The sequence below is a fragment of the Mesorhizobium escarrei genome (genome assembly GCF_935825525.1).
Classification (GTDB): Bacteria; Pseudomonadota; Alphaproteobacteria; order Rhizobiales; family Rhizobiaceae; genus Mesorhizobium; species Mesorhizobium escarrei.
Window position 1 is genome coordinate 6,641 of record NZ_CAKXZT010000142.1, and the last position, 56,091, is coordinate 62,731.

A 56,091-nucleotide genomic window follows, 5' to 3' on the forward strand; every position below is an offset into this window, starting at 1 on the left:
TCGGTGTAACGGATCGGCGGCACGATCGCGTAGAGCATGATCGCGATCAGAGCTGTGAGTTCCCCCACCTTGAAGAACATCAAAACCGGAATGAGAAAGACGAACTGAGGTATCGTCTGCAGCGCGTCTTGGACAGGGCGCAGCACCCGAGAGACCATGTCGCTGTGTGCCGCCCAGATGCCGAGAGCCCCACCGATCGCCAAACACAACAGTACTGCCAGGCCACAGAGATATGCCGACTGCATGAAGGGCTCCCAGATTCCCGTCAATAGGATGAAGATGCAGCTTGAGAGCGAGAACAGCGCAACTGAGCGACCGGCGCATCGCCAGGCCAGAGTGACAATTAGCGCGATCGTGGCGGGCCAGGGGAAGGTGGAAAATCCAAAGAAGAAATAGAGCGCCGCAACGACTACGGCAAATGCCGGACGCCAGCCAAAGCGCAGCGCGAGGCCAGGGCGCCTGCGTGGGCGATTGATCGGCGATGGCGACAAGACGCCGTTGTGCGGATCTCATGTCCCTCAGCAGCCTAACGGGATCCAGCCGCCCATATATTTGCGACAGCTCCATGCGGACGGATTCCGGCGTCCGCGGATCTTCCAGCAGCCGCTGGCAGGGTGTTGCCGGAGGATAATACCGCTTGCGCACCCGGGCACCGTCTCGTTCCTTTTCAGCCAGCTTGAACGACGGCTGGAAGAAGTTCACGAACAGCCGCACCGTCTAATAGAGCTGAGCGAGGCCTGCGGCGGCTTCAAGTCCCTCCAGCCGGCGATAGCCGACAATGCGGCGGACGACGGCGCCGTTCTTCTGCTCGACAAATGCTTGGTCATTCTTCCGGTAAGGCCGGCAGCGGGTGAACTCGATGCCGCCGTCCCGGCAATAATCGCGCACAGTCTCATTCAGGAACACGCTGTCGTTGTGTCGAACCCGAGAAGTTTGAATGGCAGGAGCCGCCGCAATTCCGTCAGCACCTCGCACAGCAGCTTCTGCTCGCGGACAAGCAGGGGAGCGCATTCCGTCCACCCGCTTGCAATGTCGGTGAGACAAAGCGTTTGAATATAGCTGCCGCTCGCTACCGGTCCACTGTGCGCCACCAGGTCAGCCTCGACAAATCCGGGCTCCCCGAGCCTTGTGATGTCGCTATCGGAGCGATGGCTCCAGGTAGGACACGCACCTGTCTTAGAGGGTTCTGCCGCAAACCTTTCTGGGGCCGCAATCAGTGACTGGCGGTGCGGTGTCATGCGGCCAGGCTCGTGAACTGCTCGGCGAGGGACGGAGCTGGATTGAAGGCAAACCTGACCTGTCGTTTGCGCATCATATGGACCATCTCAATGCCGGCCAGGATGATGGGATGATGCTGGTGTCGTACTGCACATAAATGATGGGGTGGATGCCCCCTCGACGGCATCGATGTGCCAACGTGGTAGGTGTTTAACCGCGACCGGCGTCGAGAAAGAAGCCCCGTGGCGTAAGGAGCGCTGAGCGGCGAACACTAGGTAGATTTCTGCGCTGCGCGCTTTTGACCCCGAGCCGGCTTGCGGCCGCCTCTACCCCACCCCTGCTCGATACCTGTCATCTGCATTCAGTCCGCAAATTCGTCAGATGAGCGGCAGGGGCTCGGCGGCGTTGCGTTGTAGGCGCGCAGGTTAGAGGGGCGCCGCTTTGAACCGGTGAGCCCAGTCCCGCAAGGTCTGGCGGTCCATGCCGCCGACCCGGGCCGCGTCCTCCCGGTTTATCCCGCCAAACACCGCCGCCAGCGACAACGGCCGCCGACTCTGGTTGGCGTCCTTCGAGACATTCGCCAGCCGCCGCAATTCCGCGGCCGAATGTCCGTCCGCATCTTCACTGCTGATCCCATAGCGCGATCCTCCCTCGCACCAGAGAGTCATGGTTCGGGCCGGACTGAACTCTCCCAGAGAGTCAGCCACCAAAGCTGTGGTATAACATGGGTGAGCTATGGCCGGAATTGGGTGACGGGGCCGATCAGGCGACGCGATGATCGGGCGTCGCGGTTATGGCGACTCCGTCGGTGAATTTGACGCCAGCGATGACCATTGGCAACTGATTTTCGCCCTTCAGGCGACGCCAGGTTTTAGCGGCGGACATGATCAGTTTGAAGACCATGAGACGGGCCGTCTTGTGCGACAGCGCGCCCTTGGTGCGCACGTTCCGGTGCCGCACCGTGGCGAAGACGCTTTCGATCGCGTTGGTAACCGGTATGAGATTCTTCGTGCCGATGTCCGGCTACGCTTTTCTGATGCGCGGCGTATGGTGCGACCATCCGGGACAGAGGCACCGGGAGCACGAAGGTGCGGGCAGGCCGATGCACACGACGGGCTGCGAGTTCGTGTTAGTAGCTGGCCGCCTCTGCGACTCGCCCGGTTGCGGCAGCTTGATTGATTTTGACTCTAGTCCTCCCAGAAGTCCTGCAGCGAGGCGTGCCGAAGGTCTTCCTCGCCCCTGAGGTGTTTCACACGGGCCTTGATACCCGGCTTGACCCACTGCGTTGCCGGCCGCTTTGGCATGTCGTTGGGCGGTGGCCCGGCATGTTCCTGGACTCTTTTCCAAAGTCGTGCCCGCATCTCGTGGTTGACGCTCACGAACGCACTGCCGACATGTTTTCGGGTGCCTGGGTCAGCCATCAGAGCAAACGCCGGCTTTCCCCTCTCGCGTTCAACTCCGAGAAGCTCGAACTCGCTTGCGGTGAAGGATTTTGTCTTCAGCCAATTGGTAGTCGGGCCGCTGCGATATTTCTCGACGTTTCGATACCAGCCCTTCCAGCCCGGCCGCGTCGATCAGATGATCGCGTTAGCGTCGCCTGGCATGGTCTCACTGAACTGGATGCGGCCATCAGACCCTATAAGGCCGGCCAGGATTTCCGCCGATCCTCTAGTACCATGTCGCGCAAGTCGTGGCCGTCGAGATGCAGCAGATCGAACGCGACGAAATAGAGGTCGTGCTGGCGCCTGGTGATTGCCTAGCGCAGCGCGGCAAAATCCGAAAGGCCAGCCTCATTCAAGACGACGACTTCGCCGTCGATGATGGCGTTCTGTACGTTGAGACCTTTGGCTGCTTCGACCAGATCGCGGTATTTGGAGGTCCAGTCGAGTCCGCGGCGGGTGAAAATCCGCGCATCGCCGGCATCGATGATGATCTGGGAGCGGTGCCGTCGAATTTGGCTTCATGCATCCAGTCATCGCCTTGGGGCGGCTTGGCTACCAAGGTAGGCATCATCGGCGGAATGAATTTAAGCCGGCGGGCGCCGGAACTTACAATTTTACGCACTCATAAGATTCTAGGCGAGGGGCTTATATTAGCCAGAGTGAACGGAACGTGATTCCGGAGCCCCCGAGGGCGTCGCCAAGTGCGCGTGCTTCTGGAAGATCGCAATCTTGTCGGGATAGGTAATCCGGATCTCGCGTCCGCATCCGTCGCACTTGTAATGGGAAACGACCTGGAACCAGCTGCCGTTCTTGATGACGGTGAAGTTGCACTGCGGGCATTGGAAAGCCAGGCCAACAGAGAATAGGCTGGGAGACAGGGACATTGCAGCACTTCTTGTTAGTCCAGCGTCTCGACGACGAAGGATGCGGCAATCAAATCATCGGCATCGATTCTGCCCTTGCCGCCCTCCAGGACCGCTGCGACCTTTCGAAAGGTCTTCAGTTCGTTCTCGGTAATCCGGGCGCCGCGCATTCTCATTGAGGTCGGCCACGCGCATTCGCAGCGCCTGGGACGCTCCAATCTCACGGTTCGACATAGCGATCACATTCCTCCCTTGCTGGCTTCCCGCCGCACCTTTCGGCACGGCGGGCTGTAGCCTCACCCAACCTCAGGCGGCCGCAAACGTTCCTTGATTGGCCTTCGGTCTACTCAAAGTAGGACCTAAGTCCCTTCCTGAGCTGATAAGCGACCACCAGCCAGTTCTCGATTTGGCGGGTAGTCCGCAAATCATGCTGACCAGTCCGGCCGGGCGAGGCCTGTCAGCGATCAAGGTCGAGGGCGGCATCACCTCACAGCAGGTCTTCGGCAACCCCGTCGAATTTCCTGAGGCCTACGCTTGGAGGCTTTTGCTTGAGAAGGCCCTGTTCAGATGCGGCCTCCTCGAAAGCAGCGAACGCAGCCTGGTGACTGCAATGTCCGGCCAGGCATTCCTCGATCATTCGGATTGCTTCAAGTCGGGACGGCTTGTCCATGAATGGCCATGGTTGCTGAAGCGCCGTCTCAGCATCAGGTATCGACGCAACCAGCATCGATTTGTGATTCAGGTAGATCGTAATCGGTATAAACGCCGGCATCTTCGTCGCTCTCCAGAATTGAAGTGGCTTAACGCGAAGACCTGGCGGTGGTTGCATGAACGTGCATCATCGCGAATTCAGCAACACTGCCCGATGGCGTCGAGGCCGAGGCCGCGTTGCCCAGTCCCAGGGGCGGGACGTCCGAAGAGCCTTGTTCGTTTCGGTTACCTGAACGAAGAACCCCGCGCCTCACGGAGGGAGGGCGCGGGCTGATCGGAGCATCGCCAGACCGGCAGCAATCTTGAGAGGGAACCAAGACCATGCTGCACATCCCGAACTTCCGGCTAAACCTATGTTCTAGCGAAGATCGGAAAAGCGGTGGGAGGACCTATTTGCGTTCATCTACCAACCCAACGGCAGTTTTGACGCTGAGACAAGCTCGTCCTCGTCAGTGATACCGGCCGTATAATTTGCAAGGATCCGGGACGCGAGAGCCTCACGTCGATGTTCGGAGTCGCCCTCCCGCTTGAGCCGGTCGAACACACGGCCCAGCGTAGCCACTTCGGATGCACTGAAGACGCCAAATTCTTTAGCCTTTCGATAAATCGGCATACCACCCCCTCCGGCTAAAACATTCTGCGCAACTAATACGATTCAGGACATTTCGAAAAACAAAAAAAAGCCAGCCGCAACTTTCGGCACGGCGGGCGAGACGCCTTACTTCACCAGGCGACTATATATCTGACAAGCCCGCCTACCGCTTTGCAGCTAGGCCTTTGCTTCCCGGAGCAGTGATGCCCATTGGAGCCCGAGGAAGAAGATAAGCTCTCGGGCCTGTTCTTCGGTAATGCCGGTTTCTTTGACCAAGCGTCGAACGACGATTTCAGGGCTGTTCGGCGCTCTATCCTGCTCGTCAGCCATGGGAGAAACTCCTTACGCCAAACTTCCCTATCTGGCGCTGGTTCCCAAGCGCGTGACGAAAAAGCACCGAGCTAGCCACCCATCCGTATTCGGCAGTTGGCAGCTTCGGCACGGCGACGTCAGTCCTGAGAGGTCAGCCGGCCGGCTGCTCGGGCGTCAGCGGCTCAAGCGGGGCCGGCGCAGTCGTAATTAGCCAGAGTGAACAGGTCCACTCGAAAAAGCCCGCTGCACCTTTCGGCACGGCGGGCGATCAATTGTACACAGGGCACGAGGGTTAGGCGGGGGTCGTGTGCCCGGTGCGCAGCAACTCCACGCACCTCGCCGGCGCACGTCTACCAAACTCAGTTGGAACGACTTCCTGCCTTCAAAGCTTGCCGTCATCCCGCATCGTTGCCGGCGCAACCTGACGGTACCGGAAGTGATTGCGGATGTGCTCGTTGAAATAGCGGCCTTTGGCAAAGGCGGCTTTGAACGCGGCGAAGGTCTCCGGCGGCACGTCCTCAAACTCGTAGCGCTTAGCGCTGGCCACGAACCACACCGAAAGGACCCTGCTCTCCGGATCGTAGTCCGTTTTGCGTATCGACGTGGATGGCATCGTGGCGGCTCGATCAAAAGCCGTCAACGATCGGAGAGGCTACCGCGTTCCCTCGTGGTGTTGCTCCCGAGCAGCGCACAAAGATTTGCTCCGGGCTACGCATCGCGGCATTGCAAACGCGGCAGGCATGGTCTTACGGGAGCTAGCCTGTCGGGTTCGTCTTTCATCAGAAATCGGCGTCTAGGGTCGGATCGTTCCAACGCTCCCTCGCGTTGGGTGAAAACCCACAAGGAGGAACGAACATGTCAGACGACAAACACGAACGCATTGGGCGCCGCGCATATGAGATCTGGGAACGAGAAGGCCAGACGCACGGTCTGCACGAGCGCCATTGGAATCAGGCGACCGCCGAAATCGAGAACGAAGACCGCTTGTTTGGTGCTCGTCCACCGGCAATATCTGGTGCCGATGTACCAGCTCCCGCGCAGACCCAAAGCCGAGCGAAGAAAGGCAAGCGCGCCGCTGGTCAATCGGATGTTGAGGCAGCGGAAGCGCTGGCGATGAGAACAGGCATCACCGGCGACCAAGCTCAAGACCTCATCGACCGCCTCGGTGACGATCCGCTGGCACTCGATGAGGCGGCGCGGAGCCTTAGGGCCTCCGAGAGGTAACCGCCGGCTATCCAGGTAACCCATCGCTGTACTCGTAAGATCCCGCAGATTTCAACCTCCCCAGCGGCCCGCCGCATTGGTCGAGCAAATGAAGCCCGCGCCTCTCCTCTAATGCAGAATACGCAGCGCCGGTGCTAAGTTGACTACGCGGGGCTGCTCGGGACGAGCGCCCATGGAAGTCCGAGACCTGGGTGCCAAGATGTCGCTCGCGCTGCGCCAGCGCGGAATCGCGTCAACCACATCTACCGCCCCGATTAGGCCGCTCCGGCCAATCCAAGCGTCCCTCGCCGATGTGCCGCTGAGGCGACCGACCCACCGCATCGACCGCAGCCGCCTATCCCGCCTGCGTCCGACATGTGACAGGCTGATCATTCGGCCCGCTCCCTTCCGGCCAGCACTGAAACTCCGTGTTAACGTCGTTCGCGGGTGAGAGGATGCGTCCGCAGCTTGAAAGTGTAGGGTACAGCTCGCTGCAGGCACAGAGGCGGAAATGAAATTGCTTGGAATTGCGCTCTTGTGTACGGGCATGATCCGCGTAGCAATGCCGGCAGTTCGCGCTGAGGATGAGCTTGTTCCGCCTAACCATGTGGAAGCGCCAGAGCCGGCAGTTCATTGCGAGGGCCAAAACTGCCTTCCACCAGCCGATAATCCTGTCGACGAATGCAAGGGGCAGGATTGCACGCCGGCTCCGCCGGTTGACCCAGGTCCGCAGATTGAACAGGTCGACTGAACAGCATCAGCCGAACACCCCGACTACGAAGGTGATCGCGGATCGTGGAGAAGGTTGGATTTCAGGTCCTCTCCCTCGGCCAATCTACCCTGCCCCAATATTCTCTGCCTCGGCTCGATGGCGCACGAACCGCGCAGAACCGGGGGGCTTTCAGGTTTAAGCTGCCAACTGCGCTGCCGGCCTCCCGGGCTGAGTGGGCGTGCTCTGGCTCAACATTCCCCGAAGCTCTCAACTTCGCACTTTTGGTTCTCAGCTTTCAATTTGAACAGTTTCAATTACTCGCAGTGCGCCAGCAGCCTGATGTTTGGTGAACTCTCACTATTCGAATGCGTCTGAAAGCGAATGCATCTGAAAAAACTTCTTCGCGACCGCAGCTGAATTTCGCCGCCCAAGAGCGGTCATCGCCGAACCACTACTCAGACGTCGCGTTTTGTGAAGGGTTGCGGACGCCGGCCCCGGCGCCAGGCACCACGTGGATGGCCGGCATCCGCAACCCTTCACATAGGCTGCCATTGGGTTGTTTCTCGCGGAGCGACCGCTTCCCTGTTGCAGCGATTCGAGATCGGTCGATGGTTGCCGACGGTTCGACGCGGGTCGTATCGTCCGGAAGAGACCGGAGTGCGTCTAAAGCTAGCCTGGCCGACCGAACCACCGAACGATTTCATAGGCAGGCATTGGGCGGCGAAAACCCTTCAGCGTCAGATCGCCAACAAGAACGGATTCGACCAGCGACTCGACAGCGCCGAGGACCCGTTGGCTAACGAGAATCTGGCGGGACTTGGCGGCCTCGCACAATCGGGCGGCATGGTTCGACACGGTGCCAATGACCGCATAGTCCGAGCGCCGATCAAAACCGATGCGCCCGATGGTTGCGTGGCCCCTGGCAATGCCGATCCCAAAGCCAAGCAAATAGTCCCGCTTGCGCCATCGCTCTGAGTGCCCGTCAATCGCGTCACGCATCGCAGCAGCCATTGAGACAGCTCTCTCGCTGTGGTCGGCGCATGGGAGTGGATCGTTGAAAACCACGACGATACCGTCGCCCACGAACCTCTCGAGAGTCCCCTCGTGGCGGACAATTTGTTCACCAAGACAGGAATGATACTCGGCAAGAACTGTCATGACTTCTTCGGGTTCGGCGGTCTCCGCGAAGGCTGTAAAGCCGCGCAAATCGCAAAAGACAACGGTCACCTCGCGACGGTGGCTCTGCAAGAGCGCATCACCATTGCCCGCCGCAACGATGAGGTCGGCGACCTGTTCGGGCAGGAACCGCCTAAGCCGCGCCATTCGCTCGAGCTCCGTCACCTGCTCAGCTACGGTTTGCTCGAGCGAGCGATTCCAGTCGGAAAGTTGCGCGGCTTGGTCCTCAAGGCGTTTGGCTTGGCTCGCGACAGTGTCGTGAAGCGCCTTCTGGCGCAGCATCGAGCGCACCCGCGCTAACAGCGCCCTGTGCTCGAAGGGCTTAGTCAGATAGTCGTCGCCACCGGCGTCCAGCCCCTCGACCAAGTCGCGCGTGTCGGCTTTTGCGGTGACCAGAATAACGGGGATCGATCGCAGCGATTGATCGTGTTTGAGCATGCGTACCACACTGATGCCGTCGAGCTTCGGCATCATGATGTCGAGCAGGATCAGATCCGGCGTGAGTTCGCGGGCTTTCGCAAGCCCCTCTTCACCATCGGCGGCGGTTGCAACTTCGTAGCCATTCGCCTCGAGGCGCATGCGCAGGATCTCGAGGTTTTCCGGAGTATCATCGACCGCGAGAATGCGAGGCGGATCGTGCACGGCGCTGCCTCCCTCAAGAAAGGAACCCGCGAATCTCGGAAAGCAGCTGGCGCGGACTGAATGGCTTGGCAATGTAACCATCGCACCCAGAAGCAAGGGCTTTCGCCTCGTCGCCCGACAACGCATAGGAGGTGACGGCGATAATCGGAATGTGCCGGAGCGCCGGGTCGGCCTTGATGCGGCGAGCCGCTTCGTACCCGTCAATCACAGGGAGCTGAATGTCCATAAGGATCAGGTCTGGCTTGTGCGCTCCGGCTGCGGCGATGCCGGCGGCGCCGTCCGCCGCCTCGATCAGTTCGTATTCGGTGGTGGCAATGAGATCGCGGATGATCTGGCGGTTGTCCTCGGTGTCTTCCACCATCAGGATTCGTTTGCTCATGCGGCCCTCACGTCCTCATTCACCCGGATTGGTACCTTCAGACGGAATGTCGACCCTGACCCGATCACGGACTCGACGTCTATGGTTCCGCCATGCATTTCGACGATGCGCTTCGAGATCGCCAGGCCAAGACCGGTACCGCCCTTCTGCCTGGTACTGCTGTTGTCGACCTGCTGGAATTCTTCGAAGATGAGAGCCTGGTCCTCGGACGCGATGCCGGGACCGGTGTCTCGGACGGTCATCTCGAAGTGCCCGTCGACCGCATCGGCAAGAATGTCGACCGCACCCGATTCGGTGAACTTGACGGCATTGCCTGCAAGGTTGAGCAGAACCTGCGTCAAACGGCGTTCGTCCCCGCGGCCGATTGGAAGGTTCTCGGCAACAGTCGTTGAAAGCTCAAGACCCTTCGCCCGTGCCAGCGGCTCTACAGCCGTAACGGTCGATCGAACAATCTGCGCGACGGAGTAGTCCTCGATCGCCAGCGTGAGCTGGCCGGCTTCGATCTTGGAAAGGTCGAGTACGTCGTTGATGAGCCCGAGGAGGTGACGACCGTTTGCCTGCACGCGCGCGACGGTCGTCTTTGCCTTGTCCGGGAGTTCGCCGTAGATGCCGTCGACCAGCAGTTCTGTGAAGCCCAAGACCGAGTTGAGCGGTGTCCTGAGCTCGTGGCTCATATTCGCGAGGAACTGGGACTTGTGGCGGCTGGCTGCCTCCAGCTCCCGGCCTTTCTCCTCGATCTCGCGGAACAGCTTGGCATTCTGGATCGCGAGCACCGATTGGGCTGCGAAGGTCTCCAGCAGGTGGACAACTTGCTCATCGAAGGCACCTGGCTTGTGGCGCCTGACGACCAGTGCACCGACGATCTTGTTGGGCCTCAGCAGCGGAACGATCAGGATACCGCGATATCCGGCGTCGACGATCGTCTTTCTTACAAGGAAGGATGAGGTCTCCTCGCTGAGGTCGGGAAACTGCACCGGCATGCAGCGCCCGGGCGCGTCGCCGATCCCCATGTCGGCCAGCCCGATCGTCTGGTGCGAGACTGCGGCGATAAGCTCATTGCTCATACCGAAGTTTGCGCGCGGACGGAATTGCTGCCGCGTGCTGCTGAACACGTAGATGGTGCCAGCATCCGTTTCCGACAACTGGACCGCCTTGGCAACGATCGTCTTCAGCACCGTGTCGAGATCCAGCGTCGAATTGACCGCCTTGCTCACCTCACCAAGAGCCTCGAGCTCACCAACAGACGCGGCAAGCTCGCGAGTCCGTGACTGCACCGCCTCGAAGAGCCGCGCATTCTCGATGGCGATCACGGCCTGGTCGGCGAATGTCTCGACGAGCGCGATCTCCTTGGGATTGAAAGGTTGCGGCTCAACCCTCGTCATGACGAATACGCCAACGAGATCACCTTCCCGCAACAGCGGGGCAGCGAGGACGGTGCGGAAGCCGCCTGCCTCGGCGATCAAGGCAACGCGGTAGTCCGGATCAGCCGTCACGTCTTCGATTTGGACGATCCGCCGTTCTTCGATTACGCGCCCTACGGCGGAGCCTCGGCCTGCGGCAAGGGCCGGAGTTGGATTGGCGTCCACATAAGCACGGAAACTGGGCGGGTAGCCATGCGCCGACACATAGCGGAATACGCCATCCAGCGACTGCACGATACCACCCTTGTCGGCACGGCAGAGCCTGATAGCCGATTCCACCAACGTATCGAGCACGACCTGCAGATCGAAGGTCGAGCGGCTGATGACCTTCAGAACGTCTGCAGTAGCTGTCTGCTGCTGAAGAGCTTCATCGAGCTGCTGGGTGCGCGCCTCAATCTCCCGATACAGGCGCCCCAGCTGCTCGGATGTCTGGTTGACATTGTCCGCAAGCGCTCCCAGCTCGTCCCGGTTGGCGACGGCAACCTGTTGGGCGAAGTCGCCGGCCGCTATCTGGCTGAGACGCATCTCGATCTTCTTGACCGGTTCAATCAACGACCAGGAGATGATGTAGCCGAGCCCCAACGCCAGCAGGATGCTGCCCACCGCAAACGAGGCCACGATCAGTCTGGACGTGCCGTACGCACCCTCGGTCGTTTCGATTGCCGCCACCATGTCGGCTTCGGCCATGTTGACCAGCTGGTTTGTCAGCCGCTCAAGGCGATCAGCCGACGGTATGATTTTATCGAGCTGAACCTTGCGCGCCTCCCCAGTGCGGCCGGCGCGGACGAGCTCTGCCACGTGCGTCACCCCATCTGTAAGCCGTTCGTACTCTTGCCGGACCTGACCGAGCACTTCCGCCTCACTCTCGGCGACGAACTCCATGCGGTCGAGGTCGTAGCCGAACTGATTGAGCTGGCGCAGCGCCGCATCCAGCATCCGGTCGTCCTGGAGCAACAGGGCGGTGGAGATGCCGTAGAGCTGGGTGGTCGTATCGTGCTGTACCTGGCGGTAGGCCGCGATCCTGCGCTGCAGCTTGATCAGCTCGTTGGTCTGATCGTTCACCCCACTCAGCACCTGCAACCCGACGGCCCCGAGCACGATCAGCAGGCCGACGATCGACAGGAACGCGATCAAGAGCTTGGTCTGGACGCGCGCCGGCAGCCGGGCAACCCAGCCAACGAGCCGGTTCGTTATGCTATTTGGATTCTTCCAAGAGGCTGAGAAGGTCATCCCGGAACTCCTCCAGGTCGAACCGGACACCAAGATACTGTACTCGCAAGATGCCACCGGGGTCCACGAGCGACGTCAACAAGGTATGGTCGACATCTCCGTTCGCCGCCTTCTTCGCGATGACCCCGTATTTCCGTCCAACCTCATGGACAATCGCCGGATCACCGGTAAGAAACGACCAGCCCTTCAGATCGGCGCCAAAATTCTGCGCATATTCCTTCAAAACATCGGGCGTGTCGCGCTCCGGGTCGACGGTGATCGAAACGAAGGCGATTTTGGGTCCGAACGCACTACCCAACTTTTCCCGCACGCTGGCCATATGGGCAGTCAGCATGGGGCAGACGTCGGTACAGTACGTATAGATAAATGAGACGGCGACCACCTTGCCGCGAAAGTCGTGCAGCGACACTCGCACACCGTCCTGCGATACCAAGGTAAAGTCCGGCGCCTGTCCAATCGTCGGCAGGCGCTCCTCGTGCGGCGCGTCATGCGCATGTGCCGGCCCGGCCATCAGCGCAAGCAGCAAGATGCGCGCCGGCCACTCGCTCACGTTTTCATCTCGCGCTTGACCTGGTTGAAAAAGCGCCAATCGGTGCCGTTCGCGATGATCTCGTTTGGGCTCGACTTGACAATCCCGGCTTCATGCAGCCGCAGCGAGAAGAACCTCATCGTGTCCTCGGGATCGAAGTCGCGCCAATTGGAATATGGGAGCTCGCGGAGCGCCTGCACGGCGTAGTCGTAGTGTTCGGTGCGTCCGCCATCTACCAGGAGGCGTGCCACCCGTTCCGGTTCGGCCGCGCAGATGTCGGCCGATTTGATGATGGCCCGGATGACGCGCTTGGTGGCAGCTGGATTTTTCTCGGCATAGGCGGCGTTGACCGCCAGCATGCAGCAGTAATATTGCGACCACGGCCGGTCCTTGGAACTGTCGAGGATGACGTGGCCGACTTTGCGGGAGCGGAGGTCTTGAGCCTCAGGCGGAAAAGCCAGGAAGGCGTCGACCTTGCCCTCGGCGAAGAGCTCCGCCGGCTTTGCCTCGCCGACGATCCATTCGATGTCGCGTTGCGGATCGAGGCCGACATAGGTCGCCATGGCACTGACGAAGATATGCGGATCCGACGATAGATTGCCGCCGACGCCGACTTTGCGGCCCTTGAGATCCGCGATGCTCTTGATGTCCTCGCGTCCGAACAACTCGTAGCAGCCGACATGCACTCCGGAGATCACCTTGATCGGGGCGCCAGTGTCGACCGGAATGATTAGGGCCGTGGCAAAGTCAATGCCGAAGTCGATGTCGCCGCGCGCCAGCATCTCGGTCTGGGCGATGCCGGCCTCGGCGGCCACGAAGCCGAAATCTGAGAACCCCTCTGCGCGGATCAGATCCTCGGCGACGTACTGCGGAGCGATGCAGATACCAGGCGCCGCCGCAAAGCGGGCGATCGTGGTTTCAGGTGCAGCTTCGGCGGCGGCCGCGTTGCGGCCCTTTGCAAGACCCGCGGCTGCGAGCGCAGACAGCCCTGTAAGGAAACGGCGACGGTTCTGGACAATCTGCACGAGTCTCTCCTTCCCTTGAAAAAGGCACCGCGTGTCGGCGATAGGTCTACGTCTTCAGCTCTCTCTTTAGCTCGTTGAGGAACCGCCAATCGGTACGGTCTGCGATGATCTTCTGGGGGCCCGACCTGATCATGCCAGCCTCTTGAAGTCGCAGCGCGTAAAACCGGATCGTGTCTTCCGGATCGTATTCTCGCCACTTGTTGTAAGGCACGTCGGTCATCGTCTGCAGTGCGTAGTCATAGTTAGCCGTGAATCCGTCATCGACGATCTGTCGTGCGACGCGCTGTGGCTCAGAGACGCAAAGGTCCGTGGCTTTCAGAATGGCGCGGACGACGCGCTTGGTCGCGATCGGATTGTTGTGAACGAAGTCGGCGTTGCCGGCCAGCATGCAGCAAAAGTACTGCGACCAGGGACGATCGACGGCGCTGTTGATTACTACGTGGCCGACGTTTTGGGCGCGCAGTTCTTGAGGCTCGGGCGGAAAGCCGAGGAACGCATCGATTTCCCCTCGCGTGAAGAGCGTCATTGGTTTGATGCTCGGGCTGGTGACCCAATTTATGTCCTTCAGTGGATCCAGTCCGACATAGGCCGCCATGCCCGTCAAAAATACATGCGGACTCGAGCCCAAGGCTTGGACGCCGACACTCTTGCCCTTCAGGTCTCTAATCCCGCGGATATTCTCGTTTCCGAATAGCTCAAAGCAGCCAGGGTGCACCCCGGCCAGCACCGCGATCGGGCCCCCTGCATCCATCGTCACCACAAGCGGCGCGGCGAAATTCAAAGTAAAGTCCACCTGGCCACTCGCGACCGCGTCAGATTGCCCCGCGGCTGTCTCAGTCATTACATAGCGAACCTCGGCGAAGCCCTCCGCATACAACAACTCCTCGGCAACATATTGAGGCGCGATGCAGATGCCCCTGATCTTTGCAAGGCGGACGCTAGTCGTTTCCGGCGGTGGCTCTGCGGGGAGCGATTGCTGGACCCCAACGAGGCTCGCGGTGCCAGCTGCCGAAAGGCCGGCCAAGAAGCGCCTGCGGCTCTGGATGATTTGCATAGCCTCTCCTTCTCTCGATAGGGCGCACGGCGTGTTGGCGATTACCTATGTCTTCAACTCCCGCTTCAGCTCGTCGAGGAAGCGCCAGTCCGTCCCGCTGGAGATGATCTCTTGCGGGCTCGACTTGATCATGCCCGTTTCGTACATGCGCAGCGCGTAGAAGCGCATCGAGGCTTCGGCATCGAAATCCCGCCATCTGTCGTACCGGATGTCGCCAAGCGTTTGCAGCGCGAGTTCGTAGCTGGGGACGAAACCTCGATCGACCATCTGCCCTGCAGTCCACGACGGATCCGACGCGCAGAGGTCGGCGCCCTTGAGAATGGCCCTGAGCACGCGCTTCGTCGCCACCGGATGTCTGTCGACATAATCCGCAGTCGCGGAAATCATACAGCAGAAATGCTGCGACCAGGGCGGGTCGGTGGTCGAGTTGAGGATCGTGTGGCCTACTTTCCTGGAGCGAAGTTCCTGCGTGCGGGGCGGTTGGCCGAGCACTGCATCGTACTTTCCTTCGACGAAGCCTTCCGCAAAATTGTGCTCTTCGATGACCCATTCGATGTCGTTGACGGGATCGAGCCCAACATAGGCGGCCATCAGAGAAACCAACACGTATTGCGGCGAATCAAGCGTAAAGACCCCAACCCGCTTTCCCCGCAGATCCGAGATGCCTTTGACGCTGTCGTTGGCGATCAGTTCGAGGCACCCGGAATGCAGTCCGCTTAGTACCCTGATCGGCACTCCTGCATCGATCGACGCCAGATGAATCGGCACGTAGTTCACACTGAAATCCGTATCGCCGTTTGCGATCCACGCCGAATGATCAACCTTCTTGTCACCTTGCACATAGCGGACATCGGTGAACCCCTCGGCGCTCAGCATCTCACCGGCGAGGTACAGGCCCGCCCAGCAATAGGCGCCGCCGATGTACCGCGGCAGGCGGACCGAGGTGGTCTCCGGCAGCGGCTCAGCCCAGGCTTGCGTCGAGGTGCCGATAAGGCCCGCGGCGCCGGCTGACGCAGCGCCGGCTAGGAAACGGCGACGGTTCTGGATGATCTTCATAAGCCTCTCCTTCCCTCGATAGGGCGACGGCGTGTGGCGATTGCCTACGTCTTCAACTCCTCCTTCAGTTCGTTTAAGAAACGCCAGTCGGTGCCCTGGGCCAGGAGCTTCTGGGGGGTGCTCTTGAGCATCCCGACCTCGTGGAGGCGCAGGGCGTAGAAGCGCACGGTGTCCTCAGCGCTATACTCACGCCAACCGTAGGGGATCGCCTTCATGACCTGGAGGGCATGGTCATAGCGCTTAGTATAGCCCTGGTCCACCATGAACTGCGCGGACTGCTCGGGCTCGCTGGCGCAGAAATCCGCCGCTTTCAAGATGGCGCGGAGGGCGCGTTTGGTGGCCACCGGATTCGTGCGGACGAACTCCCGGTTCCCAGCCAGCATGCAGCAGAAGTATTGGGACCAGGGCCGGTCCACGGTGCTGCTAATCACCACATGGCCGATCTGCTGCTCCCGCATTTCCTGCGGTTCGGGGGGAAAGCCTAGGTAGGCATCGATCTTCCCCTCACTTAGGAGCCGGATGGACTCGGGTCCCGAATGCGTGACGAAGTGTATATCCTTATGGAGGTCCAGGCCCACATACGCCGTCATAGCGGCGAGAAAGACGTATCGGCTGGAATCTAGCGTCGGCACGGCCACGGTCTTCCCCTTGAGGTCGCGGATCGCCTGGACGCGATCGGTCCCGAACAGCTCAAAGCAGCCGACGTGGAGTCCTGCCAGGATGACGATGGGATCCCCCGCCTCCAGGCGGAGAAGGAGCGGGGCGGCGAAATGCCCATTGAGGTCGGCTTCACCGGAGGCGAGGGCCGTCGCGATGTCTGCGGTCCCCTTTTTTTGGACGTAGTGCACCTCGGTGAACCCTTCGCTGCGCAGCAGTTCTTCGGCTACATACTGGGGGGCCTGACAGATACTGGGAATCCGGACGAGCCGGATCCGCGTCGTCTCAGGCGGTGGCTCGGCCCACGCCTTTGTCGCCGTTCCGAAAAAGCTCGCAGCGCCGGCCGCCGCGGCGGCCGCCACGAAAGTGCGGCGATTCTGGATGATCTGCATCGGACGGTCCTCCCTTCGAGAGAAATGGGATTAGGTTTTCAACTCGCGCTTCAGCTCGTTAAGGACGTGCCAGTCGGTTCCGTTGGCGATGATCTGTTGCGGGCTCGACTTGATCATGCCCGTCTCCTGCATGCGCAGTGTGTAGAACCGCAGGGAGTCTTCAGGATCGAAATCCCGCCACCGGTCGTACCGGATATCCTTCAGCGTTTGCAGCGCGTAGTCATACGATGGGACGAAATCGCGATCGACCATCTGTCGGGCCACCCACCGCGGATCCGACACGCAGAGGTCGGCAGCCTTGAGGATGGATCGCAAGACCCGTTTGGTCGCCACCGGGTGCCTGGTCACGTAGTCCGTCGTCGCGGAGATCATGCAGCAGAAATACTGTGACCATGGGCGGTCGACGGCATTGTTGAGGATCGTGTGGCCGATCTTCTTGGCGCGCAGCTCCTGCGGCTGGGGCGGCGTGCCGAGGAATGCATCGATCTTTCCCTGGACGAAGAGCTCCGTCGGGGTGGCGTCTTCAGTCAGGACCCATTGGATATCGTTCACGGGATCGAGCCCGACATAAGCGGACATGAGAGTCAGCCACACGTGTCGCGAGTTATTGAAACCATCCACGCCCACCCTCTTGCCCCGCAGATCCGCGACGCTGCGGATGCTCTCCTTGGCGATCAGTTCGAGGCATCCCGAGTGCAACCCGGTTAGCACCTTGATCGGCACGCCGGCATCGATCGACGCGATCTGATTCGGCGGAAAGTTCACAGAGAAATCGGTCTCAACGCGTGCGATCCATTCCGATTGGTCGACGCTTCTGTCGGCTTCTACGTAGCGAACGTCGGTGAAACCATCCGCGCGCATCAGTTCTCCGGCGATGTACGCGCCTGCCCAGCAGTAGGAACCACCAACCCACTGCGGCAGACGAACCGTGGTCGTTTCCAGCGGCGGTTCCGCGTGGAGTGACTCGGGAAGACCGACGATTCCAGCAGCGCCTGTCATTGCAGCGCCGGCCAGGAATCGGCGGCGGGATTGCATGATCTGAATCGGAACCTCCTCTCTTCCGAACTGCAAAAAGGCAATTCTGGCCGGAACCGGGCAAAAGAGGTTTCGGCAGAGGCAGGTGGTCTCGTGAGCGCGACGAGTAGTGTGGATCTAGCGCGCCCAGTCCGGTGCGGGAGTCTTGCGCTCTCAGTCGCCGGCTTATCATTAGCAATCGACGATATGCCACGATACGCCCAATTTGCGTTGGTTGCGAGCGCAAAAACTTACTCCGCCAAACGTCCTGCCACCGCCTCGCGGCCAGGAGACCGTTTGCGCGGTTGCGAATGCCACTTCGAGTTTACCGCGCGGCCGGACCGAGTCATCGACGTTGAGTCCCAAGAGATACCTGACGCCGCCATATCCGGCGCCGAGGACGATCTTCTGAACGGCAGAGGGTGTTCCTTCGCTGAGATCGGGTACTTGGACAGGTGCGCGGCGCCATGCGGCATTGCTGATCCCCAGGTCGTTCAGTCCGATGGCGTGACGCGCTCGCTGACCCCTGAGGAGGTCGCGGCAACCCTGCCGGGCAATCGGAACTACACGAACTCGCTCAACATCGCCAACTACTTCCGGCTCACCCCGGACAACCGACTATTGTTCGGCGGGCGGGCGAAGTTCTCGGCCGCCTCGAACCAGAAGGCAGACGGGACGTCCGGCGAGCTTTTGCGCAAGCAGATGCTCGACGTGTTCCCGCGGCTGGCCGAGGTCGAAATCGACTATTGCTGGGGCGGTCTCGTCGGCTGCACGCAAGACCGCTATCCGCGCGCCGGCACCGCCGATGGCCTGATCTACGGCATGGGCTATTCAGGACATGGCGGGCAGCTCTCGACGCTAATCGGAGGTGTGCTAGCGGACATTGCTAGGGCCGCACGGATACCAACCCAATCGGTGGCATGGACTGGAATGCCGTCCCGCTGCATACCGGCAAGCCGTGGTTCCTGCCAATGGTGGGCACCTATTATCGGCTGAAGGATATGCTTCGACAGATGGAGCGCTCCAGCGATGACGCCCCGCAGTTCTGTTTCTCGCGGGTATTTGAGACGGCGCCGCCTGGCAGCTCGCAAAAATATGCGCCCTACCCTGCAAGGCCCGGCCCATCCTCGCCCTCAGAGTCCGAAAACGCTCGGTAGCTGCGTCACATCGCGGATTACCGTGTACTCGTAGTAGGGGTTGGCAGGCTCATGGCCGCGATTGACCCAGACCTTGCTCTTGATCCCCAGATCATAGGCAGACATCAGGTCGTGGCGGAAAGACGAGGACACATGCGTGATATCCTCCGGGCCGCAACCCAGCATGTCGAACATATATTCGAACGCCTTGAAGTGCGGCTTGTAGGCACCCGCCTCTTCAGCGGTCAGGACGGCATGAAAGGGCGCACCGAGCTTTGCCACGTTCGACGGAATCTGGGCCACCATGGAGTTCGTCAGGGTGACCAACGGAATTTCCTTGGCCAGTTTGGCCAATCCCTCTGGGACGTCCGGATGCGGCCCCCAGGTGGGGATGCGGTTGTAGATCGTTTCGGCGTCTTCGGCACGGAATGCGACGCTGTTGCGGCGGCAGGTGCGCTCGAGCGCATTGTGGACGACGTCCGCATAGGGCTTCCAGTCCTGCATCACCTCGTCGAGGCGGTAGCCCTGGAAGTTCCTGATGAATTCATCCATGCGCGGCCCATCCAGAAGATGACCGAACAGATCCCTGGCGGCTTCCGCCATTTGGAAATTGATGAGCGTGCCGTGGCAATCAAAAGTCACGTATTTCGGCCGGAAGCGATCCATGTCCTTGGTTCCTGTCAATCTGCCCTATCAGCCGAGCATAATCGCAGGCGTCTGGCAGAATGTGCCGCAATGCATGGTCATTCAGCAGAAGGCCCTCCGGTCGACCGCCATATCAGCACGCCCTTTCGCAGTGCTATCTCGTCGCCCGCCAACTGCCGCCATCCCTGACGACGATAAAATCGCCGCCACTTGCCGGATGCCGGCGATATTCGGTGCAAAACACCGAAATGCCGCTGCCCTCTGCGCGTGGCGAAAATGTCGTCTAGAAATAGCCGAGGATGGATTTGACCTCGAGATACTCCAACATGCCTTCGATGCCATATTCGCGTCCGTTTCCGGACTGCTTGAAACCGCCAAACGGGGCGTGCGGATCCCAGGCCGGGTAGTTGAGATGAACCTGACCGGCGCGAATCCGCGAGGCGACGTCCCTGACGGCGCCCATATCCTCGCCCTGCACGTGGGCCCCCAGGCCGTAGACCGTATCGTTGGCGATAGTGACGGCCTCCTCGACTGTGTCGTAAGGGATGATGCAGATAACTGGCCCGAAGACCTCTTCCTGGGCAATGCGCATGCTCGTAACCACGTCGGAAAAAATGGTCGGCTTCACATAGAACCCGACGCTCAGATCGTCCGCGCGACCCGACCCGCCGGTGAGCAGCCTAGCGCCCTCCGAAATGCCGACGCCGATCATGGTTTGGATGCGGTCGAACTGGGACCGGTTGGCGATTGCGCCGTGGGTGGTGGCTTCTGAAAGAGGATCGCCGACGATGATCTGGGCTGCGGCCCTCTTGGCGATTGCCTCGATCTCGGACAGCCGCACGCGCGGCACGATCATACGCGTCGGTGCGCTGCATGACTGGCCGAGATTGCGGAAGGCGGCGGCTATGCCCAGCGAAACGGCACGATCGAGATCGGCGTCGGGCAGAATCACGTTCGGCGACTTGCCGCCGAGCTCCTGCGCGACGCGCTTGACCGTCGGCGCGGCGGCCTGGGCCACCGCGATGCCGGCACGGGTGGAGCCGGTGATGGAGATCATGTCGACATCCGCATGGGAGGCGAGAGCCATACCCACGCCTGGGCCGTCACCGTTGACGAGGTTGAAGACGCCGGCAGGGAAGCCGGCTTCCTCGATCGCCTCGGCGAACAGCAGGGCGTCCAAAGGAGAGAGCTCGCTTGGCTTCAGCACGACCGTGCAGCCTGCGGCGAGCGCCGGCGCAACCTTGGCGGTGATCTGGTAGAGTGGCCAGTTCCAAGGCGTGATCAGGGCGCAGACACCGATCGGTTCGCGGGTGACGGCGGTGTGGCCGCGCCGCTCGACGAAGGGGAAGGCTGTCAGGACATCGCGAGCGACTTGCACATGGGCGATCGCGAGCGGCACCTGCGCGGTGCGCGCATATCCGATCGCCGCGCCCATCTCGAGGCTCAAGCATTGCGCAAGCAGTTCATTGCGCGCTTCGAGCAGCGCCTGCAGGCGATCAAGCAAACCCGCGCGGTATTCCGGCTTGGTACGGCTCCAGGTGGCGAACGCCCGGCGGGCCGCTGAAACGGCCGCGTCCACGTCCGCGCTGTTTCCGAGCGGAAACCGGGCCACGACCTCTTCGGTGGCGGGATTCACGACCACGCTCTGGGCGGTGCCCCTCGGCTCGACCCATTGACCGTCGATGAAGAACTTGTCCAGGCGGCCGTTGCGGGACAGGTGTTCGAGGGGCGAAATCATGTGACAAGGTCCTTCATGCGGTAATAGGCGCCGAGGATCGGCAGGAACCAGGGACGCCCGAAATATCCAGGGATCGCCGGCCAGTCGAAATCCTTCCAGGGGTTCAGGTCCGGACGCCCGTCCATGACATCGGCCATGATGCTGCCCATCAGCGTCGACATATGGGTGCCGTGGCCGCTATAGCCCATGGAGTGGTAGATTCCGTTGCGCTCCCCGGCGCGCGGCAGGCGGTCGCGGGTCATGTCGACCATGCCGCCCCAGCAGTAATCGATGCGGATGTCGGCCAGTTCGGGATAGACCTCGACCATCGCCGTTTTCAGGATCTGGCCGCTCTTCTCGTCGGACTGCGGATTGGATACTGCAAACCGGGCCCGCCCGCCGAACAGCATGCGATTGTCCGGCGTCAGCCGCCAATAGACGACGAGATTGCGCGTGTCGACGACATTGCGTCGGGTCGGCATGAGGCGCTCGAGTTGCGAAGGCGACAGCGGTTCCGTCACGATCAGGAAGGCGCCGACCGGCACGATGCGGCGGCGGAACCATCCGAGCGGACCGACCTGGGAAATGCCGCTCGCCAGCAGGACCTGACGCGCGACGATCTTGCCCCGCGGGGTCTCGACCTCATGCCCGGCGGCGACCTTGCGCAGAGCCATGACGGGGGCGTTTTCATAGATCTCTGCGCCCCGCCGCGCCGCCGCGGTCGCCAGACCCCGGACGAAACGGCCGACATGCATGCTGGCGCTCTTGGGAAAGAGCAGCCCACCATAGTAGCGGTTGGTGCCGACTTCGGTTCGCAGGTCGGCGCGCGCGATCATCCTCGTTCCGGGATCGACATTGGTCGCGAGGAGTTCCTGGCTGCGCGCAAGCATGTCGTAGTGCTCAGGCTTGGCGGCAAGCTTGAGCTTGCCGACGCGAGAGAAGCTGCAGTCGATCTTTTCTTCCTGCACCAACCGCTCGACCATATCGACGCCGGCGTCGAAAGCCTTGTAGAGCGCGTTAGCGGCCGGCTTGCCGTGCTTGCCGGCCATGATCGCGTAGTTCTGGGCAAAGCCGTTGTTGCACATCCCGCCATTGCGGCCGGATGCGGCGTTGCCGATCGTTTCGGCCTCAAGCAGGGCAACCCGGGCGCCCTTCTTGGCGAGCGCCAGCGCAGCGGAGGATCCGGTCAAGCCGCCACCCACCACGGCCACGTCGTAGCGGCCTTCGAGGGAATTGGACGAGCCGTGAGCAAACGGCTGAGACGTATCGAGCCAATAGGAGGTAAGTTTCATTTTTTGCTCCAACAGAGCGTCAGTTTGCATGGGCGCCATGCAAAGCGTGGAGATGGGAGCTCCTACCAGCCGCGGATCCGCTCCCACCGCGCTTCGATCTCCGGGTCCTCACCGTTGACGACGCTGTAGAAGTCATGCTGGGCGGCCATCGCGCAGGCATGGTTGGGCAGGATCCGGACTCGCGTGCCGACAGGGAGCTCGGGCATGGACTTTCCAGAACCGGCACGAATGGCGAGGATACCGTGTTCCTGGCTGGCCTGCGCCACGATCACATCTTCGAGCACCCGCCCGTTTTCGTCGCAGACCACGCCGTAGCCCTGGTCGACCTTCTGGTTCGCGGTTCCCCGGTCGCGCGAAAGCGCCATCCACCCCGCGTCGACCAACACCCATCCCTTTTCCGGCTTGGCGCCGATCACGGTGGCCAACACGGAAATCGCGATATCGTCGAGACCGCAGACCCCTACCCCGTGCTGGACGAGGTCAAAGAACATGTAGACCCCGGCGCGCAACTCCGTGACGCCTTCCAGATTCTCGGCGAAGTGGGCCGTCGGCGTCGAGCCGAGGCTGACAATTGGGCAGGCATGGCCGTGAGCGCGCAAAGTTTCGGCGGCGCGCACGGTGGCCGAACGCTCGTCCTCGGCTGCCTTGACCAGCGCATCGGGCGTGCTCAAGCCGTAGGACTCGCCGGCATGGGCGAGGACGCCGACGAGGTTGGCGCCCGCTGCGACGATCCTATTGGCCACCTCGAGCAGCTTGGGATCGTCCGGCTTCAGTCCACCGCGATGGTCGTCGCAATCCAGTTCGATGAAGACGGACGGCGCCACGCCGGTGGCTTCGCGCACGTCCGCCAAAGCATCAGCCTGCTCCGCAGTATCGAGCAGCAGCTTCAGATCGACGCCCGCGCGGCGACAAAGCTCCATGGAGCGGATGGCCGAAGCCGGCGACATGCCGACCGCATAGGTGATGTCGCGAAAGCCGTGGCCTGCGAAATACTCCGCCTCGGCGATGGTCGAGACCGTGATCGGACCGGGTTCGCGGGGGAACAAATGTCGGGCGACGTCGATGCTCTTAGCCGTCTTCATGTGCGGGCGCAGCACGACGCCAAGCTTCCTGGCGTGCTCGACCAGACGATGGATGTTGCGCTCGAGCCGTCCTCGGTCCAGAAGCAGCGACGGGGTGATGAGGGCGTCGATCGTTCTGGCCGCTTCCCGCACTTCTAAGTTTGTGTCCATCTTTTCCGTATCCTCATTCCCTCACCGAACGACTGGCCCTAACCAAACGACTGGCCCTAACCAAACGACTGGTTTGCCAACGCATACATACCGGCTGGCCCATCGGAGACGGGCCGCCGCCCCTTGACCATGGCGGTCGCAAAACCGACCTGCTTGAGGCCCAGGCTTTCCAGCCAGCCGCCCAATCCGTGTTCGGCATAGGCGTCAATGCGCACGAATTGCCGGTGAAGCTTCGAAAGCTGAGCCAGGATCAGCAGCCGCGCGTCTTGGGCGCTTTCGGCTGCAACAGGGCCGACCACGTAGCCACGCCCAAACCTCCTGGCGATGGCGTAGCCCGCAACCCGTCCCGCGCGTTCGATGACCAATACATTGCCCACATCAGCGAGTGCAGCCACCATCGACGGCCGGCACATGCCTGTAGCGCTTTTGTCAAAGACCTGGATCGCCGCCAGGTCGGAGACGCTTGCCGAACGGATGTCGTCGCGGGCATTCGGCGTCACGGCGACGGTCAGCGGGCCCTGGTGCTGGATCACGGTGCCCCAAGCGGTGAAGCCGCGTCGCTTGTAGAGCGTGAGCCCTTCTTCGGTCGAATTGAGCAGCACGTTGCGCCCGTCCGTCGCCTCAAGCAGCTCATTAAGGAGCCGCGAGCCGTGGCCACCACCTTGCGCGGAGCCAGTGACGATAATCATCCCGGCGGTGGCATAGGCCTGTCCGTAGTTCCACCACATCGCCGTGCCGATCACTTCGCCTGCCCGCTCGAGGACCAGGCCATTGCCGACCGTCGCGGCAAATTCCCAGTCGTCGCGCCGATAAGGCCAAACCATCTCCTGCGACAGCTTCAGCGCGCCCGGCACATGGCGGGTTTCGAATTTCATCAGCTCGGTCGGGGCGCTGACGATATCTCTGTCATGCTCAATGGTCATAAGTGCAACGCTGTCGCTGATCCAAAGTCAGATTGAAGTCGGACCTTAGAGTCGCGTCCGGCGGGCAGATTTGGCTGCTGTTTTGCCCTTTCAACTCGGCGGGATCATTCGTTTTGACCCCGTCCCTCGGCATACAAAATGGCGCAAATCGAGGGAGAATACTCATCTGCCAGCTTCGTCGCCCGTCACGGTTGCCAGTCGGCGTGACGTCCACGCCTCTACACTGATGCGATCTCGGGCCTGACCAACGCGATGGGCCGAACACTCTGAAGCGACGAGCGGCTTGGTGCTCACGAGGAATTTTGGATGATCTACATCAGCGAAGAGGAGTCTGCTGCCCTCGTCACACATGAACTGGCTTTCGAGGCGGCGCGGGCAGCTCTCGTGGCAGCAGCATCGCGGCAGAGCTGGGTCTTTCCCGCTGTTCTCGGGCGCACACAGGAGGCGAGCAATACATTCTCAATCAAATCCAGTTCGTCGGAAGATCTGACCGGAGTGAAAATTGGCTCCTTCTGGTCGGGCAATCCGGCACGTGGCCTTCCCCGCCACAACTCCACCATCGTGCTGCTCGATCAGCATACAGGTCGACTCGGCGCCGTGATCGAGGCCGGGAAGGTCAACGCCTACAGGACGGCCGCCGCCGACGCGGTTGCGGCCGATCTTCTTGCGCGCAAGCAAGCCAAGGTTCTGGCGATATTCGGTGCCGGCAACCAGGCGGGCTTCGAAGTGATGGCGCTGGCACGCATCCGCCCAATCGAGACGGTGCTGGTCGTGGCCCGGCCTTCGCCACGACGCGACGCTCTTGTCGATCAGATCGGCGAAAGGGGCCTGGAGGCGCGCGCTGCCTTGCCCGAAGAAGCCGTGCGCGCGGCCGACATCGTTGTGACGGCGACACCCTCCCGCGAACCGCTGTTCGACGCCGCTTGGGTGGGGCCGGGAACCCATATTGTCAGCATGGGGTCGGATGCTCCGGGCAAGCGCGAATTGCCGAGCGAGTTGTTTCCCAAGGCACGTCTGTTTTGTGATCTGCTTTCCCAGTCCGTCCAGATCGGCGAGTTCCAACATTTGCGCGACGAGATCGACGCCAGCGTGCTCGCGGTAACACCAATCGGCGACGTCATTGAAATGCGTGCGCCCGGACGCCGCTTCGGCAACGAAATCACGGTCTTCGATAGTTCTGGTATCTCTCTACAGGATCTCTACATAGCCGATGCGCTGATCCGCGCAAAGGCGTCCCACCGCTGATCAGCTTCGCACTGACAAGCCCAGCCCTGACGGATTTTCCGCAGCACTGGAGTGCTCTCCGGCAAAAACGTGGCCCGCGCGGTTCTGCAGTCGTGTCAGCGGCTGGCGCGCCACCAGGCGATACGGTCCTGCAGTGCATAGCCCTTGATGATGGCCGGCATGAACCACGGATTGCCACGATAGAGCGGGATGGCCGCAGGCGGCCGAAAGTCGAACGCGGTGCGCGCTTGCTCGCCATGCCCCATCAGCTTGTGGGCCGCACGCGTGCCAATCCATGGCGCCCAGACCACGCCCGAACCGCAGAAGCCAGTTGCATAGACCACGCCGTCCTTCTCGAAGATGCGGGGGATCATGTCGCGATGCATCGCCACATTGCCGAACCAGCTGTGCGAAAGTCGAACATTTTCCAGTTCGGGAAAAAGTTCGACCAGCCCGTTACGCAGACGGAGCGTCGGGGCTGCCGGATCACCTGCACGCGAGCTGTCGCGCCCCCCGAGCAGGATGCGTCTGCCGTCCGGCGAAGGGCGGTAATAGAAGCCAAGCTCGCGGCCCTCGCCCATCATCATCCGCTTCGGCATAAGGCGCGCCATCACCTCAGGTGCGAGTTCTTCGGTTGCAATGATGCGGCTGCGAACCGGCACCAGGCGGCGGCGCAGGAAGGGACTGGCGCCATCGGTATAGCCGTTCGTGCAGACCAGGACCTGCCGCGCCTGCACCGTTCCGGCCGAAGTGGCGACGCGGAACCCGGAGCCATCCCTTTCTATCGAGGTCACGGGCGTGTTCGGATGCACCGCCAGTCCCGAAGCGAACGCCACCCGCAGGAGCTCGGCGTGGAATTTGGCCGGGTGCAGCCCACCGATGTCCATCCGGACCATGCCGCCGCGATAGAAGTCGGTGCCGACGTAATTGCGCTGCTTTGCATATGGAACAGCGTATGATTCGATCCCCAGTTTCCTCGCCAACGCCTCGGCGCCGCGGGCCATCTTCTCGTACTGTTCATATCCGATGGCGCCCTTGAACAGGCCAACCAGTTGAAAGTCGCAGTCGAGTTTTTCCGACTTGATGAAGTCGTAAAGGAATTCGCGCGCGACCTTGCCCTCGGCCTCGATCGCCATGGCTTTTTCTTCGCCGAAGCGCCGGGTGATCGTGGCGTAGTCCAGCCGGATGTTCCCGCTGGCAATTCCGCCATTGCGCGACGAGGCCCCCTCGCCCGGATTCATCGCATCAAAAGCTGCAACCGAGCGTCCTTCGCGCGCCAACACCAGCCCGGCCGAAAGCCCGGCATAACCGGCGCCGACGATCGCCACGTCGAGCTTCTTGGCCAGGGGCTGCGGCGGCAGCGGCATGACGGGTGCCGCTTCCCACCAGTAGGGCGTATTCTTGTCGGCGACTTTGGGCTCGTGCACGTGACTGACTTCTCGTTGCGGTTTCAGGAGGCTGGGTCGAGTAGACAGATCAGACATGGTCATCGCGCACGTCGAGCGCGTCACGCAGCCCGTCGCCGATGAAATTGAAGCTGGTCACGGCCATGGTGATGGCGGCCCCCGGAATGATCGCCAGCCAGGGCGCACTGTCCAGATACTGCTGGGCGCCCTCGAGCATGTTGCCCCAGCTGGGCAGCGGCGGCTGAATGCCATAACCCAGGAAGCTGATATAGGCTTCCAGGAGGATCGCGTGCGCAACCGTCAAAGTAGCGGCTACGATAATCGGGCCCATGGCGTTGGGCAGGATCTCGCGGAACATGATATGCGCGCCGCTCAGTCCCAGCATGCGCCCGGCCAGCACAAACTCGCGCTCGCGCAATGACCGCACCTCGGCCTCGACAATTCGCGCTACCTCCATCCAGCTGGTAACAGCGACGATGACGGTGACCATGGCCGGGCTCGGCTTCAGTGCCGCGGCCAAGGCCAGCAGCAGGAAGATGGAGGGGAATGACAGGAAGCCGTCGACCGTGCGCATCAGCGCTGCGCCGATCCAGCCGCCGCGGTAGCCCGCGATCACGCCGACGAGGGTTCCGATCAGCGTCGACAGCAGCATGGCAAAGAAAGCCACCAGCAGTGAGGTCCTCCCCGCCATGAGCAGTCGCGCCGCCACGTCCCGCCCCAAAGGATCGGTCCCGAGATAGTGGTAGCCGGTCAGCGGCGGTGAAAAGCGGGCGCGCAAATCGATGTATAGCGAATCATAGGGCAGCAGATGAGGGCCGAAGACGCATGCCAGCGTCAGAAAGGTGATCATCGCCACTCCCAGCAACGCCAGATGATGGCTTGTGAAACGGCGCACGGTGCGGCTGCGCCACCAGCGGGTTGGTCCTGCATTTGCGGCGAGAGCGGTCATTTCGGGTGCCTCCTGTTGGGCGTGAGGTTAGGCGCTCAACCCAGACGAATGCGCGGGTCGACGAGCGCTACCGCTATGTCTGCGATCAGGTTGCCCAGAATGACGAGGATGGCTGAGAACATCAGCAGTCCCATCACGACCGGGTAGTCGCTGTAGCCGAGGCTGTCCAGGAACAGTCGACCCATTCCCGGCCAGGTAAACACTGTCTCCGTCACCAGCGCGCCGGTCAGGATGCTGGGAAGCTGGACCCCGGCCAGTGTGATCATCGGCAAAAGCGCATTGCCGACGACGTGCTTCATTATGACTCGGCGCTCGCTCAGGCCTTTGGCGCGGGCGGTCTTGACAAAATCCTGGCTGATGGCGTCGAGCGTCGCCGATCGCATGTAGCGGCTCCAGATCGCGACATGCACCAGCGACAGCACGATGCTTGGCAGGATCAGGTGATGCAGGTAGTTCAGGACCGAGCCGTCGCCGATCGTGTACATGTTGCCTGCCGGCAGCCAGCCCAGCTGCAGGGAGAAGATGTAGATGCCGACGAGCCCGAACCAGAAGGTCGGGATCGACAGCGCGACCATGGCTCCGACCGTCGCCATATAGTCGAACAGCGAATAGCGGTGCGTGGCGCCGCGGATACCTATCCAGGTGCCGATGGCGATTGCGATCGCGGTGGAAGACCCCATCAGCAACAGCGTGGCGAAGACGTGCCGGCCAATCACTGCCAGCACAGGGGCGCCGTCGCGGAAGGAGTGGCCCCAGTCGCCCTGGAGAAGCCGCCAGGCCCAGTCGAGATATTGCATCAAAAGCGGACGGTTCAGCCCCAATTGCTCTTTCAGGCGATCGAGATCGTCCTGCGTCATGCTGGGGTCGAGCCCGAATTGCGCCAGCGGCCCGCCCGGCAGCAGGTTCAGGACGAAGAAGCCGATGACCGAGACGATCAGGAGCAGGATGAGGCTCTGTGAGAGCCGGTTGAGCAGGAAGCCGCGCATTCATCTCTCCTCTTTCAAGACAACGCCGATGACTGGCCGCCGCCGCGATGCGGCGGCGGCGTATGTATGTCAGTCCTTCCAATGCCATTCGGCGGCATGCCAGGATGCGACGCGGGTGTTGGAATTTGCCTCGAAACCCTCCAGCCCTTGCTTGCGGCCGAACACGTTGGTGTAGGCAAACAGAGGCAGGAACGGCAGATCCTGACGAACGATTTCCTGCACGCGCAGATAGATGGCTCGGCGCTGTTCCCGATCGAAGGTGCGGGCGCCCTTCTCGAGCAACGCATCGACCTCCGGGTTGGAGTATTGGCCTGTGTTCGAGCCCTTTCCGCCCTTGGCGACGATTGCCTTGGTGTGCAGGCGGTTGGAAACGTCGGGGTCGCCCGCGATGACATTGGTTACACCGGAGATGGCTGACTCGAACTGCGATTTCAGCCAGAAATCCCCCCACATGACGGCGGCCGGCAGGTTCGAGATGGTCATCTCGACCCCGATCTCGGCGAATGTCTGCTGCAGGAACTGCTGCGTCTGCTCGCGCAAATGGTTGCCGGAAGTGGTGGAGTTGGCGAACGACAGACGCACCCCGTCCTTCGCCCGTATTCCATCGGCTCCGGGTACCCAGCCGGCCTCGTCGAGGATCTGGCCCGCGCGCTCGAGGTTGAACTCCTGTGCCGGCAGGTTCGGATTGTAGTAGTAGGAATTCTGCGGCATGAACGTCTCGGTGGGTTTGTGGATCCCGTAATAAAGTGCTTCGAGGATCGATTTCCTGTCCATTGCGGCGTAGAGCGCCTGGCGGACCGCCGGGTCCTTGAATTGCGGCTTCTCAAGATTGAGATAGATCGACTCGACCGATGCCCCAGGCTCCAGCTTGACCATACGATCCGATAGTTGGCTGGCTTCCGCGTAGTGGTCGGCGGTTATGAATGCCTGGTCGACGAGATCGATGTCGCCGCTCTTGAACTGGGTGTAGAGCACCGTCATGTCGGGGATGTATTTGAAGACGAGCCGCTCCAAATAAGGGCCCTCCCCGGCATAATCCGCATTCGCGACGAGTTCGATATGATCGCCGGCAACGCGCTGCGCCCACTTGAAAGCGCCAGTGCCGACAGGCGCCTGATTGAAGGCGGCTGCATTGGGATCGGCCTCTTTCTCAAGGATGTGCTTGGGAACCATGAAGGTTTCGGCGAGAAACGACTGGTAGGGGGCGAAAGCCTCCTCCATCCGCCAGGTCAGCTCGGTCGGCGAGACCACCTTGATATCGCGCACCAGCGAATGGCCGGCCGTGCGCCACGCGCGGAATTTCGGATTGGTGATGAGCTCAAGAGTGAATTTCACATCTTCGGCCGTGAACGGCTTGCCGTCGTGCCAGCGGACGTCGTCACGCAGGCGGATGCGCCACACAAGTCCGTCCTCTGAAATGCCACCGTTTTTCTGGCTGGGCACTTCGACCACAAGATTGGGCTGAAGAACGCCTTTGGGATCCATGCGAACGAGTGCGTCAAACACCGAGAAATGCACAGCCTCGTCAGCCTCGATATGCGGCATCAGCGGATTGAAGACGGTGGGTTCTTGCGAAAGCCCGACGACGACGCGGCCGGTTGGGCTCGCCGGAGGGTTCTGGGCGAACGCGGGTTTGCCCAACAGATTGGGCGCAAAGAGGCCTGCAGCCCCGCCTATCGCCATCAACCGCAGTGCATCGCGTCGCGAGTAGTTTGATTTTTTGGTGGTTGAGCGTTCAGTCATTGGAATTCCCTTGTTTTGGCGGTGTCCGCCGTGGCTATTATCCGTTTGCTGCAACCGGGCGTGTCGTTCCCGGCTGCTCTCCAGGAATCGCCGCCACCAGCTCACGTGTGTAGGCTGATTGCGGGTCGAGGAAGATTTGCGATGGCGGTCCCCGTTCGACGATCCGCCCTTTCTGCATCACCGCGATCTCGTCGCAGATCTGGCTGGCGACGCGCAGGTCGTGGGTGATGAAGATCATCGACACACCGGTCTCCCGCTGGATCTGGTCGAGCAGCCGCAGGATTTGGGCCTGGATCGACACGTCGAGCGCCGACACAGCTTCATCGGCGATCAGCAGCTTCGGCTTGAACATCAGTGCCCGAGCGATGCCGATGCGCTGGCGCTGCCCACCGGAAAATTCATGCGGAAAGCGATCAAAGGCGCCGGCATCGAGCCCGACATGAGCCAGGAGCGCCTTCGCCTCTTCACGCGCCTTGGCATAGGGCGTCCCGTGCGCGACTGGGCCAACGGTCAGGATGTGGCCGATCGTCGAGCGCGGGTTGAGCGAGGCGAATGGATCCTGGAAGATCATCTGGACCCGCGGCCGCAGCGGGCGGAACTCGGCTTCGGAAAGCTTGGCGATGTCGCGGCCCTCGAACAGAATCCCGCCGCCGTCGCTGTCCAGCAGCTTGATCAAAAGCCGGCCAAGCGATGATTTGCCGGAACCGCTTTCGCCCACAACGCCCAGCGTGCGCCCCGGCGCCAGATCGAACGACACCTCGTTGACCGCGGGCACGACGCGCTGCGCGCTGAACAGGGAACTGCCGCTGCGGTAGGTCTTCACCAGGCCTTCGACCTTCAGGATCGGCGCTTTGTCGGCCGTCTCCAGAGGAACGCGGTCCTCACCGGTCAGGTGCGGGACGGCTGCGATAAGGCGCCTTGTGTAGGGATGGCCAGGCGACTTCAGGACCTGCTGAGCGCTACCCTGCTCGACGATGTGGCCCTTCTCCATCACCACGACGCTGTCTGCGATCTCGGCCACCACCCCGAAGTCATGGGTGATGAACATGACGCTCATTCCCTTGCGGCGCTGAATCTCGCGGATCAGCTCCAGAATCTGTGCCTGGGTGGTCACGTCGAGCGCGGTCGTCGGTTCATCCGCGATCAGGATCGTCGGCTCGAGTGCCAGCGCCATGGCGATCATCACCCGCTGCCGCTGCCCGCCGGAGAGGCGGAACGGATACTGGTGGTACATGAGTTCCGGGTCCGGCAGTCCCACCTCAGTCAGCAACTCGATAGCGCGGCCGCGACGGGATTTCGGAGTGCCGACGCCATGCGCCGCCATGACCTCGTCGATCTGTGCACCCACCGTCATCAACGGATTGAGCGCCGACAGCGGGTCCTGGAAGATCATCGACACCACTCGGCCGCGCAGGCTGCGCAGCTTGTCCTGCGGCATGCCTACGATGTTCATCCCATCGAGGTGGATGGCGCCTGAGGAGACGCGGATCACCTTGGACAGCAGCCCCATGATGGCGTTGGCGGTGACCGACTTGCCGGATCCGGACTCGCCAATGACGCACAGAATCTGGCCGCGTTTCAGATCAAAGGAGATGTTCTCGACGGCATAAGTCCGTTCCATGCCTTTCGGCAAATTCACCGTGAGGTCGCGCACCGAAAGCGCCACATCGTGGGGGGCTACAGGCTGGATGCTTACGACCATTGCGATCGCCTCCCCTTTGAACCGAGCGGGTCCACCCTGTTGCGGACCGCATCATCGCTCTTTGAGCAGAAGCGGCTCACCGTAGCGTCCGTCGTCTGATCATCTCGGCGCTTCGAGCCCTGCGGCTGCGACAGACTGATTCTGCTCATCCTGGCGGCTCCCTTGATGAAATCCGGTCCGTGTACCGGATACTGTTCCCTTGGAGCTTGCCCGCTATAAGGAAGGGTTGCTCCGTTCTTTCAGCCAGTTTGACTGTTCTGTATCCGCATAGTCGTCGAAATTTGGCCCTCGGGCGGCAGGAACTTCTGAAAAGAACGTCAGGTTCGGCATTTCACTCTGCTCCCGTTCCGGCGGAGAAGCCGGGATTAGACAACCAGGTCCTTCGTCCGCAATTTGTGCGCGACAGGCCTTGCGTCACTGCGCGCCGCCTCCCGAAAAGCCCATGCCGCAGATCACGCGACTGGATGAAGTGCACTCCTGCTTGCCCCTGCAATGGGGGGCCAGCAAGCGCTTTTCGGCAACAATTACCTGTTCTATGGCTGCAAACCGCAGGAAATTCCGTCCAGGCATGAACTCCGCAGCCTGCCTCTGCGGGCCGCAGGCTAGGATGCTTCAAATTTACCGGAGTCCCATCCATGCCCGCGCCGCTCATTCACATCGATTCCAGCCCATCCCTGCCTCGCGAGGCGGACGCCGTCGTCATCGGCGGCGGCGTGGCAGGCGTGTTCACGGCCTATTATCTGGCGCGACGGGGCGTCAGCGTTGCCCTGCTGGAGAAGGGGCGCATTGGCGCCGAACAGTCCAGCCGCAACTGGGGCTGGTGCCGGCAGCAGAACCGTGACGCGCGCGAGTTGCCGATGGCAACCAAGAGCCTCGATCTCTGGGAAAAAGTGGCGCAGGAGACCGGCGAGGACACCGGCTTCCGCAGCTGCGGCCTGCTCTATCTCTCGCAGGACGAAAACGAGTTGGCAGGCTGGGCAAAGTGGCGCGATTTCGCAAGGACGGTTGGCGTCACGACGCATGTGCTGAGCGCGGAAGAAGCCACCGAACGGGGCAAGGCGACCGGCCGCAAATGGAAAGGCGGCGTGTTCTCGCCAACTGACGGAACGGCGGATCCATCAAAGGCGGTGCCGGTTGCCGCGCGCGGCATCATGGCGGCCGGCGGTACCGTACATCAGAATTGCGCAGCGCGCGGGCTGGAGCTGAGCGCCGGCCGGGTCAGCGGCGTCGTTACAGAAGCCGGAACCATCCGGACAACGACCGTGGTCATGGCCGGAGGCGCGTGGGCTTCTTCCTTCTGCAACCAGCTTGGTATTCGTTTCCCACAAGCTGCCGTGCGTCAATCCATTCTAGCCGTAGCGCCGGGCGCAGAACGCCTGCCGGATGCCCTCCATACTGCGCGCGTCTCGCTGACGCGACGCGGCAACGGTGGATACGCGCTGGCGATCAGCGGGCGGGCGCGAGTCGATCCAACGCCGCAGCAGCTCAGGTTCAGCCGCGAGTTCGTACCCATGTTCGCCCGCCGCTGGCGCAGTCTGGCCCCGGGAGCGTTCGAGGGCTGGCGTCAAGGTCATGAAAGCCTGGGGAAATGGGCAGTTGACGACGTAACACCAATGGAACGGAATCGGATTCTCGACCCGAAGCCGGACATGGGGCAGATTCGGCTGACATATCAAAGAGCCTGCGAATTGCTGCCCGAATTCCAGCGCGTGGCGATTTCTCATGCTTGGGCGGGCTATGTCGACAGCACGCCCGATGGCGTCCCGGCAATCGGTGAAGTGGAGGGGATTCCGGGCTTCCTTCTCGCCGCGGGATTTAGCGGTCACGGCTTCGGGATCGGGCCCGGCGCTGGGCATATGATCGCCGATATCATCACCGGCAGCGAGCCGATCGTCGATCCGCGTCCTTATAGGCCCGAGCGTCTGAAGACAGCTGCGTGGGGCAAGGTCGCTGAATTCTGAGAAGACCGTTTACCAAGCTACATCAGGTCGCACACGAGAGCGGGGCCGCGAGGTGGCCAGCACTGAAAACAGGGCCAGCACTGAAAACTGGGAAAGTGACGATGCGCGAATATGAGATTGCCGCCATTCCTGCCGATGGGATCGGCCCAGAGGTCATTGCCGCCGGTCTCCAGGCGCTTGAGGCGCTGCAGCAGCGCTGCGGCGACTTCAAGCTGCGCGTCCAGCACTTCGACTGGGGCTCAGACTACTACAGGGCCTATGGTCGGATGATGCCCGAAGATGGGGTGGCGCAACTGAAGCGCTTCGACGCTATCTTCTTCGGCGCGGTAGGCGCTCCCGAAGTGCCCGACGATATCACGCTCTGGGGCCTCCGGCTGCCGATTTGCCAAGGCTTTGATCAATATGCGAACGTGCGGCCGACCAGGATATTGCCCGGTATTGTTTCGCCGCTGGCGGGCGTTGTTGGTCGATGCTATGACGATGCGAATGACGTTGAAACCTCGGAGCCTCGATACGATCGTCGCCACCAATCTTCACGCCGACATATTGTCGGACCTTGCAGGCGCGCTCGCGGGCAGTCTCGGCATTGCACCGACCGCCAACATTGACCCCGAGCGGCGCTATCCCTCGATGTTCGAGCCAATTCACGGCTCGGCATTCGACATCGCCGGCAAGGGTATTGCCAACCCGGTCGCCACCTTCTGGACCGCTGCCCAGATGCTCGAACATCTGGGCAGAGCGCGGCCGCCATCCGGTTGATGAGCGCTGTGGAATCGGTGACGAGTGAAGGCGTGCTGACGCCGGACGTCGGAGGGACAGCGACCACGCGGGAGGTGACGGACGCCGTCTGCCGGACGATCCGCGGTTCGAACGTGTGACAGGTTTGCAATGAAGCTCGACAAGATCGACATCAAGATCTTATCCCAACTGCAAAAGAACGGGCGGGTCACGAATGTCGAGCTTGCCGACCTGGTCAACCTTTCGCCGAGCCCTTGCCTGATGCGGGTGAAGAAGCTTCAGGCGGAAGGCTTCATCACCGGCTATTCCGCCCAGATCGATGTGTCCAAGCTCGGGCAGACTCTAACGATCTTCACCGAAGTCACGCTCAAGCACCATCAACAGAACGACTTCGCGAGATTTCTCACCGCAATTCAGAAAGTGGATTCTGTCATCGAATGCCATCTGGTTTCAGGCGGTTACGACTATCTTGTGAAGTTTGTCACAGCCGGCATCAGCGAGTACCAGACGATCATGGAGCGCATGATCGAATTGGATATCGGAATCGACAAATATTTCAGCTTCGTCGTGCTGAAGTCACCGATCGTCAAATCTCACCTGCCGCTCGACGCCATATTCGACAGATGAGGAAGAGGATGCCCCGCGCATGCGACGGCAGTCTGTACGATCATCTTTTCATCGACGCCCGCACGTCCTTGTCTTCGAGGGTTTGATCCAGCGTCATCCGCGTGCGTTCGAGGATTCCATCAATATCGTCCTCTGTGCAGCAGAGCGGCGGCGCATAGCCGAGGATGCCGCTGTTGAAGGCGCGGACGACAAGGCCGTTCGCCCACGCGCGCTCGAAGATGCGGCGTCCCGGATCGGCCGCCGCCGGCAGCGGCGTCTTGCGCTCCTTGTCGGTGACCAACTCGATTGCTGCCAGCATGCCGCGACCGCGAATGTCGCCAACCAGCGGGTGGTCGGCGAGCGAGCGAAGGCCCTCCATCAAGCGCTTGCCCGCCTTGCGCCCGTTCTCGAGCAAGCTGTCTCCGTAGAGACGCAGGCATTCGAGCCCGACCGCCGCGCTCACGGGATGAGCCGAATAGGTATAGCCATGACCGACAGCCGCTTTGCCGGCTCCGTCCGCGATCGTATTGTACACGCGGTCCGAGATGAAGACGGCGCCCATCGGCACGTAGCCCGAGGTCAGTCCCTTCGCCGTGGTCATGAAATCCGGCACGACCTCGTCTTCCTCACAGGCGAAGAGCGGGCCGGTACGGCCAAAGGCAGTGATGACTTCGTCGGCAACGAACAGAATGTCGTGTTCCTTGCACACGGCGTGCAGGGCCTTCAGCCAACCTGTCGGTGGAACGAGGACACCGCCCGAACCCTGGATGGGTTCGGCGTAGAAGGCCGCAACACGGCCCGCGCCGAGTTCCGCGATTTTGGCCCGCAGGGCCGCGACCGATGCATCGATGATCGCCTGCGGGTCGGAACCGACCGGATTGCGATAGGCGTAATGCGAGGGAATCTTGTGCTGCCAGTCGTAAGGCACGCCGAAGCCGGCATGGAAGGCCGGGATCGCGGTCAGACCGGACCCTGCCGTCGAAGAACCATGGTAGCCATGCTCGACCGAGATGAACTGGTCCTTCTGCGGCATGCCCTTGGCATGGTAGTAATAGCGAATGAAGCGGATCGTGCTGTCGATTGCGTCGGAGCCGCCAAGCGTGAAATAGACATGGTTCAAATCGCCGGGCGCCAGCTCGGCAAGCCTGGCAGCAAGGCGAATGGCAGGCTCGGATCCCAGCCCGAAATATCCCGTCGCATAGGGAAGCTCTCTTAGCTGCTTTGCGGCTGCTTCAACGACACTTTCCTGGCCGTAGCCGACGTTCACACACCATAGACCGGCGAATCCGTCCAGCAGGGTTTTCCCGCTTGCATCGGTGACCGTTGCGCCCTTGGCGGATTTGAGCACCCGCACGCCCGTCTCCTCGTGACTCCGATAGCATGAAAACGGGTGAACCAGATGTGCGCGATCGAGTTCGATCAGTGAGTTTGCCAGCATTTCTTCCTCCGATTCAACCGAGTGCCTGACTAACGAGAGCATAAGTGCGGTGATGCGCGGGCTTGCTTTCTTTGTGCGTAGCCATGGAGCGTCGCATCGTGATCCCACCGCCGACGTGCGCGAGACCGCGCCCGGCGAGCCATTCAGCAAGATCCGTTGAAACGTCGGTATCGACACGGACGAACTTGCCCTGATGATGGGCAAGCAGAAAGTCGATCAGGGCTTTGGCCTCGGCACCGTTTCTCGCCACCACTGGCCCGATGACCAGCCCCCGGCCGAATGGCCGGATGGCGGAAAAGGCCTGGGTATCGCCTTCATCGCGAATGACAGCGAACTTCGCGCGCTCGAAAAGCCGCTTCATCAGCGCCGAACGGTCATGGCCAAATGCCTCGCGATCCAGCACCTCGAGGCGGGCAAGATCGCCGATCCCTGCCCAGGATACACGGGCCGGCGCGGAAACAGGCAATGCCTCGCCCTGATGCTGCACGATCTCGCCAGTCGTGACGAAGCCCAGCTTCTCATAGAGCGGCAGGCCTTCCCGCGTCGCCGTCAGGCAACAGGTGCGCTCACCCGCCTTGGCAAGCGCCTCTTCCATCATCTTTCGGCCGAGCCCGCGGCCGCGCATCGCCGCATCGACGATCACCATGTTGATGGCGGCGGCATCGTCGCCATAGGGGGTCATCATGATGGTCGCCACCACGCGTTCTTCTTCCAGAGCGACGATCCCTCGGCTGACCGACTGGGCCAGTTCCCAATCCTCGCGGCGATGCGGCCATTTAACCTGGCGAGACAACGCGACAGCGCCTTCCAGGTGCCCCGGTGTCATCTCTTCAAGGATGATCTGTTGTGTGGTCATGATGAATTTCCGGCCTTCGTCTTCAGGTGCTAACGGTAGACCACCAAAGACAGCAGTTCCTTCCGACCGGCAGCTAAGCGCGACGCGTTTTCACTATCATTCGCCGCTCGTGCCGCATCTTCTGCCGAAGCATGGCCGACAGGCCGTGCCGCTCCCAACGCTCGAAAGAACACCTGGCGCAACTCTCTGCCAAACCGGCGATGCAATACGAAACGATCTGCTTCAGGTCGCGGCGAATGCGGCCGTTAGTCTTCCGGATCGACGACTATGGTGATTGTGGTACAGGCACGCTGTGCCGAGAAAACCAGGAGAATTGTCGCCATGTCGACGTTCAGACCGAAATACATCACCTTCGACTGCTACGGCACGCTCACCAATTTCGATATGGCCGGCGCGGCGCGGCGCGTCTACTGCGAGCGCCTCTCCCCAGAGGCAATGGCCAGCTTCGTGGAGGCTTTTAGGGGCTATCGCCTTGACGAGGTGCTGGGGCCATGGAAACCCTTCCTCGAGGTGGTGCAGAATTCCATCGAACGCAGCTGCAAGCGCACCGGTATCCAGTTCAAACCCGAAGATGCCCAATTGATCTATGACGAAGTGCCGACCTGGGGTCCGCACCCCGACGTCCCGGCTGGCCTGTCCAGAGTGGCCAAGGAAATCCCTCTGGTGATCCTGTCCAACTCCATGAACAGCCTGATCATGTCGAATGTGGAAAAGCTCGGCGCGCCCTTTCACACAGTCATCACCGCCGAAGAGGTTGGCGCCTATAAGCCGCGGATGAGGGGCTTTGAATACATGCTCGACAAGCTCGGCTGCGGCCCGGAGGACATCACTCATGTTTCGTCCTCCTTCCGCTACGATTTGATGACCGCCTACGATCTCGGCATCAAGAGCAAGGTCTGGGTGAACCGCGGCCACGAGCCTGCAAACCCCTTCTACGAATATACCGAGATCAAGGATACCGGCGGGCTGGCCGCCGCGGTCGGCCTGGAGCCCGTTCGGGAAGTTGTTTGAGGCTGCCCGGCCATCGCGGCATCCGAAGTATCCAAATGAGAAAGGGGCGGTTCGACCGCCCCTTTCTGATTCTGGTGCCGCTGTTGCGACTCCGGCAAAGCCTACTGGTTCAACCCGCCGACGTGGAGCGTCTTGACCTCGAGATATTCTTCGATGCCGAGCTGCGATCCTTCGCGCCCTAGCCCCGACTGCTTGACACCGCCGAATGGAGCGACCTCAGTCGAGATCAGGCCGGTATTGAGCCCGACCATACCGAACTCCAGCGCCTCGGCAACACGCCATGACCGCTTGAGGTTATCGGTGTAGAAGTAGGCGGCAAGGCCGAACGGCGTACCGTTCGCGATCGTGATGGCCTCTTCCTCCGTCTCGAAGCGAAAAAGCGGCGCCACCGGACCGAAGGTCTCTTCCGATGCCAGGAGCATGTCGGTAGTAGCCTCCCCCAGGACGACGGGCTGTGCATATTGCCTGCCGTCGGGCACTGCCTCGCATTGGGCGAGGATCTGCGCGCCTTTCGTCTTCGCATCCGCGATGTGACGCTCGATCTTGTCGATCGCGGCCGCGTTGATCATCGGGCCGATCTCAGTGCCCTCGTCGGTCCCTGCGCCAACCTTCATCCGCGTGACGCGCTGGCTCAGCTTTTCGGCGAAAGCGTCGTAAACGCCTTCCTGCACGAGAATCCGGTTCGCGCAAACGCAGGTTTGACCGCCATTGCGGAACTTGGATACGATCACCCCTTCAACTGCGTTATCCAGATCGGCGTCGTCAAAGACAATAAAGGGGGCGTTGCCGCCGAGTTCCAGGCTCAGCCGCTTAATGCTATCGGCCGCGCCACGCATGAGCAGCGCGCCGACGCGGGTCGAACCGGTGAACGAGATCTTGCGCACCGTTTCATTGGCCATCAGCTCTTTGCCGATCTCTCCTGGCATGCCGGTCACGATGTTGATAACGCCTGCCGGGATGCCCGCCCGCTCCGCCAGGACGCCGAGCGCGAGCGCCGAAAACGGTGTGAACTCAGACGGCTTGATCACCACCGTGCAGCCGGCGGCAAGGGCGGGCGCCACCTTGCGCGTGACCATAGCATTGGGGAAATTCCACGGCGTGATGATGGCACAGACGCCGACTGCTTCCTTGAGAACCAGAATGCGGCGATCGGCGGTGGGTGACGGAATGGTCGAGCCACCGATCCGGCGCGCCTCTTCGGCAAACCATTTCACGAAAGATGCGCCGTAGCGGATTTCCGCCGACGCCTCGGCAAGCGGCTTACCCTGTTCCAGCGTCAGCAGAAGCGCCAAATCCTGTTCGTGCTGGCGAATGAGGTCGTGCCAGCGCTCCAGCAGTCCGGCACGCTCGGCATGGGTCTTCTTCTTCCAGCTTTTGAACGCCTCGGCCGCAGCAGCGATCGCGGCCCTGGTGTCGTCGCCGCCCATATCGGGAACGCTGCCAAGGACGGCCAGGGTGGCAGGATTGGTGACATCGACGACGGCCTTTGTATCCGCTTCCCGCCACACACCGCCAATCAACGCCTGCTGGCGGAACAGGTCCGCATCGTCAAATGTGCCAATCTTCGTTATCGCATTCATGGTCTTTTCCTCTGCCCTTTCAGCTCAATGCCGCAAGCACGGCTTGCGTGATTGTTTCAGTCCGGTCCTTGCCCGCGATCGGGCCTATGCCCTGCGAGGTTACGGACTCGATCGCCGACATCACTTCTGCCGCAGCATGCCCCTCGCCCAGATGCTCGAGCATCATCGCACCCGACCAGATCGCGGCGATCGGATTGGCGACACCGAGATGCGCGATGTCGGGCGCCGAACCGTGGACCGGCTCGAACATGGAAGGCGCGCTGCGATCGGGATTGATGTTGGCAGAGGCGGCGTAACCCAGCCCGCCCTGAATGGCCGCTCCAATATCCGTGAGGATGTCGCCAAACAGGTTCGAGGCGACGATTACGTCGAGGCTTTCAGGCGCCAGCACCATGCGGGCAGCCATGGCGTCGATGTGGTAGTGCGAGACCTCGACGTCGGCATAGTCCTTCGCCACCTCGCGGGTGACCTCATCCCAGAAAACCATCGAATGTTTCTGCGCGTTGGATTTGGTGACGGATGCGAGCTTCTTGCGACGCCCCCGCGCCTGTTCGAAGCCGAACCGCATGATCCGTTCGACACCCGCGCGCGTGAAGATTGATGTCTCAATCGCGACCTCATTGGCTGTGCCGGAATGAACGCGCCCGCCGGCGCCGGAATATTCGCCTTCCGTGTTCTCGCGGATGCACAGGATGTCGAACCCATCGGAGCGGAGGGGTCCCTGAACGCCCGGCAACAGCCGGTGCGGCCGTATGTTGGCGTACTGCGTAAACCCTTTCCGGATCGGCAGGAGCAGTCCGTGAAGCGATACTGAGTCGGGCACTTCCGCGGGCCAGCCGACAGCGCCGAGATAGATCGCATCGAATTTTCGAAGCGTCTCGATGCCGTCTGGCGGCATCATTGCGCCGGTTTCGAGGTAGTAGGCGCACGACCATGGGAAGCGTGTGCCATCAAGGGCGAAACCGCCCCGTTTTGCCGCGGCCTGCATCACCTGCCATGCCGCCCCGGTCACGTCCTTGCCGATGCCGTCGCCGGGGATGAGCGCTATGTTGTAGGTCTTCATTGATCGAGGTCCTCATTCGCACTAGCGGAACAATAGTGGACGGCGCGCCGCATTTTTCATCGAGGATGAACCGCCCGACGGTGTTGAATCGCGTCAGGCGGGACTTGGAAAGTCGATTGTTCTGGAACCGCCGCGCGCGCTATTCGGCCGGACCTTGAGCACTGAGCTCAGTCATAAACGCAGACGTAGATCTTGCGCACGGTCTCGATCGTGCGCCAGACGCCGACGAAACCGGGCTTCATCACGAAACTGTCGCCGGCGCGATAGGTCTTGGTCTCGCCGCCCTTCTCCTCGATTTCGATCACACCTGAAATGATGTGGCAGAACTCGTAGGTGGTGCCCTTGATCGAATGCGTCTCGCCGGGGGTCGCCTCCCAGACGCCGGTCAGAACCTTCTCACCTTTCGAGGCATCCTGGGCCCAGGTCTTGAAGGATGGAGTGCCGGAAATGAGCCGCTCCGGCAGCGGCAATGCCTCCTTCGGCGTGAAGGCGGGATTTGTGTCGATCGTGGTCAGCAGTGACATGTGAGTTTTCCTGGTTAGTAGCCGAGTGTCCGATCGACGAGGCCGATCAGAGCCTTCCCGGCGCGGTGGCGCCGGATATTGTCGACGGCGGATTGCGCCGCCGTATGCGGTTGCGTCACCGAGGCGATGTGCGGCGTTATCATGACCTTCGGATGCGACCACAGTGGGCGGTCCTCCGGGAGCGGTTCTGGATCAGTGACATCAAGCATCGCCGCAGATACGTGACCGGTGTCGAGCGCGTCGATCAGCGCGGCCTGGTCGAGTTGCGGACCCCTGCCGACATGCAGCAGCCGCGCCCCGGCTGGTAGCAAGGAGAAGAGTTTTGCATCGAGAATGCCGCTGGTTTCCGGCGTCAGCGGCAGCAGGCAGACGAGAATGTCCGTCTGCTTCAGAAAGCGGGGCAACTGATCGGCGCCGTGAAAACAGGCGACGCCCTCTATCCGCTTTTCGCTGCGGCTCCACCCGGCAAGCGGAAACTGGAAGGGCTTCAGGCGCTCGATTGCCGCCTGCGCCAGCATGCCAAGACCAAGAAAACCGACCCGGCGCTCGGCCGCCTGTCGAGCGGCAATCGGTTGCCAGAGGCACCTTTTCTGCTGCTCGAAATAGGCGGGCATCTCCCGGTGGAGCGCCAACACGCCAAGCGCGACGTATTCCTGCATCATGCGTATGATGCCATCCTCGACCATGCGCACAAGCTTCACATGGCTTGGCACCACGTCCTGTTTGAACTGGTCGACGCCGGCTCCGATCGAAAACAGCATTTCCAGATTGCGGTAGCGCGAGATGTCGTCCGGCACCGTCCAGGTGATGAGGTAGCGCACCTTGTCCGGCTCCAACGCCTCGCCGGAATGGAAGAATTCCAGATCCGGGAGCTCGCGCGCAAAAATCTCGCGGAACACCGCAGCACGCGCCGCATCGGAATTGAAAAGAAATGCCATGGAACCCGCCCCTTCCTCAGGCTGCGAGACGCGCGCCGAGGTCGTCGATCATGCTCTGGCAGGCAGCAAGTTCACCGATCTCGATGTATTCATTGGGACGATGCGCGCGGGAAATTTCACCGGGGCCGCAAATGATCGCATCGATGCCGGCCTGCTGGTAAAGCCCGGCCTCCGTGCCGTAGCTGACCGCCGTGAGCGGCTCCTGCCCCGTCAGCTCGGTCAGAACGGCCGCCAGCTTGCTCCCATCCGCCGGCGCAAGGGCGGGATAGGAACTCAACTCGTACCAAATTACCTCGAAGCCGCTGTCGCGTAGATCGAAAAGCCGGGCTTTGACCGGCTCAAGCAGGGATGCTGGAGAAACGCCCGGTACGGCACGCGCCTCGATATCGGCCGTGCAGTGGCCAGCGATGATGTTGACGGCCTGTCCACCGGCAATGACGCCCACCTGCAAGGATGAATAAGGGGGCTCGAAATTTGGATCGAGCGGGCCACCGGCGAGGGATTGGCCGTAGGCGACGGCGTGCGAGATGACGCCGGCCATGGCGTGCACGGCATTGAGTCCGAGATCGGGGCGTGACGAATGGCCGGATCGCCCGATCACCTCGAGCCGCGCGGCGGCCTTCCCCTTGTGCGCGCGCACAGGCTGCATCCGGCTAGGCTCGCCGACAATCGCGCCAAGCGGCCTCTCGCATAGGGTCGGCACCGCAGCTAGGAGATGCGGCACACCACGGCACCCCGCCTCTTCATCGTAGGAGAATGCGAGATGGACTGGCTGCCGCAGGTTCATTGCCGCAAGCCTTGGGAGCGCGGCCAGTGCGCAGGCGAGAAAGCCCTTCATATCGGTGGTGCCGCGGCCGTAAAGCCTGCCGCCCTCGCGACGCAGGACGAACGGATCCGAGCTCCATTCCGGCTCGCCGGCCGGCACGACATCCATATGTCCGGAGATGATGTAGCCCCGACCGGCACGCGGGCCGACCGTGACGAACAGGTTGGACCGGTCGCCCTCGGGACCGGGCAGAACCGTCACCTCGGCACCGGCTGCCTGACAGTAGTCGCGGATCCAATCGACGATCTCGCCGTTTGGCGTGCCCACGACGGAGGGAAATGCGATCAGGGTCGCGAGGATTTCTTCCACGTTCATGGCGGTCCGCTCTGCTTGCACGCTATCACCGGGTGCGACCAGCCTATCCGTAGGCAGCAGTGTTCCCTGCCGAATCGCGTCGTGCTTTGGCTGAAGATTGCGAAAAAACGCCTCAAACCAGCGAAACCTGCTGGCTTTCCCCTGTTATGCTGCGGCAAATGAGGCCTGTCGCAAACATGGCTATCGGCGCCAGGATTAACACCGCGTGCCTTGAGGCATCCGTTGAAGGTCTTGGTGCATTCGTGAAGGAGCGGATCGACTGAGATGCAGAGATCAGTACGCCTGAAATCCTTTGAACTGGTCGCGCGGGACATCAATGATGTCGACGTTGATCTGCTGCATGCACTATCGATTTCGGTCCGCTGGCCGCATCGCCCCAAGGACTGGGATTTGTTGCGCCGCGCCGGCCACGGCATCGTCGCCGTTGACGGAATTGGGCGCGTCTTCGGAAGCGCGATGTGGTTCCCCCACGGGGACGATTTTGCCACCATTGGCCTGGTGATCACGACGCCTCGCGCACAGGCGCAGGGAGGTGGCCGTTGGCTCATGGAACAGGTCCTTGAGCAGTGCGGGGATCGCAATCTGGCCCTGAATGCAACCCATGCCGCCTATCCTCTGTATGTGTCACTCGGCTTCACAAACGAGGCGATCGTTCGCATGCGCCAGGGACAGGTCCAACAAACACTACCGCCATTGCCAGTTTTGGATGGTGAACTAAGTGAGCTGCCCAGCGGCCGACTCGGCGAGATCACCGAGCTGGACGCGCGCGCATTCGGGACAAACCGTGCAAGGTTACTTGCGTTGCTCTCGGAGGATGCCTCAATCGCCACTTTGAGTCGCGGCGGGGAGGTCGTTGGCTATTCCATGTGTCGCGAATTCGGGCGCGGCCATGTGATTGGTCCCACAGTAGCCCGAAACGACCAGGACGCGGTCCATCTCACAGCCATCCATCTGAAGAAGCTGGCAGGTCGATTCGCCCGCGTCGATACGCGCGAGAGGGATGGCGTGTTTGCCGAGTTTCTTCAGCAGAGCGGTCTCGGCATTGCCGAGACAGTGACGACGATGTCCAAAGGCCGCCGCTTCCTGAACCGGGAAAACAACGAGCCTTGGGTTTATGGATTGGCCGGCCATGCTCTGAGCTGAAGCACGCTCGGCCCTCAATAAGTGGTCAGAGGCGCCGGTCGATCGGAGCGCACGTCAATCAACCGGCGCAGTGCAGTTGCCGTCAGGCGGCCGGAACGATTGCCGCTTCGAATCTCCTCCCAATTGCGGATTCGGTTTCCGCTGTCGGCATAATGACCGTCCGACGCCCATCCGCCACGCATCCACAATAAGCTGGCGGATGCCGCGCGAGCACGGCTCGATGTGAGCATTGACGTGATAAACGTCCCGCAGGCCGGCACCGGGATCCATCATCCATCACAGCGATCGCGGCGTGCAATATGCCTGTGCCGAGTACGCCGCACGACTTGCGGCACACGACATCCAGCCGAGCATGAGCCGGGTAGGCAATGCCGAGCGCTTCATGCGAACGCTGAAGGAGGAGGAAGCCGACGGCAGAGCCTATCGCGACATCGACGATGCAAGGAACAGGATCGGCGAATTCATCGACGCCGTGTACAACAAGCAGCGCCTACATTCCGCGATCGATTATCAACCGCTGGATGAATATGAATCCGGCCTATTGCGATTGCGGCGAGAAGCCCCTGCGGCAATCGCAGAAACGGAGGACTGTTACTGATCTCTGTCTCACCCGAGGGGTGCACTTCACTATGTCTCACCCGAGGGGTGCACTTCAAAAGGTGCCTTGGCAGGAGTGCAACCTTATGGACGAGCGTCTCAAATTCGTAGCGCGGCTTCTGGATGGCGAGAAGATGGCGGTGGTCTGCCGGGAGTTCGGGATCTCGCACAAGACCGGCTACAAGCTCATCAATCGCTACAATGACAGCGGGCTGGAAGGGCTGACTGACCGCTCACGGCGGCCGTCGGCTTCGAATCAGAAGCTGCGTTCAGTTGCGCTTTCAAGAAGTGCGTTGGCCTTTCTCCAAACGTATGGCGCACTGTGGAAGGCTGCCGCCGCCGACCGGAGCGGCACGGGACAGACCGAGGAAACGCGCGATGCTGAAGAAGCTCGTCCTAATCCTTGTTGGCGCGGTCGTCGTCATCAGCGCCGTAGTGTATGCCGCTTTCCAGCTGAGCCCCTGGCCGTCCGTCCTGCTGATCCGCAACGCCTTCGCCGAAGGAGCCGAGGAGCCGAAGGCGCAGGCCGGGCAATTGGTGCCGCCGGGAATCACCAAGCAGATTGGTCTGCGCTACGGAGAAGCCGACGATGCGGTGCTCGACGTCTTTGTGCCGGCCAATACACTGGGACCGCTGCCGGCGGTCGTCTGGGTCCACGGCGGTGGCTTCATCGGCGGCACGCGGACCGACCTTACGGACTATCTAAAGGTCCTTGCCTCGCGCGGCTTCGTCAGCATGGGCATCGACTACACCCTCTCGCCGACGGCAAAAATGGCCGACGCCCGTGCGGCAGACCAACCAGACGCTCTCCTACCTCATCGCAAATGCGGCGCGCTTCAACATCGATCTTGACCGCATCTTCCTAGCCGGCGATTCTGCCGGGGCGCAGATCGTGGCTCAGACGGCGCTGCTTATTTCCGACGTTGCCTATGCGCGGCGCATCGGAATCCAGCCGGCGCTGCCGCGCAAGTCGCTTCGCGGCGTGCTGCTCAACTGCGGTCCTTACGATCCAACCCAACCCAATTGGGACAGTCCGTACGGTGACTTCATGCGGACCGTGATCTGGTCCTATGTCGGCACGCGCGACCCGGCCGACCCGCGGGTCGCGCAAATGTCCGTGACCCCGCACGTCACCGCCGCCTACCCGCCGGCCTTCATCACCGTCGGCAATGCCGATCCGCTGGCGCTGCAGTCAACTGCGCTCGCCGAGGCGCTTCGGGCGAAGGGCGTCGAAGTAGACGCATTGTTCTTCCCGGCCGACTACCAGCCTCCGCTCGGGCATGAATATCAGCTGCTCATCGGCACCAGGGAGGGACGACAGGCGTTTGACCGCTCCGTCGCCTTCCTGCGAGCCCATGCGAACTGAGGCGGTGCGCCTTCAGGTGGGTCGCGCCGATCGTCTCCGGCCCACCCGCCGCACCGGCCAGCGCCGCGAAGATGCGGTTGAACACGCCCATGCCGCTCCAGCGGATGAACCGGTTGTACAGCGTCTTGTGCGGACCGTAGGCTGCAGGCGCGTCGCGCCAGCGCAATCCGCTCTTCAGGACGAAGACGATGCCGCTCACCACGCGTCTGTCATCGACGCGCGTCACCCCATGCGACAGAGGGAAATTTAGGCGAGATCAGGCGCGTCTGCGCCTTCGTAAGCCAAACAGGCCATCCATGACGGCACCTCCAGGAGGTGCAACGGAATCAATCCTTACACCCCCGAGTGCGTAGGGAAGGCGATGCCTGGATTGCGCTCGCTCAATTCTGCTAAGCTTACGCAGACAGTCGAGGAAAAAAGCCCATGCCCAGCGCGTCGCAACAGATCATGAGGCTAGGATTCGGGTTCGCTGTATCACAGGCGCTGCGCGTCATTATCGAACTCGGCGTCCCCGATCTTCTGGCCGTCGGCGAGCGGTCGGTGGATGAACTAGCGGCTGCCACTCAGTCAGATGCTGACGCGCTTTATCGTGTAATGCGACTTCTCGCGCCTGAAGGGATCTTTAGGCAAGTAGCGCCCCGTCATTTCGAGTTGACGGAGATTGGCGCCGTGCTGCGCTCCGATCAGCCGGGTCCCCGTGACTTCGTCAGTATGATCAACAGCGAGGCTTATCTTGCCTTCGAGCAACTCCTGTATTCTGTCCGCACAGGAAAGCCAGCCTTCGACAAGGTGTTTGGGAGCCCAAGGTTTGACTGGCTGTCGGAACACCCTGAGCAGGCTGGCTTGTTTCAGCGTGCCATGGTCGCCTTGAGCCAAGGCAGCAACGAGGCCGTTGCCGAAGCTTATGACTTCAGGCCGTTCACGCGGATCATCGACGTTGGCGGCGGACATGGTCAGCTTCTCTCGGCGATCCTGGCCCGCAACCCCCATTTGAGCGGCGTGCTTTTCGATCTGCCTTCGGGCGTCGCGGCGGCACATGAGGGTGCCGGAGGCGACCTGCCGCGCACCGAACTTATCGCTGGTGATTTCTTTGAGAGCGTTCCCAGCGGTGACGTCTACGTCATTAAGAAGGTCGTTCACGATTGGGACGATGGGCGTGCAGCGGCGATCCTACGAAATTGCCGCAAGGCGATGCTACCGAACGGGAAGGTGCTTGTGGCCGAGACGCTCGTGCCGTCGGGTGACGAACCGAACCAGATTAAAGGTATCGACGTGGTCATGCTCGCCGTCACCGGCGGTCTGGAGAGGACGGAGGCACAGTATGCCAGCCTGTTCGACGCCGCCGGGCTACGGCTTGAACGAGTGATTCAGACCCAAGGACCCATTTCCATCCTTGAGGCGTCTCCGGCCTACGGATGAAGGTCTCGCCGAGGGATTGAATGGGTTCTTAGCCTAGTTCATTTCCGTTCGACTGCCGACCGAACAGTATGGCCCCCTTTTTCTTACGGCATAGTCTCTATTCAATCGGTGCGCCGCCCCGCTTGCCAACGACCCAAGCCTGACCGAGATCGCATCGTGCGAAAATCCTGCCGCAGTTCACGCCAGCCGGCGATGAAGCGTTTCGACGGCTGGAGGCTCCGGTCCTCAGGAGGCGGGTTGGGTTACCTTGCCCAGGTCAGCGATGGCGGACAGAGATGCACCTACCCGCGAGGCGCAATTGGCGCCTTGAACCATCGGCCCCACAACACAAATAGCGACAGCCCGAGCAAGGCGAGATTGAACGGCAGTGACATCGCGAGATCGCCGCGCGCCGCGTGAAAACCGATGGCCAGCACTTGGATCGTGACGAAGCCCAACGCGGCCAGCGGCGTGAGTCGTGGCAGGATGCGGGTCAGAGCCGGCAGGATGATGCCGATGGCGCCAAGCAGTTCTGACGCGCCGATGAAGCGCAGCAGCCACTCGGGGAGCTCAGTCGCGTAGTTGACGCCCATGGCAACCAGGTCGGGGGGCGGCAAGAAGCTCTTGCTGACCCCAGCCATGCCGAAGATGCCGGCAAGTGTGACTTGCGCCGACCATAGGCAGATAGTGAGGACGCGGTTGGGAGCAGGTGCGGGCTTGGCGGCCGTTGTATGTTCGGACATTGCTTTCTCCTGTGTCTCTGCCTCGGGAACCGGAGTTCGCGAGTGCATCTTGTCTGCCGGTTGCCGCGTTTGGTGTTTTGGCGAGCTAGCTCGATTTGCTGAGCATCTCGGCCGTTTCGCGCAAGACGACGTCGAGCGGCTCGGGCGTGAATCCAAATGCGTTCACGGCCCGTTGGGCGTCGATGATGAATGGGCGATCGAACTGGTAGTAGGTGATGCGCATTTCCCGGAGCATCGGCACGAAAAGGCCGGCGGCCACCAGGCCGGCATGGGGAAGGACGGTCACCCTGGCGGACGGCAGTCCATTCAATTGAGCAAAGCGATCGAGAAGTTGCCGGGCCGTCATCGGCGGGTTGGTCGGCACGTGCCAGGCTTTTCCCCACGCTTCGGGATCTTGTGCCACCTTCACCAGCAACTTTGCCGAGTCGTTCACGGAGGTCCAGCTGCGCGCAACGTCGATCGGGACCGGGGAAATCACCCGCTTACCCTCGAGCAAGGGCTTGGCGAGCGCCAAGGCAAACAAGCTGTTGGGCGGAATATGATCGCTGGCGCGAATTTCGGTCAGCTTCAGCCGTCCCGCCCGATGGCGCCGGAGCGCCTCGCGCCAGAGATCGGCACGGACCCTGAGTTTGGGGTGCGTCGCGACAAGCGGGGTGTCCTCGCTCATCGCGCCGTTCACCTGTCCATAGCCGTAGAGATTGCTGTAGCTCGCCAGCACTGCGCCCGTCCTCTCCGCGGCGGTCATCATGGCCTCGAACAGCGGCGGCCAGTCGGTCGGCCAATGGTCGTATGCCGGGCTGGCGCAGCAATAGATCGCCGATGCACCTTGGCTGATCGCGGTCAGCCGTTCGGGATCCGTGGCATCGACCGCGACGCGATCTATCAGAGGGTGCACCGGGCCAGTCCCACGGCGCGTCACGAGCTTGACCTGCTCGCCGGTGCTCGCAAGCAGGTTCGCCGTAGCAGTTCCGACGCTGCTCGCCCCGACAATGACGCTGAAGCTCATGATAGCGCCCGCAGCGCTTCGCCAAGCGTCTTGACAAAGGGCCTTGCGGGCCTGCCGGAAAGCTTTTCGACATCGCCGGTCACAATATCGTTGCCGCGCCGAGCGAATTTCTGCTGGATACCGATCAACGCATCGATCACGACTTCAGGATAGCCGAACTGGGCAAACCCCGCCCGCAGGGCTGCTTCTGGAGCGGTCTGGAAGCCGATCTCGCGGCCGAGGACTTGGGAGGCAACGGCGGCGCGCTCGGCGCCGGTCAAGCTCTGCGGGCCGGTGAGGTTGTAGATCGCTCCGTCATGGCCGTCGCTGACGAGCATGCCCGCTGCGGCAGCGGCAATGTCGTTGCGCGAGATGAAGGCGACTTTGTTCTCGGCCAGGCCAAAAATCTGATTGGTCTGGGGTGCCGCCACCTCCATGGCGAAGCTCTCCGTGTAGTAGTTCATGCGGAGGATGGTCCATGCCTCGGCCTGCTTGATCAGGGTCTGTTCGCCTCGCCAGTAGGAACCGTGCATGGAGGCGTCTTCAGCCTTCGCCGTTCCAGCTGCAGAGAGGAACACGACGTGCCCCACACCGGCCGCAACAGCCGCTTCGATGGCGGCAGCGTTCTGCCGCGACCGCGCGCCAGGAGCCAGATCAACCGTCGGGATCAGCAAGAGCCGATCGAGACCGGCATAGGCATTGGCCAGCGTATCGGGCCGGTCATAGTCGCCGGCCCGCTTCTCCCATCCGCCCGGGACCTTTTCAGGCGTGCGACTGATGGCGACCACGTCGTGACCCTGCGCCCGTACCGCGAGTTCTGCCAGGACGGCCTGCCCAAGGTGCCCACTCGCGCCGTTGATTCCAACTTTCATGATTGATTTCCTCGCGAACAAAATGTTCGTAAGGTCATATCGGTGCATTGCGCAAACGCGCAAGATCGCACTATTTTGTCCGTCACGATCAAAAGTGTGCGCGAAACAAACGGAGAACAGATGATGAAGGCCGGCAACGCACTCCATCACGATGAAGCAGCAAGGGACGAGTGCCGGGCCCTCGGCCAAATACTCGACCGGGTCGGGGACAAGTGGACTGTCATGGTCGTGGGAGCCTTGAAGGACGGGCCGGTGCGTTTTACCGCCCTACTCCGACAGATCGGAGGCGTGTCCCACCGCATGCTGACTTTGACGCTAAGAGGGCTGGAGGAAGACGGGCTGGTCAAGCGCACCAGTTTCCCGACCATTCCACCGAAGGTCACCTATGAGTTGAGCCCGCTTGGCCACTCGCTCATTGATCCGCTCCGGACCTTGTCCCAGTGGGCGGTCGAGCACCGGCCCGAAGTTGAGAGCGCCCGGCGTGCCTTTCGCGCCGAACAAGACGACGAGGCCGCCTAGACTGATTGGCCGCTACGTCCGCTGATCTAGGCGATCGAAATCGCAGCGCGTTGCTTGTTGCCGATGCGCGGCTATGTGGAGCCGCCTCTAGGTTTACGACCGCGCGTGCCCGGCTTGGCCGGAATGCTCTTTTCCATACTCGTTCCACCAGGCGGTGAGCGATTCCATCGTGGGACCAAGCCCACGCGCCTTTGGCGTGATCTCATACTCGATGCGGGGCGGCACTTCCGCGAACACAGTGCGCGAGACCAGCTTCGTGGCGAACCCCAACGCCGCCTGGCCGGCGCCAACCTAGGCAACCCCACCTCCCCCACTCCCTGCGGCGCCGGCCATCTTTTCACCAATGCACGTCGCGCAAAAGCACGCCCTCGGGCTGGAACCGAGGGTGCGCAGCGGTTTTGCATAACGGCATGCATAACTACAAAAACCCTAAGCGCTCCGCGTGCGTCGCATGAGTCCATTCCAATGCGACGCGCTTTAGGCAGCTACAGCGGTTACGCCGTCACCCCACCGCGACCGGTTTTCTGTGCCGTCATCCAGGGCATAGCTGCAGAGACGTCCTCGAGGATCTTGGCCGATTTCGCGAAGCCGGCGAAAGCCTCGCGTGCAACTGAAACGGGAACCTGGCCATCATAGGCGCGCTGGCAGGCTCGGAACGCCGTGTCAAAGATTGGCCCTCTGCGATTCTTCGGCCATTCCTGCAGGAACTCGAAAGCATCAGCCAAGCATTCGACTTCCTCCACCATGAACTCCCCTTTCCTGACGAAAACAGGCCGGTCGAACGTCCTGTCGTTCATTAGAACCTCCATTCAACTGAACGAGTGTTTGAGCTTCCACGAGAGCCGTGAGCGACGGCTGCGGGAAATATGTGAAGCGCACTTTTTGCTGTCAAGGAACGGCCTATTCGGGACTGAAGCAAAACTCCTCGCATGACTGAGACCGCATGCGGAACGTCGCTGTGTATCGCTGCAACCTGCAACCGAGGACGGTCTGAACTCCATTGCTCCCGATGAAACCGAATTCTCGCAAAGGCGGTCGGCAGCATTCGTCACGCGGCCCTGGACAACAGCAGAAAGCCCGCGCCCTCGGGGAGAAGACGCGGGCTGACCGGAGCTACCGATCTCGCAGCATTTGTATGAGGGGACAATACTACGCTGCTGGCACTAAACTTTCGTCGCAGGACAGTGTTCCAGCCTCAAAGGAAAAAACCGCAGGTTTGTGTTCGCCGCTACAGGAACGCCTCCCAACGAAGCACCGCGTAGACTGCCCCGGCCACCATCGAGAGCACAGTAAGAACCAGGAGCAAGACGAACGGGTACGGCTCGCTGACGGCGGCGTCAGCCTCCTCTTGCTTCTCTTTCAAACTCTCGTCTCGATCGCCTTTCCAGATGACGCTGCGGGCATTTTCCCCCTGCGTCTCTTTCGAAATTTTTGTAGCGATATCCCATGCGATCACCGGATCATCGGGCAGGTGCCTCTGAAGCCATTCAGGGAGACCGCGACCAGTGTTCTTGTCCATTTCGCGAACAAGTCTTCTGCTTCAACCATGTCCCTACTCGCTAATATACATCATTAGCTTTCCGCAGTTTTCAAGCCAAGACGGCCCGGTTTTTCCGGCTGCTTCAAGGCTCGGCAGCAACGTCCTGGTCCTTGGACCGCTTCAGCAGCGCTCGCGAGGCCTGCACCAAGCGTTGCGACAGGGCCAGTGTGTAGCGAAGGTCGTCAACCAGCGCCCTTCCACGCTCGGCGGTCTGCCGAACGCGCGCCGCATGGATTTTGGTGGTTTCCCAAATAGGTTCTTCCACGGTGTCTGACTCCCGGGGCTGCGTCGTGGAATGGAGCATTGCCCATTTGCCTTATCCGCGTAAGTACGACGAAGTTCTAGCGCAGACAAAAAAGCCCGCCGTACCCGCAGGTTCGACGGGGCGATCAAGCGGTCACCAAGCACGGCTTGGGGGGCTGAGATGTGCCGGTACGCGCGGACCGAGTAAAATCATAGGCGTGCCGGCTGCCCGGCGTCTAGCAACCGCCGGTTGGAAGACCAGCAGGGAGCGCGGATCGTTCAATCTCCGCATCCCAACCAGGACCTCGCGTGGGCCGAACGGGGAACCCGCGCCTCTGCTGAAACAAGGACACGCCCTATTCGGCGCGCGCTCGACGGCTCAGTCGGGCGCGCGCCTGGACGCGGCTCCGCGCGGTCAATTCGCCTGGAACAAAACATTCCAGAGGTGGTTTTCCCAATGAAGGGACAGACTTTTTCGAAGGAGACGTCTCGTGAAAAAAGTTCTGATCACCAGTATGCTGGCCATAGGCGTTGGCTGTGGAGCAGCGCTCGCCCAGGAACAGCAGCCGGCCCAAAGCCAGTCGGGCGCCGACACCAACTGCCCGGCCGGCTCGGCTGGTTGCCCGGAAGGTGCGATGGGCGAACAGGGTAAGGCCGGCGCCACCACCGAGGAGCAGGCTCAAGGCAAGATGAAGATGCAGACCGACGAGCAAGCCCAAGGTAAAGCCGGGGTAACCACCGAGCAGCAAACCCAGGGCGAGGCCGGCACCACAACCGAGCAACAGGCACAGGACAAAGCCAAGGTCCAGACCGAGCAGCAGACCCAGGGTGCGGCCGGCGCCACAACCGAGCAACATGCGCAGGACAAGGCCAAGGTCCAGACCGAGCAGCAGACCCAGGGCGAGGCCGGTGCCACCACCGAGCAACAGACTCAGGGCACGACCTCTACTCAGCCACAGGATAAGACTGAGACCGGCGCGATCAGCAATGTGACCGTTGAACAGAAAACGGAAATCACCCAAATCCTCAAACACGAAAAGGTCGAACCGGTTGCCGACGTCGACTTTGACATCTCAGTGGGTGTCGAGGTTCCGCGGCAGAAGATTAGACTGCGTCCTCTGCCGCCGCGAATCGTCGAGATCGTCCCGGCTTACGAAGAGTACCAGTATTTCGTGTTGGCCGATGGCCGTATCGTCATCGTCGACCCGGGTACGCTCAAGATAGTCCTTATTCTGACCTAACGCCCATGTTCGGGCTAAAGGAGGGGTCCGCTGCCCCCACGGCGGACCCCTCACCTGCATCGACCAGTCTCCTGTCACCGAAGGCGACGGCTGTTACGTCTGTTCAAGCTGACAGGCTTTTCTGTGTATCGAGGATCCTTCCAGCCGTTTCCCACCTGGATTACCTAGACGGCGTCCTTCCTGCTCAAAAGTGCCCAAGATAGGACTTCGGTCTGGCCGCTTGCCGACCATGGGCTGGCCCAGGCAGTGCTTTGGTCCGGGACCGCTATAGCAAAAGCCTGAAATGGGGGAGTTTTTAGGAACCGACTTCCTGCAGGCGTCGTTGCGATGCCGACCCCGTGACAGGAGGCTGCAATGGACCCCAGCATTCACCAGGCACGTTGGCTGCTTTTTCCGGTATTTGGCCTGGTGTTCGGGGTCGCAGCCGTTGGGCTTTTCATCGGCTGATGGGGGTCAACCGATGAAGGCAACGCACTCGCGCAGTCATGAGTCCCTTCCTGCGCCAGCGAGACCCACTGGTTCTCCCCATGAGACCAGTGGGTCTTGTCACAGCCCGATGATGGCGAAAGCGTGATAAATTGGTGCAGAGTACCGAGGATTGACTTGGGCGAATTCGAAATAGGTAGAAATGCAACGTAGAGCGTGACGGTCAAAGGATATTCTAGCGTGCTATTGGCAAATTCATTGATCACAGACGCAATACGGCCGCAGCGCTCGAAGCATTGTGAGACAAGAGTTCTCGCCAGTGCGCGTCCTCAATCGCAGCGCAGGCTCAAATCTCTTCGAGGGCTTCGCGTCGCCATCTGCCTGAGCGCATCGGCCTTGGTACTCGTCGTGAGCCCCTACCGTGTAGCACAGGACGGCCTGTCCCTGACGCTAAGCCCGCAGGGCGCCTGGGCACAAGGGAATTCCGGGAACTCTGACTCCGGCAACTCTGACTCCGGCAACTCTGGAGACACTGAAAGCCCCGGCAACTCTGGAGACACTGAAAGCCCCGGCAACTCT

51 protein-coding genes and 9 pseudogenes are annotated in these 56,091 nt (G+C 61.5%); 16 read left to right on the plus strand and 44 right to left on the minus strand.

From position 1 onward, the window contains the following. The 6 genes and pseudogenes from NMG80_RS37395 to NMG80_RS37955 form a co-directional block, all read right to left on the minus strand. On the minus strand, positions 1–245 hold a 245-nt coding region (locus NMG80_RS37395), incomplete at its 3' end, for an ABC transporter permease subunit (protein ID WP_367185999.1). A 208-nt stretch (positions 246–453) separates the two neighbouring features. Then, positions 454–1,115 (minus strand): annotated as a pseudogene (locus NMG80_RS23410) (transposase); the annotation flags it as partial. 119 nt (positions 1,116–1,234) lie between these two features. Then, positions 1,235–1,342: pseudogene (locus NMG80_RS23415) on the minus strand (IS6 family transposase); the annotation flags it as partial. A 313-nt stretch (positions 1,343–1,655) separates the two neighbouring features. Beyond that, positions 1,656–1,855: pseudogene (locus tag NMG80_RS23420) on the minus strand (IS630 family transposase); the annotation flags it as partial. Between the two features lie 125 nt (positions 1,856–1,980). After that, a pseudogene (locus NMG80_RS23425) lies at positions 1,981–2,208 on the minus strand (IS256 family transposase); the annotation flags it as partial. Positions 2,209–2,405: 197 nt separating this feature from the next. Next, positions 2,406–2,639 carry a hypothetical protein gene (locus NMG80_RS37955; RefSeq protein WP_436798662.1) on the minus strand — a complete coding sequence of 78 codons (234 nt, stop codon included), beginning with the start codon at positions 2,637–2,639 and terminating at the stop codon, positions 2,406–2,408. Positions 2,640–2,920: 281 nt separating this feature from the next. On the opposite strand from NMG80_RS37955, the gene NMG80_RS37960 reads away from it, so the two are divergent. Next, complete coding sequence (locus tag NMG80_RS37960; RefSeq protein ID WP_436798663.1) at positions 2,921–3,334, plus strand: hypothetical protein; 414 nt, start codon at positions 2,921–2,923, stop codon at positions 3,332–3,334. 224 nt (positions 3,335–3,558) lie between these two features. On the opposite strand, the gene NMG80_RS23435 is transcribed toward NMG80_RS37960, so the two are convergent. From NMG80_RS23435 to NMG80_RS23450, 4 genes are all read right to left on the minus strand, one after another. Continuing rightward, on the minus strand, positions 3,559–3,699 hold the full coding sequence (locus NMG80_RS23435) for a hypothetical protein (RefSeq protein ID WP_367185995.1): 141 nt from the start codon (positions 3,697–3,699) through the stop codon (positions 3,559–3,561). Between the two features lie 311 nt (positions 3,700–4,010). Continuing rightward, on the minus strand, positions 4,011–4,352 hold the full coding sequence (locus tag NMG80_RS37400) for a DUF982 domain-containing protein (RefSeq protein ID WP_367185996.1): 342 nt from the start codon (positions 4,350–4,352) through the stop codon (positions 4,011–4,013). A gap of 651 nt (positions 4,353–5,003) precedes the next feature. Next, on the minus strand, positions 5,004–5,156 hold the full coding sequence (locus NMG80_RS23445) for a hypothetical protein (RefSeq protein ID WP_254020302.1): 153 nt from the start codon (positions 5,154–5,156) through the stop codon (positions 5,004–5,006). A gap of 364 nt (positions 5,157–5,520) precedes the next feature. Then, positions 5,521–5,751 carry a KTSC domain-containing protein gene (locus tag NMG80_RS23450; RefSeq protein WP_254020303.1) on the minus strand — a complete coding sequence of 77 codons (231 nt, stop codon included), beginning with the start codon at positions 5,749–5,751 and terminating at the stop codon, positions 5,521–5,523. A gap of 242 nt (positions 5,752–5,993) precedes the next feature. Between NMG80_RS23450 and NMG80_RS23455 the strand changes: the two genes are divergently transcribed. Next, positions 5,994–6,362: a DUF2934 domain-containing protein gene (locus NMG80_RS23455; RefSeq protein ID WP_254020304.1), complete on the plus strand. Its 369-nt coding sequence runs from the start codon at positions 5,994–5,996 to the stop codon at positions 6,360–6,362. A 1,360-nt stretch (positions 6,363–7,722) separates the two neighbouring features. Here NMG80_RS23455 and NMG80_RS23460 read toward each other — a convergent pair. The 9 genes from NMG80_RS23460 to NMG80_RS23500 are packed head-to-tail and all read right to left on the minus strand — an operon-like array spanning position 7,723 to position 17,649. Further along, positions 7,723–8,871: a response regulator gene (locus NMG80_RS23460; protein ID WP_301943383.1), complete on the minus strand. Its 1,149-nt coding sequence runs from the start codon at positions 8,869–8,871 to the stop codon at positions 7,723–7,725. Between the two features lie 13 nt (positions 8,872–8,884). Next, complete coding sequence (locus tag NMG80_RS23465; RefSeq protein WP_254020306.1) at positions 8,885–9,250, minus strand: response regulator; 366 nt, start codon at positions 9,248–9,250, stop codon at positions 8,885–8,887. After that, complete coding sequence (locus NMG80_RS23470) at positions 9,247–11,901, minus strand: GAF domain-containing protein (RefSeq protein WP_254020307.1); 2,655 nt, start codon at positions 11,899–11,901, stop codon at positions 9,247–9,249. Before NMG80_RS23470 ends, NMG80_RS23465 begins: the two co-directional genes overlap by 4 nt. Further along, a complete protein-coding gene (locus NMG80_RS23475; protein WP_254020308.1) occupies positions 11,867–12,451 on the minus strand; it encodes an SCO family protein in 585 nt (194 codons plus the stop codon). Before NMG80_RS23475 ends, NMG80_RS23470 begins: the two co-directional genes overlap by 35 nt. Further along, positions 12,448–13,455, minus strand: a complete 1,008-nt coding sequence (locus NMG80_RS23480; protein WP_254020309.1) for an ABC transporter substrate-binding protein — start codon at positions 13,453–13,455, stop codon at positions 12,448–12,450. The genes NMG80_RS23475 and NMG80_RS23480 overlap by 4 nt, the downstream gene beginning before the upstream one ends. 46 nt (positions 13,456–13,501) lie before the next feature. After that, positions 13,502–14,509 (minus strand): ABC transporter substrate-binding protein, encoded by a 1,008-nt coding sequence (locus tag NMG80_RS23485; protein WP_254020310.1) that lies wholly within the window; start codon positions 14,507–14,509, stop codon positions 13,502–13,504. Positions 14,510–14,554: 45 nt separating this feature from the next. Beyond that, on the minus strand, positions 14,555–15,565 hold the full coding sequence (locus NMG80_RS23490; protein WP_254020311.1) for an ABC transporter substrate-binding protein: 1,011 nt from the start codon (positions 15,563–15,565) through the stop codon (positions 14,555–14,557). 44 nt (positions 15,566–15,609) lie between these two features. Beyond that, positions 15,610–16,614, minus strand: a complete 1,005-nt coding sequence (locus tag NMG80_RS23495) for an ABC transporter substrate-binding protein (protein ID WP_254020312.1) — start codon at positions 16,612–16,614, stop codon at positions 15,610–15,612. 30 nt (positions 16,615–16,644) lie between these two features. Continuing rightward, the gene (locus NMG80_RS23500; RefSeq protein ID WP_254020313.1) at positions 16,645–17,649 is read right to left on the minus strand and encodes an ABC transporter substrate-binding protein; all 1,005 of its coding nucleotides are present in this window, start codon (positions 17,647–17,649) and stop codon (positions 16,645–16,647) included. Positions 17,650–18,138: 489 nt separating this feature from the next. Here NMG80_RS23500 and NMG80_RS23505 point away from each other — a divergent pair. Continuing rightward, positions 18,139–18,635, plus strand: a pseudogene (locus NMG80_RS23505) (NAD(P)/FAD-dependent oxidoreductase); the annotation flags it as partial. A gap of 126 nt (positions 18,636–18,761) precedes the next feature. Here the strand turns inward: NMG80_RS23505 and NMG80_RS23510 are convergent. The 5 genes from NMG80_RS23510 to NMG80_RS23530 form a co-directional block, all read right to left on the minus strand. After that, a complete protein-coding gene (locus tag NMG80_RS23510; protein ID WP_254020314.1) occupies positions 18,762–19,430 on the minus strand; it encodes a haloacid dehalogenase type II in 669 nt (222 codons plus the stop codon). A 262-nt stretch (positions 19,431–19,692) separates the two neighbouring features. Continuing rightward, positions 19,693–21,147: an aldehyde dehydrogenase family protein gene (locus tag NMG80_RS23515; protein WP_254020315.1), complete on the minus strand. Its 1,455-nt coding sequence runs from the start codon at positions 21,145–21,147 to the stop codon at positions 19,693–19,695. Next, on the minus strand, positions 21,144–22,418 hold the full coding sequence (locus NMG80_RS23520) for an NAD(P)/FAD-dependent oxidoreductase (RefSeq protein ID WP_254020316.1): 1,275 nt from the start codon (positions 22,416–22,418) through the stop codon (positions 21,144–21,146). Before NMG80_RS23520 ends, NMG80_RS23515 begins: the two co-directional genes overlap by 4 nt. A 62-nt stretch (positions 22,419–22,480) precedes the next feature. Beyond that, positions 22,481–23,650: an alanine racemase gene (locus tag NMG80_RS23525; protein ID WP_254020317.1), complete on the minus strand. Its 1,170-nt coding sequence runs from the start codon at positions 23,648–23,650 to the stop codon at positions 22,481–22,483. A gap of 56 nt (positions 23,651–23,706) precedes the next feature. Then, positions 23,707–24,573, minus strand: a complete 867-nt coding sequence (locus tag NMG80_RS23530; protein ID WP_254020318.1) for a GNAT family N-acetyltransferase — start codon at positions 24,571–24,573, stop codon at positions 23,707–23,709. Positions 24,574–24,879: 306 nt separating this feature from the next. Between NMG80_RS23530 and NMG80_RS23535 the strand changes: the two genes are divergently transcribed. After that, on the plus strand, positions 24,880–25,818 hold the full coding sequence (locus tag NMG80_RS23535) for an ornithine cyclodeaminase family protein (RefSeq protein WP_254020319.1): 939 nt from the start codon (positions 24,880–24,882) through the stop codon (positions 25,816–25,818). A 95-nt stretch (positions 25,819–25,913) separates the two neighbouring features. Here NMG80_RS23535 and NMG80_RS23540 read toward each other — a convergent pair whose 3' ends face one another. The 5 genes from NMG80_RS23540 to NMG80_RS23560 all read right to left on the minus strand — a co-directional run bounded on the left by NMG80_RS23540 (position 25,914) and on the right by NMG80_RS23560 (position 32,583). Continuing rightward, positions 25,914–27,164, minus strand: a complete 1,251-nt coding sequence (locus NMG80_RS23540) for an NAD(P)/FAD-dependent oxidoreductase (protein WP_436798664.1) — start codon at positions 27,162–27,164, stop codon at positions 25,914–25,916. A 109-nt stretch (positions 27,165–27,273) separates the two neighbouring features. Further along, a complete protein-coding gene (locus NMG80_RS23545; protein WP_254020321.1) occupies positions 27,274–28,152 on the minus strand; it encodes an ABC transporter permease in 879 nt (292 codons plus the stop codon). A gap of 35 nt (positions 28,153–28,187) precedes the next feature. Beyond that, entirely contained in the window at positions 28,188–29,138 is a 951-nt protein-coding gene (locus NMG80_RS23550) for an ABC transporter permease (RefSeq protein ID WP_254020322.1), read from the minus strand. Between the two features lie 69 nt (positions 29,139–29,207). Then, positions 29,208–30,881 carry a peptide ABC transporter substrate-binding protein gene (locus tag NMG80_RS23555; protein WP_254020323.1) on the minus strand — a complete coding sequence of 558 codons (1,674 nt, stop codon included), beginning with the start codon at positions 30,879–30,881 and terminating at the stop codon, positions 29,208–29,210. 37 nt (positions 30,882–30,918) lie between these two features. Then, positions 30,919–32,583, minus strand: a complete 1,665-nt coding sequence (locus NMG80_RS23560) for an ABC transporter ATP-binding protein (protein WP_254020324.1) — start codon at positions 32,581–32,583, stop codon at positions 30,919–30,921. Between the two features lie 635 nt (positions 32,584–33,218). On the opposite strand from NMG80_RS23560, the gene NMG80_RS23565 reads away from it, so the two are divergent. The 3 genes and pseudogenes from NMG80_RS23565 to NMG80_RS23575 all read left to right on the plus strand — a co-directional run bounded on the left by NMG80_RS23565 (position 33,219) and on the right by NMG80_RS23575 (position 35,909). Next, complete coding sequence (locus NMG80_RS23565; protein ID WP_254020325.1) at positions 33,219–34,544, plus strand: NAD(P)/FAD-dependent oxidoreductase; 1,326 nt, start codon at positions 33,219–33,221, stop codon at positions 34,542–34,544. A gap of 101 nt (positions 34,545–34,645) precedes the next feature. Beyond that, positions 34,646–35,422, plus strand: a pseudogene (locus NMG80_RS23570) (isocitrate/isopropylmalate family dehydrogenase). Between the two features lie 10 nt (positions 35,423–35,432). Then, positions 35,433–35,909, plus strand: coding sequence for an Lrp/AsnC family transcriptional regulator (locus tag NMG80_RS23575; protein ID WP_027151795.1), 477 nt, complete (start codon positions 35,433–35,435; stop codon positions 35,907–35,909). 40 nt (positions 35,910–35,949) lie between these two features. On the opposite strand, the gene NMG80_RS23580 is transcribed toward NMG80_RS23575, so the two are convergent. Then, positions 35,950–37,326, minus strand: a complete 1,377-nt coding sequence (locus tag NMG80_RS23580) for an aspartate aminotransferase family protein (protein WP_254020326.1) — start codon at positions 37,324–37,326, stop codon at positions 35,950–35,952. 13 nt (positions 37,327–37,339) lie between these two features. Further along, positions 37,340–38,182, minus strand: a complete 843-nt coding sequence (locus NMG80_RS23585) for a GNAT family N-acetyltransferase (protein ID WP_254020327.1) — start codon at positions 38,180–38,182, stop codon at positions 37,340–37,342. A 321-nt stretch (positions 38,183–38,503) separates the two neighbouring features. Here NMG80_RS23585 and NMG80_RS23590 point away from each other — a divergent pair, with 321 nt between their 5' ends. Beyond that, entirely contained in the window at positions 38,504–39,193 is a 690-nt protein-coding gene (locus NMG80_RS23590; protein ID WP_254020328.1) for a haloacid dehalogenase type II, read from the plus strand. Between the two features lie 101 nt (positions 39,194–39,294). Here NMG80_RS23590 and NMG80_RS23595 read toward each other — a convergent pair whose 3' ends face one another. From NMG80_RS23595 to argE, 5 genes are all read right to left on the minus strand, one after another. Continuing rightward, positions 39,295–40,773 (minus strand): NAD-dependent succinate-semialdehyde dehydrogenase, encoded by a 1,479-nt coding sequence (locus tag NMG80_RS23595; RefSeq protein WP_254020329.1) that lies wholly within the window; start codon positions 40,771–40,773, stop codon positions 39,295–39,297. Between the two features lie 19 nt (positions 40,774–40,792). Continuing rightward, positions 40,793–41,836 carry a tartrate dehydrogenase gene (locus NMG80_RS23600; protein ID WP_254020330.1) on the minus strand — a complete coding sequence of 348 codons (1,044 nt, stop codon included), beginning with the start codon at positions 41,834–41,836 and terminating at the stop codon, positions 40,793–40,795. A 167-nt stretch (positions 41,837–42,003) separates the two neighbouring features. Beyond that, entirely contained in the window at positions 42,004–42,360 is a 357-nt protein-coding gene (locus NMG80_RS23605; RefSeq protein WP_095520738.1) for a cupin domain-containing protein, read from the minus strand. Between the two features lie 14 nt (positions 42,361–42,374). Then, complete coding sequence (locus tag NMG80_RS23610) at positions 42,375–43,298, minus strand: 2-hydroxyacid dehydrogenase (RefSeq protein WP_254020331.1); 924 nt, start codon at positions 43,296–43,298, stop codon at positions 42,375–42,377. A gap of 16 nt (positions 43,299–43,314) precedes the next feature. Then, positions 43,315–44,439, minus strand: a complete 1,125-nt coding sequence (argE, locus tag NMG80_RS23615; protein WP_254020332.1) for an acetylornithine deacetylase — start codon at positions 44,437–44,439, stop codon at positions 43,315–43,317. A gap of 264 nt (positions 44,440–44,703) precedes the next feature. On the opposite strand from argE, the gene NMG80_RS23620 reads away from it, so the two are divergent. From NMG80_RS23620 to NMG80_RS23640, 5 genes and pseudogenes are all read left to right on the plus strand, one after another. Beyond that, positions 44,704–45,582, plus strand: a complete 879-nt coding sequence (locus tag NMG80_RS23620) for a GNAT family N-acetyltransferase (RefSeq protein ID WP_254020333.1) — start codon at positions 44,704–44,706, stop codon at positions 45,580–45,582. Positions 45,583–45,934: 352 nt separating this feature from the next. Then, on the plus strand, positions 45,935–46,180 hold the full coding sequence (locus tag NMG80_RS23625; protein ID WP_254020334.1) for an integrase core domain-containing protein: 246 nt from the start codon (positions 45,935–45,937) through the stop codon (positions 46,178–46,180). Positions 46,181–46,241: 61 nt separating this feature from the next. Continuing rightward, positions 46,242–46,433, plus strand: a pseudogene (locus tag NMG80_RS23630) (helix-turn-helix domain-containing protein); the annotation flags it as partial. A 124-nt stretch (positions 46,434–46,557) separates the two neighbouring features. Then, positions 46,558–47,031, plus strand: coding sequence for an alpha/beta hydrolase family protein (locus NMG80_RS23635; RefSeq protein ID WP_254020373.1), 474 nt, complete (start codon positions 46,558–46,560; stop codon positions 47,029–47,031). Further along, positions 46,964–47,545, plus strand: coding sequence for an alpha/beta hydrolase (locus NMG80_RS23640; RefSeq protein ID WP_254020335.1), 582 nt, complete (start codon positions 46,964–46,966; stop codon positions 47,543–47,545). The genes NMG80_RS23635 and NMG80_RS23640 overlap by 68 nt, the downstream gene beginning before the upstream one ends. Here the strand turns inward: NMG80_RS23640 and NMG80_RS23645 are convergent. After that, positions 47,538–47,805 (minus strand): annotated as a pseudogene (locus NMG80_RS23645) (transposase); the annotation flags it as partial. The gene NMG80_RS23640 and the pseudogene NMG80_RS23645 sit on opposite strands and share 8 nt — an antisense overlap. A 163-nt stretch (positions 47,806–47,968) precedes the next feature. On the opposite strand from NMG80_RS23645, the gene NMG80_RS23650 reads away from it, so the two are divergent. After that, entirely contained in the window at positions 47,969–48,964 is a 996-nt protein-coding gene (locus NMG80_RS23650) for an acetylserotonin O-methyltransferase (RefSeq protein ID WP_254020336.1), read from the plus strand. 281 nt (positions 48,965–49,245) lie between these two features. On the opposite strand, the gene NMG80_RS23655 is transcribed toward NMG80_RS23650, so the two are convergent. From NMG80_RS23655 to NMG80_RS23665, 3 genes are all read right to left on the minus strand, one after another. Next, positions 49,246–49,686 carry a DoxX family protein gene (locus tag NMG80_RS23655; protein ID WP_254020337.1) on the minus strand — a complete coding sequence of 147 codons (441 nt, stop codon included), beginning with the start codon at positions 49,684–49,686 and terminating at the stop codon, positions 49,246–49,248. An 85-nt stretch (positions 49,687–49,771) separates the two neighbouring features. Continuing rightward, positions 49,772–50,692, minus strand: a complete 921-nt coding sequence (locus NMG80_RS23660) for an NAD-dependent epimerase/dehydratase family protein (RefSeq protein ID WP_254020338.1) — start codon at positions 50,690–50,692, stop codon at positions 49,772–49,774. Then, positions 50,689–51,543 carry an NAD(P)H-binding protein gene (locus NMG80_RS23665; RefSeq protein WP_254020339.1) on the minus strand — a complete coding sequence of 285 codons (855 nt, stop codon included), beginning with the start codon at positions 51,541–51,543 and terminating at the stop codon, positions 50,689–50,691. The genes NMG80_RS23660 and NMG80_RS23665 overlap by 4 nt, the downstream gene beginning before the upstream one ends. Before the next feature lie 120 nt (positions 51,544–51,663). Between NMG80_RS23665 and NMG80_RS23670 the strand changes: the two genes are divergently transcribed. Then, the gene (locus NMG80_RS23670) at positions 51,664–52,062 is read left to right on the plus strand and encodes a winged helix-turn-helix transcriptional regulator (RefSeq protein ID WP_254020340.1); all 399 of its coding nucleotides are present in this window, start codon (positions 51,664–51,666) and stop codon (positions 52,060–52,062) included. A gap of 71 nt (positions 52,063–52,133) precedes the next feature. Here NMG80_RS23670 and NMG80_RS23675 read toward each other — a convergent pair. The 4 genes and pseudogenes from NMG80_RS23675 to NMG80_RS23690 form a co-directional block, all read right to left on the minus strand. Beyond that, positions 52,134–52,323 (minus strand): annotated as a pseudogene (locus NMG80_RS23675) (winged helix-turn-helix transcriptional regulator); the annotation flags it as partial. 233 nt (positions 52,324–52,556) lie between these two features. Then, positions 52,557–52,859, minus strand: coding sequence for a DUF982 domain-containing protein (locus NMG80_RS23680; RefSeq protein WP_254020341.1), 303 nt, complete (start codon positions 52,857–52,859; stop codon positions 52,557–52,559). 431 nt (positions 52,860–53,290) lie between these two features. Beyond that, a complete protein-coding gene (locus NMG80_RS23685; RefSeq protein WP_254020342.1) occupies positions 53,291–53,581 on the minus strand; it encodes a hypothetical protein in 291 nt (96 codons plus the stop codon). A gap of 103 nt (positions 53,582–53,684) precedes the next feature. After that, entirely contained in the window at positions 53,685–53,867 is a 183-nt protein-coding gene (locus tag NMG80_RS23690) for a hypothetical protein (RefSeq protein ID WP_254020343.1), read from the minus strand. 469 nt (positions 53,868–54,336) lie between these two features. Between NMG80_RS23690 and NMG80_RS23695 the strand changes: the two genes are divergently transcribed. Next, on the plus strand, positions 54,337–55,086 hold the full coding sequence (locus tag NMG80_RS23695) for a DUF1236 domain-containing protein (RefSeq protein WP_254020344.1): 750 nt from the start codon (positions 54,337–54,339) through the stop codon (positions 55,084–55,086). Positions 55,087–56,091 lie beyond the last annotated feature (1,005 nt).

What these genes read in the sequence shown, in the direction of transcription:
- NMG80_RS37955 (WP_436798662.1), bottom strand. Translation starts at nt 2,639, where the DNA reads ATGGCTGACCCAGGCACCCGAAAACATGTCGGCAGTGCGTTCGTGAGC.
- NMG80_RS37960 (WP_436798663.1), top strand. Translation starts at nt 2,921, where the DNA reads ATGCAGCAGATCGAACGCGACGAAATAGAGGTCGTGCTGGCGCCTGGT.
- NMG80_RS23435 (WP_367185995.1), bottom strand. Translation starts at nt 3,699, where the DNA reads ATGAGAATGCGCGGCGCCCGGATTACCGAGAACGAACTGAAGACCTTT.
- NMG80_RS37400 (WP_367185996.1), bottom strand. Translation starts at nt 4,352, where the DNA reads ATGCAACCACCGCCAGGTCTTCGCGTTAAGCCACTTCAATTCTGGAGA.
- NMG80_RS23445 (WP_254020302.1), bottom strand. Translation starts at nt 5,156, where the DNA reads ATGGCTGACGAGCAGGATAGAGCGCCGAACAGCCCTGAAATCGTCGTT.
- NMG80_RS23450 (WP_254020303.1), bottom strand. Translation starts at nt 5,751, where the DNA reads ATGCCATCCACGTCGATACGCAAAACGGACTACGATCCGGAGAGCAGG.
- NMG80_RS23455 (WP_254020304.1), top strand. Translation starts at nt 5,994, where the DNA reads ATGTCAGACGACAAACACGAACGCATTGGGCGCCGCGCATATGAGATC.
- NMG80_RS23465 (WP_254020306.1), bottom strand. Translation starts at nt 9,250, where the DNA reads ATGAGCAAACGAATCCTGATGGTGGAAGACACCGAGGACAACCGCCAG.
- NMG80_RS23470 (WP_254020307.1), bottom strand. Translation starts at nt 11,901, where the DNA reads ATGACCTTCTCAGCCTCTTGGAAGAATCCAAATAGCATAACGAACCGG.
- NMG80_RS23485 (WP_254020310.1), bottom strand. Translation starts at nt 14,509, where the DNA reads ATGCAAATCATCCAGAGCCGCAGGCGCTTCTTGGCCGGCCTTTCGGCA.
- NMG80_RS23490 (WP_254020311.1), bottom strand. Translation starts at nt 15,565, where the DNA reads ATGAAGATCATCCAGAACCGTCGCCGTTTCCTAGCCGGCGCTGCGTCA.
- NMG80_RS23495 (WP_254020312.1), bottom strand. Translation starts at nt 16,614, where the DNA reads ATGCAGATCATCCAGAATCGCCGCACTTTCGTGGCGGCCGCCGCGGCG.
- NMG80_RS23500 (WP_254020313.1), bottom strand. Translation starts at nt 17,649, where the DNA reads ATGCAATCCCGCCGCCGATTCCTGGCCGGCGCTGCAATGACAGGCGCT.
- NMG80_RS23510 (WP_254020314.1), bottom strand. Translation starts at nt 19,430, where the DNA reads ATGGATCGCTTCCGGCCGAAATACGTGACTTTTGATTGCCACGGCACG.
- NMG80_RS23515 (WP_254020315.1), bottom strand. Translation starts at nt 21,147, where the DNA reads ATGATTTCGCCCCTCGAACACCTGTCCCGCAACGGCCGCCTGGACAAG.
- NMG80_RS23520 (WP_254020316.1), bottom strand. Translation starts at nt 22,418, where the DNA reads ATGAAACTTACCTCCTATTGGCTCGATACGTCTCAGCCGTTTGCTCAC.
- NMG80_RS23525 (WP_254020317.1), bottom strand. Translation starts at nt 23,650, where the DNA reads ATGGACACAAACTTAGAAGTGCGGGAAGCGGCCAGAACGATCGACGCC.
- NMG80_RS23530 (WP_254020318.1), bottom strand. Translation starts at nt 24,573, where the DNA reads ATGACCATTGAGCATGACAGAGATATCGTCAGCGCCCCGACCGAGCTG.
- NMG80_RS23535 (WP_254020319.1), top strand. Translation starts at nt 24,880, where the DNA reads ATGATCTACATCAGCGAAGAGGAGTCTGCTGCCCTCGTCACACATGAA.
- NMG80_RS23540 (WP_436798664.1), bottom strand. Translation starts at nt 27,164, where the DNA reads ATGCCGCTGCCGCCGCAGCCCCTGGCCAAGAAGCTCGACGTGGCGATC.
- NMG80_RS23545 (WP_254020321.1), bottom strand. Translation starts at nt 28,152, where the DNA reads ATGACCGCTCTCGCCGCAAATGCAGGACCAACCCGCTGGTGGCGCAGC.
- NMG80_RS23550 (WP_254020322.1), bottom strand. Translation starts at nt 29,138, where the DNA reads ATGCGCGGCTTCCTGCTCAACCGGCTCTCACAGAGCCTCATCCTGCTC.
- NMG80_RS23555 (WP_254020323.1), bottom strand. Translation starts at nt 30,881, where the DNA reads ATGACTGAACGCTCAACCACCAAAAAATCAAACTACTCGCGACGCGAT.
- NMG80_RS23560 (WP_254020324.1), bottom strand. Translation starts at nt 32,583, where the DNA reads ATGGTCGTAAGCATCCAGCCTGTAGCCCCCCACGATGTGGCGCTTTCG.
- NMG80_RS23565 (WP_254020325.1), top strand. Translation starts at nt 33,219, where the DNA reads ATGCCCGCGCCGCTCATTCACATCGATTCCAGCCCATCCCTGCCTCGC.
- NMG80_RS23575 (WP_027151795.1), top strand. Translation starts at nt 35,433, where the DNA reads ATGAAGCTCGACAAGATCGACATCAAGATCTTATCCCAACTGCAAAAG.
- NMG80_RS23580 (WP_254020326.1), bottom strand. Translation starts at nt 37,326, where the DNA reads ATGCTGGCAAACTCACTGATCGAACTCGATCGCGCACATCTGGTTCAC.
- NMG80_RS23585 (WP_254020327.1), bottom strand. Translation starts at nt 38,182, where the DNA reads ATGACCACACAACAGATCATCCTTGAAGAGATGACACCGGGGCACCTG.
- NMG80_RS23590 (WP_254020328.1), top strand. Translation starts at nt 38,504, where the DNA reads ATGTCGACGTTCAGACCGAAATACATCACCTTCGACTGCTACGGCACG.
- NMG80_RS23595 (WP_254020329.1), bottom strand. Translation starts at nt 40,773, where the DNA reads ATGAATGCGATAACGAAGATTGGCACATTTGACGATGCGGACCTGTTC.
- NMG80_RS23600 (WP_254020330.1), bottom strand. Translation starts at nt 41,836, where the DNA reads ATGAAGACCTACAACATAGCGCTCATCCCCGGCGACGGCATCGGCAAG.
- NMG80_RS23605 (WP_095520738.1), bottom strand. Translation starts at nt 42,360, where the DNA reads ATGTCACTGCTGACCACGATCGACACAAATCCCGCCTTCACGCCGAAG.
- NMG80_RS23610 (WP_254020331.1), bottom strand. Translation starts at nt 43,298, where the DNA reads ATGGCATTTCTTTTCAATTCCGATGCGGCGCGTGCTGCGGTGTTCCGC.
- argE (WP_254020332.1), bottom strand. Translation starts at nt 44,439, where the DNA reads ATGAACGTGGAAGAAATCCTCGCGACCCTGATCGCATTTCCCTCCGTC.
- NMG80_RS23620 (WP_254020333.1), top strand. Translation starts at nt 44,704, where the DNA reads ATGCAGAGATCAGTACGCCTGAAATCCTTTGAACTGGTCGCGCGGGAC.
- NMG80_RS23625 (WP_254020334.1), top strand. Translation starts at nt 45,935, where the DNA reads ATGAGCCGGGTAGGCAATGCCGAGCGCTTCATGCGAACGCTGAAGGAG.
- NMG80_RS23635 (WP_254020373.1), top strand. Translation starts at nt 46,558, where the DNA reads ATGCTGAAGAAGCTCGTCCTAATCCTTGTTGGCGCGGTCGTCGTCATC.
- NMG80_RS23650 (WP_254020336.1), top strand. Translation starts at nt 47,969, where the DNA reads ATGCCCAGCGCGTCGCAACAGATCATGAGGCTAGGATTCGGGTTCGCT.
- NMG80_RS23655 (WP_254020337.1), bottom strand. Translation starts at nt 49,686, where the DNA reads ATGTCCGAACATACAACGGCCGCCAAGCCCGCACCTGCTCCCAACCGC.
- NMG80_RS23660 (WP_254020338.1), bottom strand. Translation starts at nt 50,692, where the DNA reads ATGAGCTTCAGCGTCATTGTCGGGGCGAGCAGCGTCGGAACTGCTACG.
- NMG80_RS23665 (WP_254020339.1), bottom strand. Translation starts at nt 51,543, where the DNA reads ATGAAAGTTGGAATCAACGGCGCGAGTGGGCACCTTGGGCAGGCCGTC.
- NMG80_RS23670 (WP_254020340.1), top strand. Translation starts at nt 51,664, where the DNA reads ATGATGAAGGCCGGCAACGCACTCCATCACGATGAAGCAGCAAGGGAC.
- NMG80_RS23680 (WP_254020341.1), bottom strand. Translation starts at nt 52,859, where the DNA reads ATGAACGACAGGACGTTCGACCGGCCTGTTTTCGTCAGGAAAGGGGAG.
- NMG80_RS23685 (WP_254020342.1), bottom strand. Translation starts at nt 53,581, where the DNA reads ATGGACAAGAACACTGGTCGCGGTCTCCCTGAATGGCTTCAGAGGCAC.